This window comes from Pseudoxanthomonas sp. PXM01 (genome assembly GCF_014851815.1).
GTDB lineage: Bacteria > Pseudomonadota > Gammaproteobacteria > Xanthomonadales > Xanthomonadaceae > Pseudoxanthomonas_A.
Map to the genome: position 1 here is coordinate 173014 of NZ_JACVAJ010000001.1, position 55196 is coordinate 228209.

At 68.1% G+C, this 55196-nt stretch carries 56 protein-coding genes and 1 pseudogene (2 of these 57 only partly in view); 12 read left to right on the forward strand and 45 right to left on the reverse strand.

Features of this window, described 5'->3' with window-relative positions:
• From IB230_RS00740 to flhB, 5 genes and pseudogenes are all read right to left on the reverse strand, one after another.
• A protein-coding gene (locus tag IB230_RS00740) for an RNA polymerase sigma factor FliA (protein ID WP_192267786.1) crosses the window boundary here: on the reverse strand, positions 1 to 531 show its 5' portion. 222 nt of this gene lie to the left of the window's left edge; 531 of the gene's 753 nt are visible here — the first part of the coding sequence; its start codon is at positions 529 to 531; the stop codon falls past the left edge of the window.
• Positions 528 to 1340: pseudogene (locus tag IB230_RS00745) on the reverse strand (MinD/ParA family protein); the annotation flags it as partial. The gene IB230_RS00740 and the pseudogene IB230_RS00745, both read right to left, overlap by 4 nt.
• 55 nt (positions 1341 to 1395) lie before the next feature.
• Entirely contained in the window at positions 1396 to 3081 is a 1686-nt protein-coding gene (gene flhF, locus IB230_RS00750; RefSeq protein WP_192267788.1) for a flagellar biosynthesis protein FlhF, read from the reverse strand.
• Positions 3082 to 3129: 48 nt separating this feature from the next.
• Positions 3130 to 5211 carry a flagellar biosynthesis protein FlhA gene (flhA, locus tag IB230_RS00755; RefSeq protein WP_192267790.1) on the reverse strand — a complete coding sequence of 694 codons (2082 nt, stop codon included), beginning with the start codon at positions 5209 to 5211 and terminating at the stop codon, positions 3130 to 3132.
• Positions 5208 to 6338, reverse strand: coding sequence for a flagellar biosynthesis protein FlhB (flhB, locus tag IB230_RS00760; protein ID WP_192267792.1), 1131 nt, complete (start codon positions 6336 to 6338; stop codon positions 5208 to 5210). Before flhB ends, flhA begins: the two co-directional genes overlap by 4 nt.
• A 113-nt stretch (positions 6339 to 6451) precedes the next feature.
• On the opposite strand from flhB, the gene IB230_RS00765 reads away from it, so the two are divergent.
• From IB230_RS00765 to IB230_RS00780, 4 genes are all read left to right on the forward strand, one after another.
• Positions 6452 to 6838, forward strand: a complete 387-nt coding sequence (locus IB230_RS00765; RefSeq protein ID WP_192267794.1) for a hypothetical protein — start codon at positions 6452 to 6454, stop codon at positions 6836 to 6838.
• Between the two features lie 62 nt (positions 6839 to 6900).
• The gene (locus IB230_RS00770; RefSeq protein WP_192267797.1) at positions 6901 to 8190 is read left to right on the forward strand and encodes a TolC family protein; all 1290 of its coding nucleotides are present in this window, start codon (positions 6901 to 6903) and stop codon (positions 8188 to 8190) included.
• Entirely contained in the window at positions 8187 to 9464 is a 1278-nt protein-coding gene (locus IB230_RS00775) for an efflux RND transporter periplasmic adaptor subunit (protein ID WP_192267799.1), read from the forward strand. The genes IB230_RS00770 and IB230_RS00775 overlap by 4 nt, the downstream gene beginning before the upstream one ends.
• A 25-nt stretch (positions 9465 to 9489) precedes the next feature.
• On the forward strand, positions 9490 to 12651 hold the full coding sequence (locus tag IB230_RS00780) for a CusA/CzcA family heavy metal efflux RND transporter (protein ID WP_192271182.1): 3162 nt from the start codon (positions 9490 to 9492) through the stop codon (positions 12649 to 12651).
• Between the two features lie 37 nt (positions 12652 to 12688).
• On the opposite strand, the gene IB230_RS00785 is transcribed toward IB230_RS00780, so the two are convergent.
• The 30 genes from IB230_RS00785 to IB230_RS00930 all read right to left on the reverse strand — a co-directional run bounded on the left by IB230_RS00785 (position 12689) and on the right by IB230_RS00930 (position 40388).
• Positions 12689 to 13672: a GGDEF domain-containing protein gene (locus IB230_RS00785; protein WP_192267801.1), complete on the reverse strand. Its 984-nt coding sequence runs from the start codon at positions 13670 to 13672 to the stop codon at positions 12689 to 12691.
• A gap of 333 nt (positions 13673 to 14005) precedes the next feature.
• Entirely contained in the window at positions 14006 to 14596 is a 591-nt protein-coding gene (locus IB230_RS00790; RefSeq protein ID WP_192267803.1) for a TetR/AcrR family transcriptional regulator, read from the reverse strand.
• 212 nt (positions 14597 to 14808) lie between these two features.
• Positions 14809 to 15600 carry a flagellar biosynthetic protein FliR gene (gene fliR, locus IB230_RS00795; RefSeq protein ID WP_192267805.1) on the reverse strand — a complete coding sequence of 264 codons (792 nt, stop codon included), beginning with the start codon at positions 15598 to 15600 and terminating at the stop codon, positions 14809 to 14811.
• Positions 15601 to 15618: 18 nt separating this feature from the next.
• Positions 15619 to 15888, reverse strand: a complete 270-nt coding sequence (locus IB230_RS00800; RefSeq protein WP_162338471.1) for a flagellar biosynthetic protein FliQ — start codon at positions 15886 to 15888, stop codon at positions 15619 to 15621.
• 10 nt (positions 15889 to 15898) lie between these two features.
• On the reverse strand, positions 15899 to 16708 hold the full coding sequence (gene fliP / locus IB230_RS00805; protein ID WP_192267807.1) for a flagellar type III secretion system pore protein FliP: 810 nt from the start codon (positions 16706 to 16708) through the stop codon (positions 15899 to 15901).
• A 1-nt stretch (position 16709) separates the two neighbouring features.
• A complete protein-coding gene (gene fliO, locus IB230_RS00810) occupies positions 16710 to 17102 on the reverse strand; it encodes a flagellar biosynthetic protein FliO (RefSeq protein WP_192267809.1) in 393 nt (130 codons plus the stop codon).
• Between the two features lie 10 nt (positions 17103 to 17112).
• Positions 17113 to 17460 (reverse strand): flagellar motor switch protein FliN, encoded by a 348-nt coding sequence (fliN, locus tag IB230_RS00815; RefSeq protein ID WP_192267812.1) that lies wholly within the window; start codon positions 17458 to 17460, stop codon positions 17113 to 17115.
• Positions 17457 to 18500 carry a flagellar motor switch protein FliM gene (fliM, locus tag IB230_RS00820; RefSeq protein WP_192267814.1) on the reverse strand — a complete coding sequence of 348 codons (1044 nt, stop codon included), beginning with the start codon at positions 18498 to 18500 and terminating at the stop codon, positions 17457 to 17459. The genes fliN and fliM overlap by 4 nt, the downstream gene beginning before the upstream one ends.
• Before the next feature lie 15 nt (positions 18501 to 18515).
• Positions 18516 to 19043 (reverse strand): flagellar basal body-associated FliL family protein, encoded by a 528-nt coding sequence (locus IB230_RS00825; protein WP_192267815.1) that lies wholly within the window; start codon positions 19041 to 19043, stop codon positions 18516 to 18518.
• A 225-nt stretch (positions 19044 to 19268) separates the two neighbouring features.
• On the reverse strand, positions 19269 to 20429 hold the full coding sequence (locus tag IB230_RS00830; RefSeq protein WP_192267816.1) for a flagellar hook-length control protein FliK: 1161 nt from the start codon (positions 20427 to 20429) through the stop codon (positions 19269 to 19271).
• Positions 20429 to 20881 (reverse strand): flagellar export protein FliJ, encoded by a 453-nt coding sequence (gene fliJ / locus IB230_RS00835; RefSeq protein WP_192267817.1) that lies wholly within the window; start codon positions 20879 to 20881, stop codon positions 20429 to 20431. The genes IB230_RS00830 and fliJ overlap by 1 nt, the downstream gene beginning before the upstream one ends.
• Positions 20882 to 20899: 18 nt before the next feature.
• Complete coding sequence (gene fliI, locus IB230_RS00840) at positions 20900 to 22297, reverse strand: flagellar protein export ATPase FliI (protein ID WP_192267818.1); 1398 nt, start codon at positions 22295 to 22297, stop codon at positions 20900 to 20902.
• The gene (locus IB230_RS00845; protein ID WP_225589350.1) at positions 22294 to 22884 is read right to left on the reverse strand and encodes a FliH/SctL family protein; all 591 of its coding nucleotides are present in this window, start codon (positions 22882 to 22884) and stop codon (positions 22294 to 22296) included. The genes fliI and IB230_RS00845 overlap by 4 nt, the downstream gene beginning before the upstream one ends.
• A gap of 23 nt (positions 22885 to 22907) precedes the next feature.
• Complete coding sequence (gene fliG / locus IB230_RS00850; RefSeq protein WP_192271183.1) at positions 22908 to 23894, reverse strand: flagellar motor switch protein FliG; 987 nt, start codon at positions 23892 to 23894, stop codon at positions 22908 to 22910.
• A 16-nt stretch (positions 23895 to 23910) separates the two neighbouring features.
• Positions 23911 to 25584: a flagellar basal-body MS-ring/collar protein FliF gene (fliF, locus tag IB230_RS00855; RefSeq protein ID WP_192267820.1), complete on the reverse strand. Its 1674-nt coding sequence runs from the start codon at positions 25582 to 25584 to the stop codon at positions 23911 to 23913.
• Between the two features lie 42 nt (positions 25585 to 25626).
• Complete coding sequence (gene fliE / locus IB230_RS00860; protein WP_192267821.1) at positions 25627 to 25986, reverse strand: flagellar hook-basal body complex protein FliE; 360 nt, start codon at positions 25984 to 25986, stop codon at positions 25627 to 25629.
• 76 nt (positions 25987 to 26062) lie between these two features.
• Positions 26063 to 27529, reverse strand: a complete 1467-nt coding sequence (locus tag IB230_RS00865; RefSeq protein ID WP_192267822.1) for a sigma-54 dependent transcriptional regulator — start codon at positions 27527 to 27529, stop codon at positions 26063 to 26065.
• On the reverse strand, positions 27522 to 27902 hold the full coding sequence (locus IB230_RS00870) for a response regulator transcription factor (RefSeq protein ID WP_192267824.1): 381 nt from the start codon (positions 27900 to 27902) through the stop codon (positions 27522 to 27524). The genes IB230_RS00865 and IB230_RS00870 overlap by 8 nt, the downstream gene beginning before the upstream one ends.
• A gap of 15 nt (positions 27903 to 27917) precedes the next feature.
• Positions 27918 to 29342: an RNA polymerase factor sigma-54 gene (gene rpoN, locus IB230_RS00875; protein WP_192267826.1), complete on the reverse strand. Its 1425-nt coding sequence runs from the start codon at positions 29340 to 29342 to the stop codon at positions 27918 to 27920.
• Between the two features lie 237 nt (positions 29343 to 29579).
• Positions 29580 to 30212 (reverse strand): response regulator transcription factor, encoded by a 633-nt coding sequence (locus IB230_RS00880; protein WP_192267828.1) that lies wholly within the window; start codon positions 30210 to 30212, stop codon positions 29580 to 29582.
• Positions 30213 to 30427: 215 nt separating this feature from the next.
• Positions 30428 to 31018 (reverse strand): PilZ domain-containing protein, encoded by a 591-nt coding sequence (locus IB230_RS00885; protein WP_192267830.1) that lies wholly within the window; start codon positions 31016 to 31018, stop codon positions 30428 to 30430.
• A gap of 3 nt (positions 31019 to 31021) precedes the next feature.
• Positions 31022 to 31327 (reverse strand): hypothetical protein, encoded by a 306-nt coding sequence (locus IB230_RS00890; RefSeq protein WP_162338489.1) that lies wholly within the window; start codon positions 31325 to 31327, stop codon positions 31022 to 31024.
• Entirely contained in the window at positions 31324 to 31740 is a 417-nt protein-coding gene (fliS, locus tag IB230_RS00895; protein WP_192267833.1) for a flagellar export chaperone FliS, read from the reverse strand. Before fliS ends, IB230_RS00890 begins: the two co-directional genes overlap by 4 nt.
• Positions 31741 to 31791: 51 nt before the next feature.
• Positions 31792 to 33156 carry a flagellar filament capping protein FliD gene (fliD, locus tag IB230_RS00900; protein ID WP_192267835.1) on the reverse strand — a complete coding sequence of 455 codons (1365 nt, stop codon included), beginning with the start codon at positions 33154 to 33156 and terminating at the stop codon, positions 31792 to 31794.
• A gap of 347 nt (positions 33157 to 33503) precedes the next feature.
• Positions 33504 to 34661, reverse strand: coding sequence for a flagellin (locus IB230_RS00905; protein ID WP_192267837.1), 1158 nt, complete (start codon positions 34659 to 34661; stop codon positions 33504 to 33506).
• Positions 34662 to 34848: 187 nt separating this feature from the next.
• Positions 34849 to 36066, reverse strand: coding sequence for a flagellin (locus IB230_RS00910; RefSeq protein ID WP_192267839.1), 1218 nt, complete (start codon positions 36064 to 36066; stop codon positions 34849 to 34851).
• Between the two features lie 84 nt (positions 36067 to 36150).
• Positions 36151 to 37353 carry a flagellin gene (locus IB230_RS00915; protein WP_192267841.1) on the reverse strand — a complete coding sequence of 401 codons (1203 nt, stop codon included), beginning with the start codon at positions 37351 to 37353 and terminating at the stop codon, positions 36151 to 36153.
• 81 nt (positions 37354 to 37434) lie between these two features.
• On the reverse strand, positions 37435 to 38643 hold the full coding sequence (locus IB230_RS00920; RefSeq protein WP_192267843.1) for a flagellin: 1209 nt from the start codon (positions 38641 to 38643) through the stop codon (positions 37435 to 37437).
• 343 nt (positions 38644 to 38986) lie between these two features.
• Positions 38987 to 39550, reverse strand: coding sequence for a hypothetical protein (locus IB230_RS00925; protein WP_192267845.1), 564 nt, complete (start codon positions 39548 to 39550; stop codon positions 38987 to 38989).
• The gene (locus IB230_RS00930; protein WP_192267847.1) at positions 39534 to 40388 is read right to left on the reverse strand and encodes a hypothetical protein; all 855 of its coding nucleotides are present in this window, start codon (positions 40386 to 40388) and stop codon (positions 39534 to 39536) included. The genes IB230_RS00925 and IB230_RS00930 overlap by 17 nt, the downstream gene beginning before the upstream one ends.
• Positions 40389 to 40553: 165 nt before the next feature.
• On the opposite strand from IB230_RS00930, the gene IB230_RS00935 reads away from it, so the two are divergent.
• Positions 40554 to 40964: a hypothetical protein gene (locus IB230_RS00935; RefSeq protein WP_192267849.1), complete on the forward strand. Its 411-nt coding sequence runs from the start codon at positions 40554 to 40556 to the stop codon at positions 40962 to 40964.
• A gap of 70 nt (positions 40965 to 41034) precedes the next feature.
• Here the strand turns inward: IB230_RS00935 and IB230_RS00940 are convergent, their stop codons facing one another.
• Entirely contained in the window at positions 41035 to 41442 is a 408-nt protein-coding gene (locus IB230_RS00940; RefSeq protein WP_192267851.1) for a GFA family protein, read from the reverse strand.
• Between the two features lie 88 nt (positions 41443 to 41530).
• Between IB230_RS00940 and IB230_RS00945 the strand changes: the two genes are divergently transcribed.
• On the forward strand, positions 41531 to 42484 hold the full coding sequence (locus IB230_RS00945; protein WP_192267853.1) for a YafY family protein: 954 nt from the start codon (positions 41531 to 41533) through the stop codon (positions 42482 to 42484).
• 140 nt (positions 42485 to 42624) lie between these two features.
• On the opposite strand, the gene IB230_RS00950 is transcribed toward IB230_RS00945, so the two are convergent.
• Both IB230_RS00950 and IB230_RS00955 read right to left on the reverse strand, forming a co-directional pair.
• Entirely contained in the window at positions 42625 to 43251 is a 627-nt protein-coding gene (locus IB230_RS00950) for a TetR/AcrR family transcriptional regulator (RefSeq protein ID WP_192267855.1), read from the reverse strand.
• Positions 43251 to 43508: an acyl-CoA-binding protein gene (locus IB230_RS00955; RefSeq protein ID WP_192267857.1), complete on the reverse strand. Its 258-nt coding sequence runs from the start codon at positions 43506 to 43508 to the stop codon at positions 43251 to 43253. Before IB230_RS00955 ends, IB230_RS00950 begins: the two co-directional genes overlap by 1 nt.
• Positions 43509 to 43657: 149 nt before the next feature.
• Between IB230_RS00955 and IB230_RS00960 the strand changes: the two genes are divergently transcribed.
• Both IB230_RS00960 and IB230_RS00965 read left to right on the forward strand, forming a co-directional pair.
• Positions 43658 to 45646, forward strand: coding sequence for an SDR family oxidoreductase (locus IB230_RS00960; protein WP_192267859.1), 1989 nt, complete (start codon positions 43658 to 43660; stop codon positions 45644 to 45646).
• Between the two features lie 9 nt (positions 45647 to 45655).
• A complete protein-coding gene (locus tag IB230_RS00965) occupies positions 45656 to 46279 on the forward strand; it encodes a hypothetical protein (RefSeq protein WP_192267861.1) in 624 nt (207 codons plus the stop codon).
• Between the two features lie 19 nt (positions 46280 to 46298).
• On the opposite strand, the gene IB230_RS00970 is transcribed toward IB230_RS00965, so the two are convergent.
• The 4 genes from IB230_RS00970 to IB230_RS00985 all read right to left on the reverse strand — a co-directional run bounded on the left by IB230_RS00970 (position 46299) and on the right by IB230_RS00985 (position 49892).
• Positions 46299 to 46715 carry a group II truncated hemoglobin gene (locus IB230_RS00970; protein ID WP_192267863.1) on the reverse strand — a complete coding sequence of 139 codons (417 nt, stop codon included), beginning with the start codon at positions 46713 to 46715 and terminating at the stop codon, positions 46299 to 46301.
• 84 nt (positions 46716 to 46799) lie between these two features.
• A complete protein-coding gene (locus IB230_RS00975) occupies positions 46800 to 47747 on the reverse strand; it encodes a restriction endonuclease (RefSeq protein WP_192267864.1) in 948 nt (315 codons plus the stop codon).
• 243 nt (positions 47748 to 47990) lie between these two features.
• A complete protein-coding gene (locus IB230_RS00980; RefSeq protein ID WP_192267866.1) occupies positions 47991 to 48554 on the reverse strand; it encodes a phasin family protein in 564 nt (187 codons plus the stop codon).
• A gap of 93 nt (positions 48555 to 48647) precedes the next feature.
• Positions 48648 to 49892, reverse strand: coding sequence for a patatin-like phospholipase family protein (locus IB230_RS00985; RefSeq protein WP_192267868.1), 1245 nt, complete (start codon positions 49890 to 49892; stop codon positions 48648 to 48650).
• A gap of 87 nt (positions 49893 to 49979) precedes the next feature.
• Here IB230_RS00985 and IB230_RS00990 point away from each other — a divergent pair, with 87 nt between their 5' ends.
• Positions 49980 to 50696 (forward strand): hypothetical protein, encoded by a 717-nt coding sequence (locus IB230_RS00990; protein ID WP_192267870.1) that lies wholly within the window; start codon positions 49980 to 49982, stop codon positions 50694 to 50696.
• On the opposite strand, the gene IB230_RS00995 is transcribed toward IB230_RS00990, so the two are convergent.
• Positions 50693 to 50968 (reverse strand): polyhydroxyalkanoic acid system family protein, encoded by a 276-nt coding sequence (locus IB230_RS00995; RefSeq protein WP_062358489.1) that lies wholly within the window; start codon positions 50966 to 50968, stop codon positions 50693 to 50695. The two genes, IB230_RS00990 and IB230_RS00995, sit on opposite strands and share 4 nt — an antisense overlap.
• A gap of 99 nt (positions 50969 to 51067) precedes the next feature.
• Between IB230_RS00995 and IB230_RS01000 the strand changes: the two genes are divergently transcribed.
• A complete protein-coding gene (locus IB230_RS01000; RefSeq protein WP_192267872.1) occupies positions 51068 to 51871 on the forward strand; it encodes an FHA domain-containing protein in 804 nt (267 codons plus the stop codon).
• Here IB230_RS01000 and msrQ read toward each other — a convergent pair.
• Together msrQ and msrP are read right to left on the reverse strand one after the other, a co-directional pair.
• Complete coding sequence (gene msrQ / locus IB230_RS01005) at positions 51840 to 52469, reverse strand: protein-methionine-sulfoxide reductase heme-binding subunit MsrQ (RefSeq protein ID WP_192267874.1); 630 nt, start codon at positions 52467 to 52469, stop codon at positions 51840 to 51842. The genes IB230_RS01000 and msrQ overlap by 32 nt on opposite strands.
• Positions 52470 to 52478: 9 nt before the next feature.
• Positions 52479 to 53447 carry a protein-methionine-sulfoxide reductase catalytic subunit MsrP gene (gene msrP, locus IB230_RS01010; protein ID WP_192267876.1) on the reverse strand — a complete coding sequence of 323 codons (969 nt, stop codon included), beginning with the start codon at positions 53445 to 53447 and terminating at the stop codon, positions 52479 to 52481.
• Between the two features lie 169 nt (positions 53448 to 53616).
• Between msrP and serC the strand changes: the two genes are divergently transcribed.
• A complete protein-coding gene (serC, locus tag IB230_RS01015) occupies positions 53617 to 54705 on the forward strand; it encodes a phosphoserine transaminase (protein ID WP_192267878.1) in 1089 nt (362 codons plus the stop codon).
• Between the two features lie 114 nt (positions 54706 to 54819).
• Positions 54820 to 55196, forward strand: partial view of a prephenate dehydratase gene (gene pheA / locus IB230_RS01020; RefSeq protein ID WP_192267880.1) — the 5' portion only. It continues 775 nt past the right edge of the window; the window shows 377 of its 1152 coding nt (coding positions 1–377); its start codon is at positions 54820 to 54822; its stop codon lies off the right edge, out of view.

Below are 55196 nucleotides of genomic sequence, written 5' to 3' on the forward strand. Positions count from 1 at the left end.
CTCGCTGCGTTCCAGGTTCTGCTGCGGCGACGGGCCGCCGGTGCGCGTGGTGTTCGGTTCGCCGTGGTCGTCGATGTGCGACTCCAGGCTCAGCACCTGGCCGCGCGCGGCGTCTTCCATCAGCCGCAGGTATTCCGGCAGCGGCATCTCCATGGCACTGGCCACTTCGGTGGCGATGGCGGCGCGGCCGGTGCGCTGCTCGATCTCCCGCACGGTGGCGGCGGCCTGGCGGGCGCGGCGGTGCACCGAGCGCGGCACCCAGTCGCCACGACGGATCTCGTCGATCATCGAGCCGCGGATGCGGATGGAGGCGTAGGTTTCGAACGAAGCGCCCTGTTCGGCGTCGTAGCTGCGCGAGGCTTCCAGCAGGCCGATCATGCCGGCCTGGATCAGGTCGTCGATCTCCACGCTGGCCGGCAGGCGCGCCGCCAGGTGATGGGCGATGCGGCGCACCAGGTCGGCGTGCTGGGTGACGAAGTCGTTCGCGCTGCTGCGTTGCACGGCGCGGTACTGGGCGGCGGCGGTGTTCATGCGGCCACCCCGCGCTGGATCAGGCGTTCGACGAAGAACTCGACGTTGCCGCGTGCGCCGACCGGCGGCTGCCAGCGGGCGGTGGTACGCGCGATGTCGGTGATGGCGCGGGCCGACGGGCTGCCCGGGTAGGCCTTCACGACGGGCTGCTGGCGCTGCACGGCGCGGCGCAGCCAGTCGTCCTGCGGCACGGCGCCCAGGTAGTGCAGGGCGACGTCGCCGAGGAAGCGTTCGCAGACGCGGGCGAGCTTCTCATACAGCTTCCGGCCTTCGTTGGGGTCGCGGACCATGTTGGCGATGACGTGTACGCGGTCCAGGCCGCGCTCGCGCGCCAGCACCTTGATCAGCGCGTAGGCGTCGGTGATCGAGGCCGGCTCGTCGCAGACCACCACCACGGTGTCCTGTGCGGCCTGGCAGAACGTCAGCACGCTGTCGCTGATGCCGGCGGCGGTATCCACCACCATGAAGTCGAGCGCGCGCTGAAGTTCGGAGAACACGTTGACCAGGCCGACATGCTCGGCCGGCGTGAGTTCGGCCATGTGGCGGAAACCCGACGAAGCCGGCACCACCAGCACGCCCTCGGGGCCTTCCAGCAGCACGTCCTCGAGTCCGCAGCGGCCGGCGATCAGGTCGGCCAGGGTGAACTTCGGCGACAGGCCGAGCAGCACGTCGACGTTGGCCAGGCCCAGGTCGGCGTCCATCAGCAATGTGCGCTTGCCCATTTCGGCCAGCGACACGGCGAGGTTGACCGACACGTTGGTCTTGCCCACGCCGCCCTTGCCGCCGGTGACGGCGACGACACGCACGGGATGGAACGCGCCGGGCAACGGCGGGGTGCTGCGGGGGTTGGTCTGCAGCGGGTGATCAGGCGACATGGGTGGCCTCGGTCGAGCAGGGTTCGTCGGCTTCGCGGCGCAGCTGGTCCAGCCGCAGCACGAGGTGGGCGCTGTTGGCGCGGTGGAGGTCGTCGGGGACGCGCTGGCCGTCGGTCACCCAGGTCATCGGGAGCTGGTGGTCGACCACCACGCTCAGCGCGCTGCCCAGGCGGCCGGTCTCGTCCAGCTTGGTCAGCACCACGCCTTGCGGCTGCACGGTGCTAAAGCGGCGGACCACTTCGTCCAGGTCGGAGAAATGGGAGTTGGCCGGCAGGCACAGCAGCGTCTTCACCTGGCCCGAGGCGCGCAGCCAGTTGAGCTGGCCGACCAGGTTGCGGTCGCGCTGGCCCAGGCCGGCGGTGTCGATCAGCACCAGCTTGTAGTCGCGCAGACGCTCCAGCACCAGCGCCAGGGTCTGCGCGCTGTCGGCCTCGTGCACGGCGATGCCGAGCTGGCGGCCGTAGCCGTGCAGCTGTTCGCGGCCGCCGACGCGCACGGTGTCGGTGGTGACCAGCGCCACGTCGCGGGCGTTGTGGCGCTGCGCGAAGCAGGCCGCCAGCTTGGCGATGGTGGTGGTCTTGCCGGCGCCGGTCGGGCCGACCAGGGCGATGACGCCGCCGGTGTCGAGCAGGTCGGTGTCGAGCACCGGCAGCTTCTTCGACAGCAGGCCCAGCATCAGGCCGCGCCCGCGATGCAGTTCGGTGTCGGCGGGAATCTGCAGGGCGATGTCGCGGGTGATGCCGGCGTCAAAGCCGTAGTCTTCCATCAGCTCCATCGCCTGCATGCGCACCGGCGAGCCGCGCAGCCGCTCATCGGTGAGGCGGTGCATCTCGCGCTCGATCATCTCGCGCATGGCGGACAGTTCGCCGCGCATCTGCACCAGCTGCTCGTCGCTCTCTCGCGCTTCCGCGGCGTTGTCGGTGACGACCGTCAGCGTCGGCACGGTGATGGCGGCCGGCATCGGGGCCGGTGCGGCGGCGGTCACGCGGGTGGCGTGCAGTGCGGCGACCGGTGCCGGTTCGGGTTCCGGCAGCGACAGCGGCGGGGCAATCGAAGGCAGCAGGGCGTCCAGGTCGAGCGTCTCGTCGATCTCGGCGCGGTGCGAGGCCGGTCGGCGCGGGATCGCGGCCGGCTCGATCCTGGCGACCGGTTCGTTGGCGGGCGCGGCCGGCAGGCAGGCGGCCAGCTTGGCCGCGAAGGATTCGGGTTCGATCAGTTGCGGTGCGATGTCACGGATGACCGGCGCCGGGATCTCGTCGTGGATCGGCGCGGGCGTGACAACCACCGGTGCGCGCGGAGGTGCGATCGGCGCGGCAGGTGCGATCGGGGCGGGCGCCGGCTTTGCGGCCTCGGCGCGCGGGGCGGCGGGAGCGGCCGGCTGGCGACGGGCGAAGTAGCTGGCCGCTGCTTCGGCCGGCGACAGCGCCGGGGCGTTGGCGGCCGGTGCCTGCGGCGCCGGGTCGAGCAGCGGATGCAGCGGCGCGGCGGGCGCGGCCGGGCGCATCGCGTCCAGCGTGCGCTGCACCAGCGCTTCGTCATAGTTGCTGGCGGCGACGATCTCGACACCATCCTCGGTGACCCGGTTGGACAGGATCACCGCGTCCGGGCCGTGTTCCTGCCGGACCATCGCGAAGGCGGTGCGCATGTCGGGGGCGACGAAGCGTTTGATTTTCATGGCGTGCTATCCGGTTCCAGGTCGCGTCGGGTTCTGCTGCTCCGGGTATCAGCTGATCGTGCCGACCAGCTTCAACCGCTTGTCCTCGGGAACCTCGCTGTAGGCCAGCACCGACAGCGAGGGGACGCTGTGGCGGACCAGGCGGGCGAGGGCGGCGCGGACCGTTCCCGGTACCAGCACCACCGCAGGCTCGCTGCGGGCTTCCTGCTTGGTCACCACATCGGCGAGGCTCTGGTGCAGGCGTTCCGCCAGTCCCGGTTCCAGCGCCGCGCCGGTTCCCTGGGTACTGTCCTGCAAGACGCGTTCCAGATTCGGCGCCAAGGTATAGACGGGCAGTTCCGGCGCCATCCCGGAGATCTCCTGCACGATGAAACGGCCCAGCGAGGTACGTACGGCGGCCGTGAGCGCGGCCGGATCGGTGTTCTGCGGGGCGAACTCGACCAGTGCCTCGGCGATGCGGCGCAGCTGGCGGATCGGCACGCGCTCGATCAGCAGGTTCTGCAGCACGCGCACCACGGTGGCCAGCGGCAGCGCCTTCGGGGTGAGGTCCTCGACCAGCTTCGGCGCGCTGCGGCCCAACTGCGCCAGCAGCTGCTGGACTTCTTCGTGGCCGAGCAGTTCCGGCGCGTGTTCGCGTACCAGGTGGGAAAGATGGGTGGCCATGACGGTGGCCGGATCGACCACGGTATAGCCCAGCGATTCGGCGGTGGCCTTCTGGTGCGACTGGATCCACACCGCATCCAGGCCGAAGGCCGGATCCTTGCCCGGAATACCATCGATGGCACCGAACGCGCCGCCCGGGTCGAGCGCCAGCTCGCGGTCGGGATGGATCTCCGCCGACGCCACCGGCACGCCATGCACCAGCAGGCGATAACCGTTGGACGGCAGTTCCAGGTTGTCGCGGATATGCACCGGCGGCACCAGGAAGCCGAGGTCCTGGGTCAGCTTGCGGCGTACGGCCTTGATGCGCGACATCAGCTCGCCGCCCTGGTTCTTGTCGACCAGCGGGATCAGCCGGTAGCCCACTTCCAAGCCGAGCGGATCGACCGGGCGCAGCTCGTCCCAGGTCAGTTCGGCATTGCGGTCGGGCGCACCCGGGCCGGGCAGGGCGGGCACGTCGCCGGCTGCGGCCTCGGGTCCTTCCTGGGTCCGCTTCCACATCTTCCATGCCAGGTAGCCGATGCCGGCCGCCAGCGTCAAAAAGGCGACGTTGGGCATGCCGGGCACCAGGCCGACCAGGCCGAGCACGCCGGCGGCCACCGCCAGTGCCTTGTGCTGGCCGAAGGCCTGGCCCATCACGGCCTTGCCCATGTCCTCCGAGCGCGAGGCTCGGGTGACCAGCATCGCCACCGCCGACGAGACCAGCAGCGCGGGCAGCTGGGCGACCAGACCGTCGCCGATCGACAGCAGGGTGTAGGTCGAGGCCGCTTCGGCGGCCGGCATGCCGTGCTGGAGCATGCCCACGGCGAAACCGCCGATGAGGTTGATGAACAGGATCAGGATGCCGGCGATGGCGTCGCCGCGGATGAACTTGTTGGCACCGTCCATCGAGCCGTAGAAGTCGGCTTCCGCACGCACTTCCTCGCGGCGGGCCTTGGCTTCCTCGCGGGTCAGCACGCCGGCGTTGAGGTCGGCGTCGATGGCCATCTGCTTGCCGGGCATCGCGTCCAGGATGAAGCGCGCCGACACCTCGGCGATGCGGCCTGCGCCCTTGGTGATGACCACGAAGTTGATGATGGTCAGGATGGCGAACACCACGATGCCGACGGCGTAGTTGCCGCCCACCACGAACTCGCCGAACGCCGCGATGACCTTGCCGGCCGCGTCATGGCCGTTCTGGCCGTTGAGCAGGATTACGCGGGTGGAGGCCACGTTCAGCGCCAGGCGCAGCATCGTGGTCATCAGCAGGATGATCGGGAAGATGGTGAAGTCCAGCGGCCGCTTCACGTAGATCACCGCCAGCAGCACCACCAGCGAAATGGCGATGTTGAAGCTGAAAAGCGCGTCCAGCACCGGCGGCGCTAGCGGCACCACGATCATGGCCAGCAGCGCCAGCACGACCAGCGGCGCGCCCAGGCCGTTCTTCAGCATGTCCATCCAGCGCAGGCCGCCGGCCGGTTGCGCGCTCATGCCTTGCCTCCGTGCTCGTCGATGTCGACGGCGGGCAGGTCGGGCAGCGCGGCTTCGCCCACGCGCCAGGCGCGCAGTTGATAGACGTAGGAGAGGATCTGGGCGACGGCGGCGTACATTCTCACGGGGATTTCCCGGCCAAGCTGACCTTCGCGATACAAGGCGCGTGCCAAAGGCGGCGCCGACACGATGGCGATGCGGTGGGCGTCAGCGACTTCGCGGATGCGCATGGCCAGTTCGTCCACGCCCTTGGCGACCACCGTGGGAGCGCCCATCTGGCCGGCCTGGTACTTCAGGGCCACCGCGTAGTGGGTCGGGTTGACCACGATCACGTCGGCCTTGGGCACGTCTTCCATCATCCGGCGCTGCGACATCTGGTGCTGCATCTGGCGGATGCGGCCCTTCACTTCCGGGCTGCCCTCGCTTTCCTTCATCTCCTTGCGCAGCTCTTCGCGGGTCATCTTCAGCTTCCGCAGCCAGTTCCACTTCTGGTACGGGGCATCGATGGCGGCCAGCAGGATCAGCCCGCCGGTGGTGGCCAGCAGCAGCGTGCTGGTGAACTTCAGGCCGCTGCGCACCGCCTGCTCCAGCGGCATGGTCAGCAGTTCGCGCAGGGGGTTCAGGCCCATCTTCAGGCAGATCGCCGCCGCACCACCGATCAGGGCCACGCGGAGCAAGGACTTCAGCAGTTCGGCCACGCTCTCCGCGCCATACAGGCGCTTGAGGCCGCTGGCAGGGTTGAGCCGCTTGAAGTCGGGCATCAGCGACTTCTGCGAAAAGCGCAGGCCGCTCATCGCCACCGGTGCGGCCAGGCCCGCCAGCACGCAGATGGCCGCGACCGGCGCGATCGCGACCAGCAGCTTCAGCATCATCAGGCCGACGTAGCCGAACAGCTGGTCCGGCTGGCGCATCAGCATCGGGTCGGGGGTCAGGGCGATCTTCATCCAGCCCAGCGCGTTGCGCGCCAGTCCGGGGCCCATCGCGATGATCGCCAGCACGCCCGCACCGAACACCGCCGCCGTCGCCAGCTCGCGCGAACGCGGGATGTTGCCCTGCTCACGGGCTTCGCGAAGCCGTTTCTCGGTGGGTAATTCAGTGCGTTCGCCGCTTTCGTCCTGCTCAGACATGGCGTGTTTCCGACGGGGTCGGGAGCCTGTCGTGCAAGAGCTGTTCCAGTCGGGGACAGGAACCCGGCGTGGAATTGTCTAACGCGAGACCGGGCGGCTAGCATGTCGCTCCGATGCTCCGTTTCCTGCGCCACCGCCGTTTCTTCCTGCTGCGCCTGCCGGCGCTGGCGGTGTTGCTGCTGGCGGTGCTGGCGAACCCGGTCTTCGCCTCGCTCGGCGACCTGCATGAGCTGGGCAGTGGGAGCGAGCACCTGCATGCGGTCAGCGATCATGACGCGACCGGCAGCGGTCACGAGCACGCCGATGGCGACGCAGGCGAGGGCGACCTGCTGCATGCGCTGATGCATGCCAGTCACTGCTGCGGCCACCTGACCGCCATCGTCCCCTCGCCGCTGCTGCTGCAGGGCATGCTGTTGCCGTCCGTGGCCCTGGCGGCCGACGCGGTCCCGTTGCCGACCGCGCGTCCCGCATCCTTGCTGCGCCCTCCGATCCTCGCGTGATGGCCTTGCCGGGCTGACGTCCTGTCGCCCGCGTTCCCTCACCGACGTTCCGGAGACTTCCCATGTGGTTGCGACTGGCGGCATTGGCCGCCTTCGCGATCGCGCCGTGCGTGCACGCACAGGCGCCATCGCCTGCTGTTCCCCCTGACACCCTGACGCTGGACGACGCCATGGCGCGCGTCGCCCGCGCCCATCCCGACCTGCGCCTGTTCGGTGCCCGCACCGAAACCCTGCTGGCCGAGCGCGAGGTCGCGCTGCTGCGGCCCGCATTGCGCGCCGGGCTCGATATCGAGAACGTGCTCGGCACGGGCGACGCCAGCGGCTTCGGCCAGGCCGAAGCCACGCTGACGCTGGCCGGCGTACTCGAGCGCGGTGGCAAGCTCGATGCCCGCCGCACGCTGACCCAGGCCCGCATCGATGCCCTGGCGATGCAGCGGGAAACGCAGCGCCTCGACCTGCTGGCCGATGTCGCCCGCCGCTACCTGGCGGTCGCCGGCGCACGGGCGCAACGGGCCATCGCCGCGCAGGACATCGCGCAACGCCGACGTACCGTTGCCGGCGCCCGTCAGCGGCTGCAGGCAGGCGCCTCGCCCGAATCGGTCGTATTGACCGCACAGGCGGCGCTGGCGCGTGCCGAACTGGCGCTGGTGCGTGCCGACCAGCAGCAGGCCGCCGCACGCCAGCATCTGGCTGCACTGTGGGGTGAGCGCGCGCCGCGCTTCGAGGTGGTCGCCGGTGATCCGCTGGCGCTGCCTGCGATCGACGACATCGACGTCCTGGCATCCCTGCTGGACGGCACGCCGGAGCTGGCCCAGTTCGCCGACGAGCGCCGGATCCGCGAAGCGCGGGTGCGTCTTGCGCGCACGGCATCGACGCCCGATCTCGACTGGCAGGTCGGCGTGCGTCGGATGCAGGACAGTGGTGATACCGCGCTGGTCGGTGGCGTATCGCTGGCATTGGGGGGCGCGCGCCGCGCCGCGCCCGAGATCCGCGCGGCCGAAGCGGACCTGGCGGCATTGGAGATCGAGCGCGAATCGCGCGACACCGCGCTGTACTCCACGCTGACCGACGCGCACGGCCGCTACCGCGTGGCGCAGGTCGACGTGCAGCGCACACGCGACGACGTGCTGCCGCGCCTGCTGCGTGCCGAACAGGCCGCCGAGCGTGCCTACCGCGGCGGTGCCATCAGCTACCTGGAATGGGCACAGCTGCAGTCGGAAACCACGGCGACGCGTCGCCAGCAACTGGACGCCGCGCTCGATGCGCAGGCGGCCCTCATCGAGATCCAGCGGCTCACCGGGCAGGCGTTCGTCGCCGCGCCGGCCGCTCCAGAAGAAGGAACGACCCCATGACCTTGCGTCCCCTGATGAGCGCGCTGGCGCTTTCGCTGATGCTGGCCGCGTGCGGCGGCGGGAATGGCGATCACGCCGACGACCACGGCAGCGAGGCCGGCCATGGCCATGACGAAGCCGGCGGCCACGGCGAAGAAGAAGCGGCGCGAGGCGAACATGGTGGCCGGCTGCTGGAGCAGGACGGCTATCGTGTCGAACTCGCGATTGCCGAGTCCGGCACGCCGCCCACCTACCAGGCCTGGCTGTATCGCGACGGCGAACCGCTGCCGGCGACGGCGGGCAGCGTGGAGGTCCGCCTGGTCCGTCTGGGCGACGTGCGCGAGAACCACGTACTGCAGTCGCAAGCGGATGGCAGCCTGCTGGCGAAGAGCGTGGTCGGCGAACCGCATTCCTTCGACGTCGAAGTGCTGGCCAACGTCGAAGGCAAATCGCTGCGCTGGACCTATGACAGCTACGAAGGCCGTACGACCATCGGAGCGAAGATCGCCGGGGATTCCGGCATCCGTGTCGCACCGGTGCAGGCCGGCACGATCGCCGACGAGCACGAGGTGCAGGGTCTGCTGACGCCGGTCGAAGGTCGCGTCGCCAATGTCGCCGCGCGTTTCCCCGGTCCGATCCGCCGGCTTGCCGTCAACGTCGGCGATCGCGTGCGGGCAGGCCAGACGCTGGCGACGGTGGAAAGCAATCTCAGCCTGACCACCTACTCGGTTACCTCGCCGATCGGCGGCGTGGTGCTGGCGCGTAACGCCAGCGTCGGCAGCGTGGCCGGCGAGGGCATGACGCTGTTCGAGGTCGCCGATCTGTCCACACTATGGGTGGACCTGCACATCTTCGGCGCCGATGCGCAGCACATCGTGCCCGGCGTACCGGTCACCGTAACGCGACTGAGCGATGGCGCGACTGCGCAGACCAGGCTCGAAAGGGTACTGCCCGGCACAGCGACGGCCAGCCAGAGCACGGTGGCGCGCGCGACGCTGGAAAACAGCGATGGCTTGTGGCGTCCCGGTTCGGCGGTGAAGGCGCGCATCACCGTGGAGCAACAGCCGGCAGCGATGGTGGTGCCGCTTGCGGCGCTGCAGACCTTCCGCGACTGGGACGTGGTGTTCGTGCGAATCGGCGATACCTACGAGATCCGTCCGGTCGAGTTGGGCAAGCGCGACGCCCAGCAGGTCGAAGTGCTGTCCGGCCTGAAGGCCGGCGATCAGGTGGTGGTGGAGCAGAGCTACCTGGTGAAGGCCGACATCGAGAAATCGGGGGCCTCGCATGACCATTGAGCGAGGTACTCCCGAGCCACGCGGGATGCTGGAGCGCATCCTGCGCTTCACCATCGCGCAACGCTGGCTGATGCTGGCATTGACATTGGCGCTGGTGGCGGTCGGCGTGTGGAGCTTCGGCAAGCTGCCGATCGACGTCACCCCCGATATCACCAACGTGCAGGTGCAGGTCAACACCGAGGCGCCCGGTTACTCGCCGCTCGAGTCCGAACAGCGGGTGACGTTCACGTTGGAAACCGCGCTCGCCGGCCTGCCGGGACTGGACTACACGCGCTCGATCTCGCGCTACGGCCTGTCGCAGGTGACCGTGGTGTTCAAGGACGGCACCGACGTGTACTTCGCCCGCCAGCAGGTCGGCGAGCGCATCCAGCAGGTGAAGTCGCAGCTACCGGCCGGCCTGGAACCGGAGATGGGCCCCATCGCGACCGGCATGGGCGAGATCTTCATGTACACGGTGGAAGCCGATGCGAAGGCGCGCAAGGACGACGGTTCGCCCTATACCGCCACCGATCTGCGCACACTGCAGGACTGGGTGGTGCGGCCGCAGCTGCGCAACGTGCCCGGCGTGACCGAGGTGAACACCATCGGTGGGTTCGCGCGGCAGATCCACATCACCCCAGATCCGGCGCGGCTGGTGGCGCTGGGCTTCACCCTGCACGACGTGGTGCAGGCGGTCGCACGCAACAATCAGAACGTCGGCGCCGGCTACATCGAACGCAACGGCCAGCAGTTCCTGGTGCGCGCGCCCGGGCAGGTCGCGGATCTCGACGGCATCCGCGACATCGTGCTGGATCGCCGCGACGGCGTGCCGATCCGCGTGCGCGACGTGGCGCAGGTCGGCGAAGGGCCTGAGCTGCGCACCGGCGCGGCGACGCTGGACGGCAAGGAAGTCGTACTGGGCACCACCTTCATGCTGATCGGCGCCAACAGTCGTGAGGTTTCGCAGGCGGTGGCCGCGCGCCTGGTCGAGGCGAATCGCAGTCTGCCCAGTGGTGTCCGTACGGAGCCGATGTACGACCGCACGTCGCTGGTCGACCGCACCATCCGCACCGTGGCCAAGAACCTGGTCGAAGGCGCGATCCTGGTCGTCGTGGTGCTGTTCCTGCTGCTGGGCAACGTACGCGCAGCGCTGATCACGGCGGCGGTGATTCCGCTGTCGATGCTGTTCACGCTCACCGGCATGGTGCGTGGCGGCGTCTCGGGCAACCTGATGAGCCTGGGCGCGCTCGACTTCGGTCTGATCGTCGATGGCGCCGTCATCATCATCGAGAACTGCCTGCGCCGCTTCGGCGAATTGCAGCACAGGCTGGGACGCCTGTTGACGGACGAGGAGCGGCTGGACGCCACTGCGTCGGCGACGGCCGAGGTCATCCGGCCCAGCCTGTTCGGCCTCGGCATCATCACCGCCGTGTACCTGCCGATCTTCGCGCTCACCGGCGTGGAAGGAAAGATGTTCCATCCGATGGCGATCACCGTGGTGCTGGCGCTGAGCGGCGCGATGCTGCTGTCGTTGACCTTCGTGCCGGCGGCGATCGCGCTGTTCCTGCGCGGCCGCGTGCAGGAGAAGGAAACGCGGGTGATGGGCTGGGCGCGTCGCGCTTACGCGCCCGTGCTGGCCTGGGCATTGCGTGCGCGCCTCGTCGTGGCAGGAGGAGCATTCGCGCTGGTCGTGCTGTGCGGTCTGCTGGCCACGCGACTGGGCACCGAGTTCGTGCCCAGCCTGGACGAAGGCGACATCGCCCTGCACGCGATGCGTATCCCGGGCACCAGCCTGGACCAGGCGGTTCGCATGCAGTCCACGCTGGAGGAGCGCATCAAGCAGTTCCCCGAGGTGCACCGCGTGTTCGGCAAGCTGGGCACGGCGGAAGTGGCGACCGATCCGATGCCGCCATCCGTAGCGGATACCTTCGTCATGCTGAAGCCGCGCAACCAGTGGCCGGACCCGCGCAAGCCGAAGGCGACGCTGGTGGCCGAGATCGAGAAGGCGGTCGCCGAGATCCCCGGCAACAACTACGAGTTCACCCAGCCGATCCAGATGCGCATGAACGAGCTGATCTCCGGCGTGCGTGCCGACGTCGCGATCAAGCTCTACGGCGACGATCTCGGCACGCTGGTGGAGGTCGGTGAACGCATCGAAGCGGCCGCCAAGGCCGTGGACGGCGCGGCGGACGTGCGCATCGAACAGGCGACCGGCCTGCCGCTGCTCACCATCACGCCGGACCGCCAGGCCCTGATCCGCTACGGCCTGAATCCCGGCGACGTGCAGGACACGGTGGCGACCGCGGTCGGCGGTGAAGTCGCGGGGCAGCTGTTCGAGGGCGACCGCCGTTTCGACATCGTCGTGCGCCTGCCGGAAGCGATGCGGCAGGATCCCGCGGCGCTGCACGACCTGCCCATTCCGCTGGGCGGTGCCGGCAACGAGGACGAATCGATGCGCGGGGCGAGCTGGCGTTCGGGAACGCCCGGCACGGTGCCGCTGCGCGAGGTGGCGAAGATCGAGACCACGCTCGGGCCCAACCAGGTCAACCGCGAGAACGGCAAGCGTCGCGTGGTGGTGACGGCCAACGTGCGCGGCCGCGACCTGGGCGGCTTCGTCGACGACCTCCGCGAGCGCATCACTGCCGAGGTCACGCTGCCAGCCGGCTACTGGATCGACTACGGCGGCACGTTCGAGCAACTGATCTCGGCCAGCCAGCGCCTCGCGGTGGTAGTGCCGGCGACGCTGGTGGTGATCTTCGCGTTGCTGTTCTGGGCCTTCGGTTCGGCGAAGGACGCGACCATCGTGTTCACCGGCGTACCGCTGGCGCTGACCGGTGGCGTGGTCGCGCTGGCGTTGCGCGGCATTCCGTTGTCCATTTCCGCCGGCGTGGGTTTCATCGCGCTGTCGGGCGTCGCGGTACTCAACGGACTGGTGATGATCACCTTCATCCGCAAGCTGCGCGAGCAGGGCATGCCGCTGGATCAGGCGGTCGTCGACGGCGCGCTCGGTCGCCTGCGTCCGGTGCTGATGACGGCGCTGGTCGCCTCGCTGGGCTTCCTGCCGATGGCATTCAACGTCGGTGCCGGCTCGGAAGTGCAACGGCCGCTGGCGACCGTGGTGATCGGCGGCATCGTCTCGTCGACGCTGCTGACACTGGTGGTGCTGCCGGTGCTGTACCGGTGGTGGTGGGGTAGCCGCGAGAAGTGAATGATGGGGTGGGGAGTGAGCTCCGCTTCGCTCGTTCCTAGAACAGGTCGTCCGCGATCACGTAGCTGTCGCGGCCGGCCATCTTGGCGCGATACAACGCGGCATCGGCACGCGAGAACCAGTCGTGCCAGGTCTTCTCCTGTTCGCGCAGCAGGGCGGCGCCCAGCGAGATGGTGATGCGGCCGCCCGGTCCGCGCAGCGCGCCGCGTACCGCCTTGCGCAGCCGTTCGGTCGTGGCTTCGAGGGCTTCCGTGCTGTCCAGCTCGAGCAGGGCCACGAATTCTTCGCCGCCGAAGCGGAACACCTGGTCGTTGCGGCGCATCTCGAAACGCAGGATCGAGGCCAGGTCGGCGATGGCGGCATCGCCGGCCGCATGGCCGTACTGGTCGTTGACGTCCTTGAAATGGTCGAGGTCCAGCACGACCAGGCCGAAGCAGCACTCGCCGCGCTGGAAGCGATCGACCGCATCGCCCAGCGCACGTTCCATGCTGCGCCGGTTCGGCACACCGGTCAGTGCGTCGATCGCCGCCAGCCGCTCGAGTTGTGCGCGGTCGTCCTGCGTGCGCGAGGCGAAGATCAGCGAGAACCCGGTGATGAGCCCGGCACTGACGAACACGGACACCGCATGCACGCCGTCATGGAAGAACCCGGGGATCAGCTGCATGCCCACGATCAACGCCACGTTGCAGCCCACCGCCAGCCAACGGTGACCGATGAAGAAATTGGTCAGCAGCACCAGGTAGGTCCAGGTGAGCGCGGTGTGCCCCAGCATCAGGCAGGCGCCGAACGTCGCGCAGGAATTGAGCGCCGCCAGCACATTGCCGGCGCGCAGGCTGTCGCCCGTGCGCCAGGCGTGGATCACCGGCGCCGCGACCACCAGCACCACGGCGAAGTCGAACGCGGCCTGCGGCCAATGCCCCTGCCAGGCGCGGTACCCACCGAACGACGCGATCGTCACCGCCGTGATGGAGCCCAGCAGGACGATGATGTCCAGGCGGAAGTCGCGGCGTGTCGGCTTCATCGAGAGGGCCGGGTGCGGACGCTGAGGGTCGGAGGGTGGCGTGCTCAAAGGAATCGGGTAAGCGGACGGAACAGCGCCGCGAGGGCCCGCGCAGTGTAGGCCGTTGCGCGGAGTGGGGAGTGATGGAGATCACGCTTGCCGGACGGCGGGCGCGCGCGGCAATGCGTGCGCCGGGCGACGGTGTTGCATGTCAGCGGTGGACGCCGGCGATCCGCGCATTCCTTCGAATGCCGTCTTCGCGCGAAGGCATCGAAGACGGTGGTCGACAACGAAAACGGCCTCCCGAAGGAGGCCGTTCGTTTGCGGGTGCAAGCGCGCCGGGTGGGCGCCGCTTCAGGCCGACAACGCTTCCAGCGTCTTGAACACCTGCGGCACCGCCATCGCCGGCGTGCCGCCATTCACGGACACGGCACGCAGGCCATGCTGGTAGCTCTGCCAGATCATCTCGTCGGCATGCTGGATGTCCAGGCCGCGGAACTCGCCTGCGCCCATGCCACGGCTCAATTCCAGACGGACTGGTTCGCGCATCCGGCGCAGCGCGCCGTTCATCTCGGCCTCCACGGCGGGCGACCAGCGGGCCGACACGCTCCACAGTGCGGGGAAGGCGATGAAGTTGGCCGCGTCTTCGCGGGCCATCCAGAAATAGAAGTCGAGGATGCGCTGCGCGTGCGTCGATCCCTGCGGACGTTCCACCATCGGCGCCTTGCGCCCGGTGTAGTCACGGATGAGCAGCGTGGCGATGATGTCGGCCTTGGTCTCGAAGTGCAGGATGACGCCGCGCGCGCTGAGACCGGTTTCCTCGCCCAAGTCCATCAGCGTGGTCTGGTCGAATCCCTTGGTGAAGAAGAGCCGGCGTGCGGCGGCGAGCACGGCCTCCCGCGTTTCCTGGCTGGTGCGTCGCTTGTGGGTAGGGCTGTGGCTCACAGGCAATCTCCGTTTCGCGGGGGGAGCGCTGCCGCGTCGGGCCGGAGGGTCTCCAGTCCGTTCGCAGGCGTATGTTGCAGCTCCCTCGTCCCCATTCTGCACAAATTCATGCATTTAGTGGAACAGCCCGCGCAAACGCGATGTGAAACGAGGCGCCAGCATCCGCCAAACGTGCGTTCCGACACCTTTTCACATAAGTAACGCGCGTTTCGTCAGACAGTGATTTGCCGCGCCGCGTCAAACGAAAGGTCGAAGATGCGCTGCACCGGTGGTCCCAGTTCACCGGCCAGCAGCGCCAGCAGGAACAGGCCCAGCAGCAGGGCAGTGGGCAGGCCAAGTTGGATCGGATTGAGCGCGGGGGCGGCGCGGCCCAGCACGCCGAAGGCAAGGTTCACCGCCAGCATCGCCACCATCACCGGCAGGGCCAGCCCCACCGCGGCACGCAAAATGTGGGTGAACAGCATCGGCGCGACCTCCAGTACCTGTTGCACGTCGGGCAGCGCCGTGCCGATCGGCAACGAGCGGTAGCTGTCCACCAGCAGCGACACCAGCGCCAGATGACCGTTGACGGTGAAGAACAGCAGGCCGAAGGCGAGGTAGAACCACTGGCCGACGACGCCCGAATTCACGCCGCGCAACGGATCGGACATCTGCGCGAACGCCAGGCCGGTACCCTGCGAGATCAGTTCGCCCGCCATCGCACCGGCTTCGAAGGCGAGCCGCAGCATGAACCCCATGCAGGCGCCGACCGCGAGCTCGCGCGCCACGTTGAGCACGGTGCTGGCGTCGAAGGCGATGCGATCGGGCGTACCCGGCAGCAGCGGTGCCAGTGCCATCGCGAGCGCACCGGCGATGATGACCCGCACGCGCACCGAGACGGCGCGCGTGCCGATCAGCGGGGCCGCCATCAACAGCGCGCCGGTACGCAGCATCGTCCACAGGATGGCGTTGATCATGCCGAAGGCCTGCTGGCCGTCGATCACCATCTGGGTGGCGGCATCCATCGCGTCGTATCCGCTGCGTCAGCCGATCAGGTGAGGTAGCCGCTGGAACAGCGTGGTGGTGTATTCCACGAGCACGCCGAGCAGGTAGCTGCCGGTGGCGAACAGCGCGGCCGTCAGCGCGATGGCCTTGGCAACGAACGCGATGGTGGGTTCGTTGAGTTGTGTGGCGGCCTGGATCACGCCGATGACCACACCGACGACCAGCACGACCAGCAGCAGTGGACCCCCGACCCAGAGCGCGATCTCCAGGCCACCACGCAGCTCGGTGAGGGCGGTTTCGGGACTCATCTCGTGCTCCTCAGACGCCGTTGAAGCTGGCGGCCAGCGAACCGACGATCAGCACCCAGCCGTCCACCAGCACGAACAGCAGGATCTTGAACGGCGCGGACACCAGCATCGGCGACAGCATCATCATGCCCATCGACATCAGCACGCTGGCCACGACCAGGTCGATGATCACGAAAGGAATGAAGATCAGGAAGCCGATCTCGAACGCGGTCTTCAGTTCGCTGGTGATGAAGGACGCGACGACGATCGGGAACGGCACGGCATCCGGGCCGTTGTAGCTGCCGTGTCCGGCCAGGCCGGCGAACGTCATCAGGTCGGTCTCGCGGACCTGGGCCAGCATGAAGTCGCGCAGCGGGCCGGTGGTCAGCGTCCACGCGGTGGAGAAATCGATCTGGCCGTTGAGATAGGGTGCCATGCCTTCGGCCCATGCCTTTTCACCGACGGGCATCATCACCAGCATGGTGAGGAACAGCGCCAGGCCCACCAGCACCTGGTTGGACGGCGTCTGGCCGGTGCCGAGCGCCTGCCGCAGCAGGCCGAGCACGATGATGATGCGGGTGAACGCCGTCATCGCCAGCAGCGCGGACGGGATCAGCGTGATCGCCGTCATCAGCAGCAGCGTCTGCAGCGGCAGGCTGACGGTGTTGTCGCCGACCTGACCCACATTGACCTTCGGCATGGTCGGCAACGTCGGTGCGGTCGGCGCCGCAGGCGCCGCAGCGGCGGGCGCGGCTGCCGGCGCGGTCGCGGCCTGCGCAAAGGCCAGGGTCGGCGCGGCCAGCCACAGCAGGCAGATCAGGGAGAGGAGGAAGCGACGCATCTCAGGACTCTTTGCGCAGGCGCTTGGCCAGCAGTTCGGCGAAGTTGGGCATCGTCGGCGCGGGCGCGACGACCAGGGGTTCGGGCAGGGTATGCAGGGCGGTGATGCCGCCGGCGGTCACGCCGATCAGCAACTGCTCCTTGCCGACCTCGATCACCATCACGCGCTCCTTGGCACCGACCGACAGCATCGACACCACGCGCAGCTGTTCGCTGGGACGGATGCCGAGGCCGCCACCGGGCAGGCGCTTCAGCAGCCAGGCCAGACCGAGGATCAGGCCCAGCACCAGGATCAGGCCGACCAGCGCGCCGCCGATACCGGGCGTGGACGGTGCGTGCTGGCCGATCTTCTGTGCGGGTGCCGCGGCGGTGGCGAGCAGGGCGAAGGCGTGCATGGCGATCGGCTCAGCGCAGGCGGCGGATGCGTTCGCTGGGGCTGACCACGTCGGTCAGGCGCACGCCGAAACGGTCGTTGACCACCACGACTTCGCCGTGGGCGATCAGCGTGCCGTTGACGAACACGTCCAGCGGTTCGCCGGCGCCACGCTCCAGTTCCACCACCGAGCCCTGGTTGAGCTGCAGCAGGTTGCGGATGGGCATGCGCGTGCGGCCGACTTCCAGCGACAGCGTCACCGGCACGTCGAGGATGACGTCCAGGCTCATGTCCATGTCGTTGCCGACGTGGGCGCCGTTGCCGGCAAGCTCGGTGTCGCCGAAGGCGGTGGCGAGGGCTTCTTCGTTCTCGGGAATCATGGCGTGGCGTCCTGGAAGGCGACGGGTGCAAGGGTGGGGCGGGCGTTCGCGGTCTGCTGGTGGCGGCCGCCGGGCGGATGGTGGGCGATGATCTTCACGGCGTTCTGCCCGTTGGAAATGCCGAACTCGCCGGTGAAGACGGGCACCTGCTCGACGCACACCGGTACGGCCTTGGGCACGTCGATGGGCAGGATGTCGCCGACTTTCAGGCGGGTCAGTTCGCGCAGGTTGATGCGCTTCTCGGCCAGCACGCTGGAGACGGTGACTTCGGCGGTGCGCAGCTGTTCGTGCATCGTCAGGCGGAAGCTGTCGTCGTCGTGCACGCGATCGGACTGGATGCCGGCATCGAGCAGTTCGCGGATCGGTTCCAGCATGGAATAGGGCAGGGTGACGTGCAGGTCGCCGCCGCCGCCGTCCAGCTCCACGTGGAAGCGGCTGACCACGACGTACTCGCGCGGGCTGACGATGTTGGCGAAGTGCGGATTGACCTCGCTGGTGATGTACTCGAAGTCCACCGGCATGACCGGTGCCCACGCGTCGATCAGGTCGGCGAAGGTCTGCTTCAGCAGCAGCTGGATCACCCGCATCTCGGTGGCGGTGAACTCGCGGCCTTCGATCTTGGCCGGGTAGCGGCCATCGCCGCCGAAGAAGTTGTCCACCATGGTGAACACCAGCTTCGGTTCGAACACGATCAGGCCCACGCCGCGCAGCGGCTTGAACTTGACCAGGTTGAGGTTGGTGGGCACGTACAGCGAATGCAGATAGTCGCTGAACTTGACGGTCTCGATGCCGCGCACCGACAGTTCCGCCGAGCGGCGCAGCAGGTTGAACAGGCCGATGCGCCACGTGCGCACGAAGCGCTCGTTGATCATCTCCAGCGTCGGCAGCCGGCCGCGCACGATGCGGTCCTGGCTGGCGAAATCGTAGGTCCGCGCCACGGTGGGATCGTGCGGCGGCTCTTCGGTCTCGATCGCACCGGTGTCGACGCCGTTGAGCAGGGCGTCGATCTCGTCTTGCGACAGCAGGTCACTGGTCATCATGGCGGCGGGGTTCCGTCACTGCATCACGAAGCTGGTGAACAGGAGCGACTCGGCAGCGGGCTTGCCGGTCTCGGCGACGAGCAGCGCCTTCACTTCGCCGAGCGCGGCGTTCTGCAGACGCTCCTTGCCCTCGCGCGACATCAGGCTGGTGGCGTCCTGCTGGGCGAACAGCATCAGCAGGCGGGCGCGGATGGCCGGCGCATGCAACTGGATGGCGGTCAGCGCCTCGGGATCGCGCGTCATCAGCTGCACTTCCACCTGCAGATAGCGTGCGCCGCCGGCTTCACCGACGAGGTTGACGACGAAGGGCGGCTCCAGCGCGAAGTACTGGGCGGGCGCGGGCACCTGGCCGGGCTTCTTGGCCTCGGGTGCGTCGGCGGCTGCTTCCTTCGTGCCATGGTTGGCGAAGTACCAGGCGCCGCCGCCAGCGGCACCGGCCGCGATGACGGCCACCAGGCCAATGGTCAGCAGCGACTTGCCGCCCTTCGGCTTGTCGCCCTTGTCGGCCTTGGATTTGCTTGCGGTCTTGTCGGCGGCTGCCACGGCGGTGGATCTCCTGAGGGGTCAGCCCAGGTGATGCAAGCGGTGTGCCGCGCCGGGAGGAAGGGCCCGACGGAGTTTTGACGGCGCTTCAGCCGGCAGGATGTCCGGTGTGGGAGCGACGTAAGTCGCGATGGTGTGACCGATAGCCTGGGTCCCGATAGGGCCAGGACGTTTGCAGCTGGCATTCGCGACTTACGTCGCTCCCACACCTGCCGTCAGGAACCATCACGCGTACGCGTCCACCAGCCCGCGCGCCGTCATGCGGACGCTGCGCGGCGCTTCGGAGACCGGCTCGCTGGCGTCGCCGCTGCCATCACCGGTGGGCGAACCGCCCCCCTGCGACGGTGGGGCGTGCTGCTGGCCGACGTCGGCGTGGGCCAGCTGGAAGCCGTGCTGGCCCAGCATGTCGCGCAGACGGGGCAGGCTGCTTTCCAGCGCCTGCCGGACGTCGGCCTGGGCGCTGGCGAAGTCGGCGTGGATGCGGTCGCCTTCCAGGCGCAGGCGGATCTCCACCGTGCCCAGGTCGTTCGGGGTGACCTTGATGTGGGCGTGGCCGATCTTCTGGTCGGCCATCCAGCGCACGGCATCGCCGATGTCCTCGTCGAAGTGGCCGCCCTGCAGGTCGGCGCTCGGCGCTTCCATCGCGTTGACGGTCTCGGTGCGCGACAGGCCCAGCGCCTGGTTCGAGGCACCCACACCGGCCAGCAGGTTGCCGGTCGGTGCGGGCGCGTCGCCGTCCTCGTTGCGGAAGGCGTCGACGAGGTCGCGGCCCAGGTTGATCGCGTCCGGCACCGCCGCCGCCACCTGGCCGGTCGCCAGGTGGGTGGCGAACGACAGCAGGTTCTGCAGCGGCGCCTTGGCCTCGCTCGCGTTCGGCGCTGGCGTCGCCGCCGTGTCGGTTGAGGCGGCCTGCGCGCCGTCGCCGGTCGTGTCGATCACCACCGCCGCACGGCCGCCGGCCAGCAGGGCATCGGAGGCGAGGGGCGTGTTGGGCGCGGGCTGGGCGCCACCGAGCAGGGGATTGCCGAAGGGATCGGTCAGCGCCGCGGCCGCCGCATCCGCAGGCAGAGCGGACGCGATCGGGGGCAGTTCCATCAGGATGGGCGGCACGGCGGAGGTGGCGATGGCGTCCTCGGACTTGTCATCCTCGGTACGAGCCTCGTCCTGTTTGCCGGCGACGGCCCTGTCGGGCCGCTGCCGCACGGATTCCTTCGTTTCGCCGTTGCGCGGGTTCGTCGTGCGCGGCGCGTCGTCGCGCCGGGCGGGGCGGCGCACCAGGTCGTCGAATGCGGTCTTCTTCGCGGGTTCCTCGCTGGTGGCGTTGCTGCCTGCCGCCGTCGGCGGCGGCTTCACGGCGAAGGTGAGGGCGGAGGTCGGCGACGGCATCAGGCGTCCTCGTTCTCTCGCGTGGTCGCGGCCAGGCGTGCGCGGCGGGCGCCTACGTCGTCCATCTCGCGTTGGTCGCGGCGATCGACGATCAGCTTTTCCTGCACGCGGTAGCTGGCGGCCAGCTGTTCCAGCACCTGCTTGTCGCGGCTGGCCAGCAGCAGGCGGTCGCGTTCGATGTCGACGCTGGCGCGGCTGCGGTCCACGTTCTGCAATTGCTGCTTGAGCGCCTGGTCGATGCGGTCGAGGAACGCGCGGCGATTGGCCAGCTGTGCCGGACTGGTGGCGGCCATCTGGCTGTTGGCGTAGTCCTCGGCGTACTGGCGCAGCTCCTCCAGCCGGGATTCGTGCTGCGCCAGCGTGTTCTGGCGGTCGGCCAGGTCGCGGGCGACGGAATCTTCGTGCTCCTGTGCGCGGCGCAGCAGCGGGTCGATTCGGCGGGATTGCATCATGGCGCGGGGTTCCTTGCGTTACTGCGGGCCGGTCGGCAGCGGGATGCCGACGGGGGCGTTGCGTTGGATCAGGGATTCCAGGGCGGCACGGCTGCTCGGCAGGTCGGCGGCGCGCGCCACGTCCTGGCCGAGGAACTCGACGATCTCCGGCCAGCGCTCCAGCGCTTCGTCGACGGTCGGGTCGTTGCCGCGCTGGTAGGCGCCGATGGCGATCAGGTCGCGGTTGCTGGTGTACGCCGACAGCAGGCGCTTGAGCTTGCGGATGCGGTCGCGCCAGGTTTCGTCGGCGATCTCGGTGACCACGCGGCTGACCGACGACTCCACGTCGATCGCCGGGTACAGGCCGCTGTCGGCGACGCGGCGCGACAGCAGGATGTGGCCGTCGAGAATGGCGCGCGCGGCGTCGGCGATCGGGTCCTGCGGATCGTCGCCTTCGGTCAGTACGGTGTAGAACGCGGTGATGGAGCCTCGCCCCTTGGCGCCGTTGCCGGCACGTTCGACCAGCGCCGGCAGGCGCGCGAACACGGACGGTGGATAACCGCGCGTGGTGGGTGGTTCGCCGACCGACAGGCCGATCTCGCGCTGCGCCTGGGCGAAGCGGGTCAGCGAATCCATCAGCAGCAGCACGTTCAGGCCCTGGTCGCGGAACCACTCGGCGATGGCGGTGGCGCGATAGGCGCCCTGCAGGCGCGCCAGCGGCGGCCGGTCGGCGGGACTGGCGACTACCACGGCACGCGCGAGGCCGGCCGGGCCCAGCGTGGTCTCGACGAAATCGCGGACTTCGCGACCACGTTCGCCGATAAGACCGACCACGATGACGTCGGCGGCGGTGTACTTGGTCATCATGCCCAGCAGCGTGGACTTGCCGACGCCGGAGCCGGCGAACAGGCCGACGCGCTGGCCGCGGCCGATCGGCAGCAGCGCATTGATCGCGCGCACGCCGACATCGAGCGGCTGCGTGATGGGTTCGCGCGAGAGCGGATTGATCGCCATGCCGGCAAGGCTGACCGTGCCTTCGGCGCGGATCGGACCGCGACCGTCGAGCGGCACGCCATCGCTGTCGATCACGCGGCCCAGCAGGCCTTCGCCGACTTCCACGCCGCCGCGGCGGCGCGAGGGCACCACGCGCGCGTTCGGCAGCAGGCCGTGCAGTTCGGCGCTGGGCATCAGGTAGGTACGTTCGCCGGAGAAGCCGACGACTTCGGCGTCCACCCAGCCGCCGTCGACGACTTCGACCTTGCAGGTGGCGCCCATCGGCGCTTCGCAGCCGATCGCTTCCAGGGTCAGGCCGACGGCGCGGCGCAGGATGCCTTCGCGGATCAGGCCGCGTCCGCCGAGTTCGGGATTGATCTGCGACAGCCGCGCCGACAGGCGCAGGTCGCGTGCGGTCAGCCATTCCAGCGGCTGTGCGCTCATGCGCGTGCTCCGCGGTTGAGGACGGTTTCCAGCGCGCCGCGCAGACGCGCTTCCAGCGTGCCGTCGATGCGGACGCTTTCGGCATGTACACGCAGGTCGCCGCGGCTCAGCGACGTGTCCGCAGTCAGGCGGGTGTGGGCCGTCATCGCCAGTACTGGCGTCAGTGCGGCGATGTCGTCGGGGTGCAGGCGCAGTTCGACCTCGCGCTGCGAACCGCCGACCGCATCCAGCGCGCTGGTGGCGAGTTCCTGCAGCAGGACCGGGTCGGTCTGGTAGGCGCGGCCGACCAGCGCGCCGGCGATGCGCACGGCGAGTTCGGACAGCGCGGCGACCACTTCGTTTTCCAGCCGGTCGAGCGGGCGCGAGAAGTTGTCGAGGATGCCTTCCATCTGTGCGGCGAGCCGGCGCACCTCGGCCTGGCCGTGGGAGAAGCCCTCGGCATGGCCTTCGGCGTGGCCGCGCTCGAGCCCTTCGCGGAAGGCAGCTTCCTGGATGGACTGGATCTCCTCCAGCGTCGGCGGCACCAGCGGCGGCGCGTCCTGTTCGGCGACGGCATCGGACAGCACCATGTCGAGCGGTGCGGGCATCCAGCGCAGCGGCGAGGGCGTGCTCATACCATTTCCTCGGCGCTGGCGGTGAGGGCGATGACGCCCTGGTCAGCCAGCCGGCGCACGATGGCGAGGATTTCCTTCTGCGCGCCTTCCACGTCGGACAGGCGCACGGGGCCGCGTGCTTCCATGTCCTCGAGCAGGATCTGCGCGGCGCGCTGGGACATGTTGCGGGTGATCTTTTCCTTCACCTTGGCGTCGGCGCCGCGCAGCGCCAGGCCCAGGCGGTCGTTCGGCACTTCGCGCAGCAACGCCTGCAGTTCGCGGTCGCCGAGGTCGGCCAGGTTGTCGAACACGAACATCAGGTCCTGGATGCGTGCGCCGAGGTCGGCATCGACCTGGGTGATGCTGCCCAGGATCACCTGGTCCTGGCCGGAATCCATGAAGTTGAGGATGTTCGCCGCGACCTTCACGCCGCCGATGCTGGACGCCTTGAGGTTCTGGTTGCCGGCGAACTGGCGCTCCATGATCTCGTTGAGCTCGTTCAGCGCGTTCGGCGGAATGCCGTCCAGCGTGGCGATGCGCAGCAGCACGTCGGTGCGGGTGCGTTCGGCCAGCAGCTTGAGCGTGTCGGCGGCCTGGTCGCTGTCCAGGTGCGCCAGCACGATGGCGATGATCTGCGGATGTTCGTTGCGCACCAGGTCGGCGATCGCGCGCGGGTCCATCCACTTCAGCGTGTCCAGGCCGGTGGTGTTGCGGCCCAGCAGGATGCGGTCGATCAGGCTGCCGGCCTTGTCCTCGCCCAGTGCCTGCACCAGCACCTTGCGCACGTAGTCGTCGGCGCCCATGCCCAGCGAGGTCTGCTTGTCGAGCGCATCGCCGAAGTTGGACATCACCTGCATCACCTGCTCGCGGCTGATGCCGGAGATGGTGGCCATGGCGATGCCGAGCTTCTGCACCTCCTTGGCGTTCATGTGCTTGAGCACTTCGGCGGCGTCTTCCTCGCCCAGCGAGAGCAGCAGCACGGCAGCGCGCTGCACGCCGGTCAGGGCGGCTTCGGGTGCGTTATTCATCGCTGGCCACCCAGTCCTTGACCACTTGCGCGACCTGCTTGGAGTCGGTCTTCACCGCTTCGCGCGCCTGGCGCAGGCGGTCTTCGTAGGCGTCGGAGGGCAGGGCGCGCATCGGCGGCGCGTGCTCGTGCGACAGGGTGGCGACCACGCCGTCGTCGTCGCGGTCGTCGACGATGTCGACATCGATGCCGTCCTCTTCGTCGCGCTTGTGCCTGGCGGCGGGGCTGATGATCTGGCGCATGGCTGGGCGCAGCACGCCGAACAGCAGCACGATGACCACCAGCGCGCCCAGGCCGTAGCGCGCGATGTCGCGCAACATCGGGTTGTGCAGCCACGGGCTTTCCCAGAACGGCACGTCGACCGGGGCTTCGGCTTCGCGCACGAACGGGGCGTTCATGACCGACACCGAGTCGCCGCGGGCGGCGTCGAAGCCGACGGCTTCCTTCACCAGCGCTTCGATGCGGGTCAGCGTGGCGGCGTCCAGCGCGGTCATCACGGCCTTGCCGTTCTCGCCGGTGCGCGGCACGTGGTCGACCAGCACGGCGGCGGTGACGCGGCGCACGCGGCCGGCGGGCTGGCGGGTGTGCTGCAGGGTGCGGTCCATCTCGAAGTTGCGTGTCGCGCTGCTCGCGGTCTCCACCGGCGCGGCGGGATTGGGTGCGGCAGCGGCGGCATTCGGCCCCGGCGGGGTGTTGCTGGTCGCACCCGGCACGCCTTCGGGGCCGGTGCCGGCGTTGGTGGTGTTCTGGCTGATCTGCTCGCTGCGGATCTTGGCCGGATCATTGGCGAAGGTCTCACGGGCTTCCTCGGTGACCGAGAAGTCCATGTCGACGGCGACTTCGGCGTTGACGCGGCCGGGGCCGGTCAGCGGCTCCAGCAGTTCGCGGATGCGGTCGTTGAACGAGGTTTCCAGTTTGCGCACGCGCTCGAACTGCGCGGCGTTGAGCGCGGCCTCGCTGTTCGGATCGCTGATGGTCAGCATGCGGCCGCTCTGGTCGACCACGGTGACGCGCTCGGGCGCCAGGTCGGGGATCGACGACGACACCAGGTGCACGATGGCGTCGACCTGGTTGCGCTCCAGCATGGCGCCGGAGCGCAGGTCCAGCACCACCGACGCGCTGGCCACTTCGCGCTGGCGGGTGAAGGCGGACGGCTTGGGAATGGCGAGGTGGACGCGCGCGTCGCGCACCGGGCGCAGCGTGGTGATGGTGCGGACCAGTTCGGTCTCCAGCGCGTGCTGGTAGCGCGCGTTCTCGACGAACTGGCTGACGCCGAAGCCCGGGTCGCGCTCCATCATCTCGAAACCGAGGCGGCCGCTTTCGGCCAGGCCGGCGCCGGCCAGCTTCAGGCGGGCGTCGTGCAGGTTTTCCTCCGGCACGGAGATCGCGCCGGTGGCCTGGTTGAGCTGGAACGGGATCTGCGCCGCGCGCAGCATGTCGGCTGCTTCGGCGGTGGCCTTGGCGTCCAGCCCGGTGTAGAGCGGGGTGTAGGCCGGCTTCTGCGACCAGAAGAACACCATCATGCCGACCGCGACGGCACCGGCGATCAGCAGCAGCGTGCCCATCTGCTTGAACACGCGCGCGTCCTGGATCTTGGTCAGCGCCGCGCCCGCCTTGTCGGCGGTCAGCGATTCCTTCAGGGCTTCCTTGGACAGCGTGAGGGCCATGGCGACGGGTCGGTTCTAGTGGAGAGGTGGAGGGGCGCCGCGTTACAGCGGCATGTTCATGACGTCCTGGTACGCCTGCACCAGGCGGTTGCGTACTTCCACGGTGGCGCGGAACGCGACCTGCGACTGCTGGGCCGCCACCATCACCCGCGCCAGGTCCGCGCGCGGATCACCCAGTTCGAACGCCTGCGCCAGCGCGCCGGAGGTCTTCTGGGCGTTGTTCACGCCTTCCAGCGCGTTCTGCAGCGTGTCGCCGAAGCTCGGCGCCTTGACGCCCGGCTGCTCCAGTCCCACCCGGTTCGGGGTGAAGGCCCCCGGATTCGGCATCGGCTCGAGCGCGCGGGTACCGACCTGATGCTGGTAACTGCGGATCTGCGAGAGGATGGAGGTGACGTCGGACATGGGCGGGTGCTTCGGTCGTCAGGTGTCTTGCGTGATGTGTTGCAAGACCCGTGCCGGAAACCGCGCCCGCGGCCAGTCAGTTTTCCGTCGCCAGCGCGACTTCTTCGCGCTCGATGCCGTACTTGCGCAGCTTTTCCACCAGCGTGGTGCGGCGCAGGCCGAGCAGCTGGGCCGCGTGGGCGACCACGCCGCCGGCGCGGTCCAGCGCGTCGCGGATCAGGTTCAGTTCGATCTGGGCGATGTGTTCGCGCAGGTCGATGCCGGCTTCCGGCAGGCGGTCGGCCGGCGTCACCGCGGCGGCCACCACGGCCGTCGGCAGTGGTGCGGCGGCGGGCGCGGGCGCCGCGGCGACCGGTACCGGAGTCTCGACGGCCAGCACATCCACGCCTTCAGGCTGGTAGCGCTTGGGCAGGTCGGCCACGCGGACCAGACCACCCGGATGCAGCACGGCGAGGCGCTCGACCAGGTTGGTCAGTTCGCGCACGTTGCCCGGCCATGCGTAGGAACGCAGCGCCTGCAGGGTATCGCTGGCGAAACGCACTTCGCCGCGGCCGGTACGGGACAGCTGCGCCGCGATGGTCATCACCAGGTCGGGCAGGTCCTCGGCGCGCTCGCGCAGCGCCGGCATCTCGATCGGAAACACGTTGAGACGGTAGAACAGGTCCTCGCGGAAGTGGCCGTCGGCGATGCGCGTTTCCAGGTTGCGGTGGGTGGCGGCGATCACGCGGACATTGCAGCGGATGGTCTGGTTGCCGCCGACGCGCTCGAAGCTGCGCTCCTGCAGCACGCGCAGCAGCTTGACCTGCATCGGCAGGCTCATGTCGCCGATCTCGTCCAGCAGCAGGGTGCCGCCCTCGGCCATCTCGAAGCGGCCCTTGCGCGCGGTGAGCGCACCGGTGAACGCGCCTTTCTCGTGGCCGAACAGCTCGCTTTCCAGCAGGTCCGGCGGGATGGCGCCGCAGTTGATGGCCACGAACGGTCCGTCGCGACGCGGCGACTGGTCGTGGATGGCGCGCGAGACGACCTCCTTGCCGGTACCGGATTCGCCCAGCACCAGCACCGTGGTGTCGAAGCTGGCGACCTGCTCGATCATGCGGCGCAGGCGGACGACGGCCGGGCTGTTGCCGGTCGGGCCGCTGGTGCTGCCCTGCTGGGCCTGGTGTTCGGTATCCAGTCGCTTGAGGCTGGCGCGGCGCAGGCAGGCTTCCAGTTGCGCGTGGCGGATCGGGCTTTCCAGTGCCCACACACCGGCCTCGTGCAGGCCATGGGCGGCGGCGAAGCCGGCGGTGTCGCCTTCCAACAGCAGCACCGGCGGCGGCAGCTGGGCCTTGCCCAGCCAGGCGAAGAAGGTGTCGGCGGCCTTCTGGTCGTCGACCGAGCCGACCACCACCGCCAGCCAGTCGTGCTGGCGGGCGCGGCGGACATCCACGTCACCGGCGCTGGAAACCCAGCGGGGCGTCAGGTCCATGAACTCGAGCAGGCCGGCCAGGCGTTCGGCACGGGTAGCGTCGGCGTCGATGACGAGGATGCGGGATTCACTCATGGCGGCTGTCTTTGAATTTTTCGAGGATGGGCAAGACTTCCTGGATGTAGGAAAGCTTGCTGACGAAGTCGTCGGCGCCGGCGCGCATCGCGTGTTCGCGGTGCTCGGCATCGTCGAAATGGCTGGCGATCACGATGAAGGGCGGTGCGTCCTGCGTCTTGATCAGGCGGGTGGCCTGCAGGCCGCCCATCTCCGGCATGGCCAGGTCCATCAGCACCACGTCCGGACGCAGGGTCTCGGAGCGTTCGATGGCTTCCAGGCCATTGCTGGCGCGGCCCACGACGTCCAGCCACTCCACCTTGCGCAGGTGGCGCAGGGCGGCGTTGATGAAACCTTCGTGGTCGTCCACCAGCAGTACGGTGATCTTGCTCATTGCGGTCGTGCTCCGTTATCCAGCCTTGGCCAGGACGGATACGGTAGCGCGTCGGCGTTCCCGGGCGGGAGCGATATCGAGCTGTTCCCGGTACTTCGCCACAGTTCGACGGGCGATGTGGATGCCCTGGCGGGCCAGCAGGCCGGCGATGGCCTCGTCGGCCAGCGGCTTGCCGGCGGGCTCGGAGTCGATCAGGCGGCGCACCATCGCGCGCACGGCCGGGCCGGACACGTTGGCGCCTTCCAGGCGTACGGCGAAGAAGTGCTTCAGCTCGAAGGTGCCGCGCGGGGTCTGCATATACTTGCCGGTGGTGATGCGCGAGATGGTGGACTCGTGCATGCCGATGGCGTCGGCGACTTCCTTCAGCGTCAGCGGGGCCATCGCCTCGTCGCCCTGGGTCAGGAAGCCGGCCTGGCGTTCGACGATGGCGCGTGCGGTGCGCAGCAGGGTGTCGTAGCGGATCGACAGGCCGCGGGTCAGCCAGCGGGCTTCCTGCAGCATTTCACGCAGCTTGACGGCGCCTTCGGACGGCTCGGCCTGGTCCAGCGCCCGTTCCTGCATCGCGTTCACGCGGATGCGCGGCGTGGTGGCCGGGTTCAGCGCGACGCGCCAGGCGCAATCGGCGTGCCAGGCGACCACGTCCGGGACAATGTAGCCGGTCGGCGCGGGGGCCAGCGAGGCGCCCGGACGTGCGTCCAGCGACAGCACCAGGCGCACGCCTTCCATGACCTGGTCGAGATCGAGGTCCAGCAGGCGGGCGAGGGCGTCGTACTCGTGGGCGGCCAGCAGCGCCATGCCGTCGGTGACGATGCGGTGGGCGACATGGCGGGCCGGCACGCGGCCCTGCAGGCAGTCCAGCTGGACCTGCAGGCATTCGCGCACGTCGGCCGCGGTCAGGCCGGGGAATTCGCCGCGCAGCAGGCGGTCGCGCAGGGCGAGTGCCGCGTCGGTGGTCAGGTCGAAACGGGCCGAGGCCAGCAGCGCCAGCGCATCGGGTGCCTGCTCCAGGTAACCGGCGTCGTTGGTGTGCTCCAGCCAGAAGGCGACCACGTCGAGCGCGCGGTCGTCCAGTTCCAGCGCGAGGCGGTCGAGCACGCGCACGTGCGGATCGCTGGACTCGCCGGCCTCCACGCGCTGCATGCGGTCGTCGTCGCCGTCCTGCCAGTTGGCGCCGGGCACGTCCCACAGGTTGGATTCGGGCAGTTCGTCGAAGGCTGCGGTTTCGAGGGCGGCGGCTTCCTGCGCCGGCAGCACCTCGATGTCGCCGGCCTGGTCGGCGTCCTGCACCTCTTCCACTTCCAGCAGCGGATTCAGGTCCAGCGCGCGGCGCACTTCCATCTCCAGCTGCAGGCCATCCAGCTGCAGCAGCCGGATCGACTGCAGCAGTTGCGGCGTCAGGTGGAGCTGCTGCCCGAGTTGGGTGGAAAGTCCCGTCTTCATTCGCGTGGTCCCCGATTCGATGGCGTGCCGAGGCGGCTTCACATCGTGTTGACACTTTGCGGGGCGGGTGACGGAAAAAAAATCAGGGCGTTTCTGGTTGTGCTGCGGGCACGCCCCACGCGCCGTCAGGGTTTCCCCTACGACGTCGGTTCAATGGCGGGAATGGGCGCCTGGCGGGGCGCTGCGATCACGGAATTCCGTCACGGAAAGGGCGTCGCCCCCGGAGTACTGCAAGGCTCAGGCCAGTTCGTTCTGGTGGCGCGCGGCCAGCAGCAGCAGATCGTTGGCGCGACGGCAGCCCAGCGACTCCATCATGCGTGCGCGGTGCGTTTCCACCGTCTTGACGCTGATGCCGAGCTGGGCGGCGATTTCCTTGCTGCTCATGCCGCTGCCGAGCTGGCGCAGGATTTCGCGCTGCCGCGGCGACAGCGCCGCGATGCCGGTGGGACGCTGCGGATTGAGCATCGGCGCCAGCATCTTCGACGACACCTGCGGGCTGAGGAACACCTGGCCATTGGCGGCGGCGCGCAGGGCGAGTTCCAGTTCCATCGGCGCGGCTTCCTTCACCACGAAGCCGGCGCAACCACGGTCCAGCGCCACCCGTACCTGGGTGGGATCGTTGTGCATGGACATCATCACCACGCGCGTCTGCGGCAGCGAGTCGCGCAGCAGGGGCAACAGCTCCAGACCGCTGCGATCGGGCAGCGACAGGTCGAGCAGGATCAGGTCGGGGCGATGGATGGCCGCCATGTCCAGCGCCTGTTGCGCATTGCAGGCCTCGGCCACGACATCGACATCGGGCAGCGCCTGCAGCAGGCGTCCGATGCCGGCGCGGACCAGGGTGTGGTCGTCGACGATAAGTACACGCACGGGAGAAATCAGAGGCTGTCGCGTTGCAGGGTCAAGTCACGATAGCCGCGCCGGGTGCCCACGCCAATTCACAAACGCGACGGGGATGTGAAACATCGACGAGGGTCACACTTGTGACGTCGCGAGCGTCGGCAAAACCACGGATTCCGCAACGCTGTCGCCGGCGCACGCCGTGCGGCAGACGATGCCGTCGCGCGTGACTGCGCGAAACGTGTTTACGTCCGCGTCGCGTGCAGCTGCTGCCGGGCTTCGGCCACCTGGCGGCGATGCAGACGGAAGAGGTGACGGTCCATCGCTTCGGCCAGGCCGGCATTCAGGCCCTCGAACTGCAACCACAGGTGGTGCACGCCATGCGTGCCTTCGACGTGGTCCAGCACCTTCACCGGCAGTTCGATCTGGTCGCTCAGCCAGGTGGCGGGTTGCAGGGTGACGACGCCGACGGTCTCCGCCGCGTGCAGCGCCGGCGCTACCGCGTCCAGCCGCACGCCGCGGTGCGACCAGCGCAGCGCCGTGACGGGCAGGGTTTCCTCGTGCCGGCGGGCCAGACGGCCCAACAGCGACAGCACCAGGTCGAGCTTGGCTTCGATGCGCTGCTGGCTGGGCGTGGCTTCCTTGCGTTCCTCGGGATCGTCGCCGCGGACATCCTCGGCGACGGCGAGGCCCTTCAGCAGGGCCTCGGATGGCGCCTGCATCACGGGACGCGCGCCGGCATCGAAACGCGCCGGCAGCACGACATCGCAGGTGAGCGCGCCGTCGAACAGCGTGTGCTCGGCAGGATGCTCCACCAGGATGATCGACGTGCCCATGGCTCAGCCCTCGACGACGGACAGGTAGGCGCGCGCGGCGCGATCCGCGCGCTGGGTGGCGTGCATGCGGACGCGCGCCTGTTCGCGCGCATCCTGCATGGACTTCTGCAGCTCGAGTTGTGCGCGCAGCAGCACGGCTAGCGCGTCGTAGCCGGCGGTCCTGCCGCCATCGGCATGCAGGAATGCCCGTACATCATGGTCGTGCCGGTTGAGCAGGCGCTCCACGTCCTCCAGTTCGCCGGCATGCAGCGCGTGCCGCATCCCGTCCAGCTGGGCGAACAGGTCGTCGAGGGCCGGGGCAGCGCTCATCCTGCGGCGGCCATCGCGGGAATCCGGCGCTGCTCGTTGGGGATCGCGTTCCAGGCCGATTCGATCTCGCCCAGCAGTTCCAGCGACTCGCGCAGGGCGGCGGCGTCGTTGTGCAGGTTGGCCTCGATCAGTCGCGTCTGCACGTAGTCGTACAGCGCCGACAGGCTGCCGGCGATCTCGCCGCCGGCTTCGTGGTCGAGCGAGCCGTTGAGATGGCCGATGATGGCACTGACTTCGCCGATCGCCTTGCCCTTGCGCGCGAGGTCGCCGCGGATCACGCAGGCTTCCGCCAGGCGCAGGCGCTCGCAGGCGCCGGACAGCAGCAGGGCGACCAGGCGGTGCGGATCCGCTTCCATCACGGCGCTGCTGAGGCCGGTGTTGCGGTATTGCGCGGCATAGGACTGAAGTGACATTCCATTTTCTCCTGGGGACCGGGGTGCACGCTGCGCCACGGACCCACGGTGTTATCCGGACTGGTTGGCGAGTGCGGCCAGTTGCTGGGACAGGTAACTGCTGGTGGTGCTCATCTGGCCGACCAGCGCATCCATGGCGACGAACTGCGCCTTGTAACGGTTGCCGACGGCTTCCATGCGGGCATCGAGCGCCGTGCGCTGGGTGGCGACATCCTTGATCTGCGCGTTCAGGCCATTGGTGCGCAGGGTGAAGGCACCCTCGCTGCCGATGTAGCTGCCGACGGCCTTCTGCAGGGTGCCGGCGAACGCGGTCTCGCCGGTGAACGCGGTGCGGATCTTTTCCGGGTCTGCGGCCAGGGCGGCGGTGAACTTGCTGCTGTCGAACACCAGCGTGCCGTCCGAGGACGGATAGCCCTTGGTCTGCAGGCCCAGCGTCTTCGCATCGAGGCCCTTCGAGGCGAGGTCGCCCAGCAGGTTGCCCATCAGGTTGCGCAGCTGCCCGGAGGCGCTGCGCATCTGCGCATCGCCGGTCAGCGCCGACGGCTCGTTGGTGTCCGCGTTGTACTTGGTGGACGCATTGATGGCGGTGATGGCGGTGTTGTACGCCGTCACGAAGTCCTGGATCAGTTTGCTGGCGGCCGCGGTATCCGTGGATACGGTGACCGTGGTGGTGCCCTTGGTTTTCAGGTCCAGGGTCAGGCCGGGGACGGCCTCGGTGATCTTGTTGCCGTTGGCGGTGACGGTCAGGCCGTCGATCTTCACTTCGGCATCCGTCGCCGGCACGCGTTCCTGCAGGCTGCCGACGAGCGACTGCAGGTCGCTGCCGCCGGAGGTGAAGGCGAGGGTGAAGCCGTTGGCGGCGCCGGTCTTGTCCGACGACACCGACAGGTACTGGCCGTCGTTGGAGGTCAGTACGCTGGCCTGCACGCCCTTGCTGCGCACGGCATCGTTGATGGCGCCGCGCACGTCCTGCAGGCTGGCGCCCTCGGCGATATCGATCGCCAGCGATTCGCCACCGACGGTCAGCGTCAACTGTCCGGCGCCGAAGGTCTGGCTGGCGGCGACCGGTGTGTTGGTGATCCATTTGTTGGCGGTGGCCAGTTCGACCACCTCCACGTTGTAGGTGCCGTTGGGCGTGCCACTGGAGACGCTGGCGCCGGCGACCGTGTCGGTGGCCGACTTGACCGTGCGCACGTCGAAGGCGGTGGCGGATTTCAGCGCCTTGAGCGCGGTATCCAGCGTGCTGAAAGCGGAGCTGACGGTGCCGATGGCGGACAGCTTGAACTTGGCCTGGCTCTCGATGCGGTTCAGGCGATTGTCGGCGGGCTTGCGATCGGCCGCGACCAGCTGTTCGACCATGCCGGTGATGTTCATCCCGGAGCCGACGCCGCCGTAACCCAATGAATAATCTGCCATTGCCCTGTCTCCTGTCTGGCCCTTTCCGCAAAAAGGGAGGCCGGGCGGGCCGCCATCCGATGACGAATGGGACCCGCCCGTGCACTACCAATAACGGCCCGACTGAGCCGTTCTTTAGCCGCATCTCTCCGTCTCCCACCGCCGCCGTGGGTCCGGCGTGCTGGTGAGAAATGCGGTCGTGCAGGGCGATGCAGGGTTTGTGCCAGAAAGCGGGTCGACGCATGGGGCATCGGCACAAAAAAAGACCCCCTCCACGGTGGAAGGGGGCTGGGGTACTGCCAAACGGAGGGAGACGAATCCGTCCGTGACGACAGGGAACTATCGAGATCGGTACGGCTGGCTGCGCATCAGCGCAGCAGCGACATCACGTTCTGCGGCACCTGGTTGGCCTGGGCCAGCATGGCCGTGCCGGCCTGTTGCAGGATCTGGGTGCGGGTCAGTTCGGCGGTTTCCTTGGCGAAGTCGGTATCGCGGATGCGGCTGCGCGAGGCGGCCAGGTTCTCGGAGCTGGTCTGCAGGTTGGCGACGACCGAGGTGAAGCGGTTCTGCACCGCGCCCAGGTCGGCACGGGCCGAGTTGACCGACTTCAGCGCTTCGTCGACCACGTCCAGGGCCTGCTGCGCGCCCTTGACCGAGCTGATGTCCAGGCTGGAGATGACGGTGGCGCTGGCGGTCGCGGCGGCGGTCGTGGTCGCGGCCGTCAGGCCGGAGTTGGCCGGCGTGCCGCCGATGACCAGATCCTTGCCCGACTTCACCGACGACAGCGTGACCTGGTCGTTGTTGGTGCCACCGACCGTCGCGTAGACGCCGGTTTCACCCATCTTGGCGTTGATCGCGGTGGACAGGGCCTTGGCGATGTCGGTGCCGGTGGCACCGGCCTTGTACGACACGGTGTCGATCGCGACGGTGTTGATCGTCATGCCGGTGACGCTGCCGTCGGCGGCGGCGGTGGCGATGGCGGTGCCCTGCACGTCGGCGGCGAACTTGACGTTACCCAGCGAGGCGGCCTTGGCGTCGACGACCTTGTCGATAGCGATGGCCTGGCCGGCGTTGGCGCCGACCTGGAACAGCTGGCTGGAGAACGAACCGTCCAGCAGCTTGGTGCCGTTGAACTCGGACTGCTTGGCGACGCGGTCGATTTCAGCGGACAGCTGCTTGACTTCGGCGTTCAGCGCGGCGCGGTCGGACGAGGAGTTCGTCGCGTTGGCCGACTGCACCGACAGTTCACGGATGCGCTGCAGGTTGTTGCCGATTTCGGTCAGCGAACCTTCGGCGACCTGGGCCAGCGAGATGCCGTCGTTGGCATTGCGCACGGCGACGTCGAGGCCGCGGATCTGGGTGCTGAAGCGTTCGGAGATGGCCAGACCGGCGGCGTCGTCCTTCGCGCTGTTGATGCGCAGGCCGGACGAGAGGCGCTGGATGGTGGTGGCGAGCGAGGCGCCGCTGGTGCTCAGGTTGCGCTGAGCATTGAGCGACATCGTGTTGGTGTTGATGACCTGTGCCATGACGGGGTCCTGGAAAATGGGAGGGTGAAGACGGGGACGTGCGGTTGATGCGGGGAGGAATGCCCGGCGCCCGCCACCAAGCCGGTGGAGGGCGGAAGAAGGAGCAAGCCCTTCTTCCCGGCGTCAATCGGAGGGAGACGAATCCATCCGGGGCGCCTGCGCCAGGCAACGATTCCTGTGAAGCGGTTTAGCGGAGCAGAGACATCACGTTCTGCGGCACCTGGTTGGCCTGGGCCAGCATGGCCGTACCGGCCTGCTGCAGGATCTGGGTGCGGGTCAGTTCCGCGGTTTCCTTGGCGAAATCGGTGTCGCGGATGCGGCTGCGCGAGGCGGCCAGGTTTTCCGAGCTGGTCTGCAGGTTGGCGACCACCGAGGTGAAGCGGTTCTGGATGGCACCCAGATCGGCGCGCGCACCGTTGACCGAGTTCAGCGCCTTGTCGACGATCTGCAGCGCACGCTGCGCACCGGCGAAGGTGGAGATGTCCAGGTCGTCCGCGAACTTGGCGTCGCCGGCAGCGATGGCCGTGTTGGTCAGCGTGCCACCCGCCAGCGTGCTGGTGATCTGGTTGCCGACGGCACCTTCCTTCCAGGACGAGAACGTGACGGCGCCCGTCGTGGTGTTGACCTCCGCGGTCAGCCCCGTGTCGGCGGTCTTGGCGTTGACGGCGGCCGCGATGGCGCTGCCCTGCGCGACCTGGCTGGCGACGCCCGCCGCTGCGGCCGTAGCATGGGTGGCACCGGAAGCGGCGACATCGATCGCATCGAAGCTGACGGTGTTGCCACCGTTGGTCACCGTGAAGGCGGCGATCGTGACGGCATTGTGGCTGTACGGACCGGAGCCGGTCGTACCCGCCGCCGTGGCGGTGAAGCTGGCGGTGGCGAACAGCGAGCCACCCAGCGCATCGGCCTTGGCGTTGACGACCTTGTCGATGGCGATGGCCTGGCCGGCGTTGGCGCCGACCTGGAACAGCTGGCTGGAGAACGAACCATCCAGCAGCTTGGTGCCGTTGAAGTCGGACTGCTTGGCGACGCGGTCGATTTCGGCGGTCAGCTGCTTGACTTCGGCATTCAGCGCGGCGCGGTCGGACGAGGAGTTCGTCGCGTTGGCCGACTGCACCGACAGCTCACGGATGCGCTGCAGGTTGTTGCCGATTTCTGTCAGCGAACCTTCGGCGACCTGGGCCAGCGAGATGCCGTCGTTGGCGTTGCGGACGGCGACGTCCAGGCCACGGATCTGCGTGCTGAAGCGTTCGGAGATGGCCAGACCGGCGGCGTCGTCCTTGGCGCTGTTGATGCGCAGGCCCGACGACAGGCGCTGGATGGTGGTGGCCAGGGAGGCGCCGCTGGTGCTCAGGTTGCGCTGAGCATTGAGCGACATCGTATTGGTGTTGATCACTTGTGCCACGGGAGGTTCCTCAAGGCGTTGGGACGGGAAGGGCCGCTGGACCCGGGCGGATGGAGAGAGTCATCCGCCCGGGGATATCTCCGCTTAGCGGAGCAGCGACATCACGTTCTGCGGCACCTGGTTGGCCTGGGCCAGCATGGCCGTGCCGGCCTGCTGCAGGATCTGGGTGCGGGTCAGTTCGGCGGTTTCCTTGGCGAAGTCGGTATCGCGGATGCGGCTACGCGACGCGGCCAGGTTCTCGGAGCTGGTCTGCAGGTTGGCGACGACCGAGGTGAAGCGGTTCTGCACGGCACCCAGGTCGGCGCGGGCCGAGTTGACCGAGGTCAGCGCCTTGTCGACGATTTCCAGCGCCTGCTGCGCACCCTTGACCGAGCTGATGTCCAGGTTGCTGGCGAACTGCCGGGCGGGCGCCGAGGCGGCGACGGTCGCGGTGTAGGTCTGGCCGATGTCTGCGGCGTTGGTACCGGTCCAGGTGCCGACGGTGGCGGTGATCGCCTTGAACGAACCGTCCGCGTTGCTGCTGTCCTTGACCGAGGTCAGGGTCAGGCCGGTGGTGCCGTTGACTTCGGCATACACGCCGGTTTCGCCCATCTTGGCGTTGATCGCCGTCGCGACGGCGGTACGCGCCGCCGCGGCCGTTGCCGCACCGTCCGCACCCTGCGTGACCTGCACGGTGTCGATGGCGACGCCGTTGATCTGCAGGCCGGAGATGCTGACGTTGGCGTTCGTGGTCAGGTTGCCCAGCGTCAGTGCATTGCTGTCGAAGCGGGCACCGCCCAGGGCATTGGCCTTGGCGTCGACGACCTTGTCGATGGCGATGGCCTGGCCGGCATTGGCGCCGACCTGGAACAACTGGCTGGAGAACGAACCGTCCAGCAGCTTGGTGCCGTTGAACTCGGACTGCTTGGCGACGCGGTCGATTTCGGCCGTCAGCTGCTTCACTTCCGCGTTCAGTGCCGCGCGGTCGGACGAGGAGTTCGTCGCGTTGGCCGACTGCACCGACAGCTCACGGATGCGCTGCAGGTTATTGCCGATCTCGGTCAGCGAACCTTCGGCGACCTGGGCCAGCGAGATGCCGTCGTTGGCGTTGCGGACGGCGACGTCCAGACCGCGGATCTGCGTGCTGAAGCGTTCGGAGATGGCCAGACCGGCGGCGTCGTCCTTGGCGCTGTTGATGCGGAGACCCGACGACAGACGCTGGATGGTCGTGGCCAGCGAGGCGCCGCTGGTGCTCAGGTTACGCTGAGCATTCAACGACATCGTGTTGGTGTTGATTACCTGTGCCATGAGAGTTTTCCTTAGGCGTGTGTCGCACGGGGGGTGGAGTGGTCAACGCTTCCCGGCCGTGCAACCCGGGACGTCAAAGGCTTAGTTCCTCAGCAGGGACATCACGTTCTGGGGCACCTGGTTGGCCTGGGCCAGCATGGCCGTGCCGGCCTGCTGCAGGATCTGGGTGCGGGTCAGTTCCGCGGTTTCCTTGGCGAAGTCGGTGTCGCGGATGCGGCTGCGCGAGGCGGCCAGGTTTTCCGAGCTGGTCTGCAGGTTTGCGACCACCGAGGTGAAGCGGTTCTGGATGGCACCCAGGTCGGCGCGCGCACCGTTGACCGAGGTCAGGGCCTTGTCCACCACTTCCAGGGCGCGCTGCGCGCCGGCGAAGGTGGTGATGTCCAGGGCCTGGACGAACGTGCTGGCCGCCGCGAGGTCGCCACCGTTGGTGCTCGTCTCGGTCAGGCCGAGGTTGGCGGCCGTCGAGATGGTGGCGCCGGTCACGGCGGGGCCGGCGAAGGCGAGGTCGAACGCCTGGCCGCCCTTGATGCCGGTCAGGTTGATGACACCGGCCTTGACCTCGGCGTAGACGCCGGTCTCGCCCAGCTTGGCGTTCAGCGCGGCGGCCGCGCCCTGGGTGATCGACTGGCCGGCCTTCACTTCGAAGGCGCCGATGTCGACGGTCTTGGTGACGCCGCCGGTGGTCGTGGTGACCTGCAGCTGCGAGAAGGTGGTATCGGCCGTGGCCGCATCCGCGCCCAGCGCGGTTCCGGTGTAGAGGTTGGCGAAGGTCACGCCGCCCAGCGTCTGGGCGCGCGCGTCGACGACCTTGTCGATGGCGATGGCCTGGCCGGCGTTGGCGCCGACCTGGAACAGCTGGCTGGTGAACGAGCCGTCCAGCAGCTTGGTGCCGTTGAAGTCGGCCTGCTTGGCGACACGGTCGATTTCGGCGGTCAGCTGCTTCACTTCGGCGTTCAGCGCGGCGCGGTCGGACGCCGAGTTGCTGGCGTTGGAGGACTGCACGGCCAACTCGCGGATGCGCTGCAGGTTGTTGCCGATCTCGGTCAGCGAACCCTCGGCGACCTGGGCCAGCGAGATGCCGTCGTTGGCATTGCGCACGGCGACGTCGAGGCCGCGGATCTGGGTGCTGAAGCGTTCGGAAATGGCCAGACCGGCGGCGTCGTCCTTCGCACTGTTGATGCGCAGGCCCGACGACAGGCGCTGGATGGTGGTGGCCAGAGAGGCGCCGCTGGTGCTCAGGTTGCGCTGAGCGTTGAGCGACATCGTGTTCGTGTTGATTACCTGTGCCATGTTCGTCTCCTCTTATTTGGATTCACGGCGTTGAAGGGAAAAAGACGCTGCCGGTTTGTTTTGTTGGGCTAGTCGTCTTCGTGTTGCGAAATGAATAACGGCGCTGCCAAAAAAACCTTTAGGGGGTACGCGAAAAAATGTGTTAGGTCGCGGAAACCCGCGTGGAATCGACGTTTTTGCCGATTGCGAAAAGCGTGACGCAGGCCCTAAAGAAGGCCTGGTGGCTGCCGTTAAGGGCGCCCTTGCGGGTGCGGGAATGCACCGGCGCGCAGGGACGGCGCATGCGATGGCATGCGTACCCGCGGGGATGAGGAAGGCGTGCGCGGAGCGCGCACACGGGAGATCACGGCGTGGGCGTGCGCCACGCGTCGGCAGGATCGGCGAGAAGCGAAAGTGCCGGCATCCGGTATTCGCAACCGACGAGCGAGCGCCCTTGCAGTCCGGGATGCTCGCCGGGGTAGACGACAAGCGCATGCGCATCGTCCAGCGCCGCGGACAGCGGTGCGTCCCTGCTTTCTTCCAGCGCACGTTCCAGTTGCGCGCTCGCCTGTTCGATCGGGCTGTCCACCAGCAGCAGGACGCGGTTGTCGGTGATGACCACGGCATCGCTGCGATGGCCCCACGCTTCCACCGGCGCGTCGAGCCGGTAGAGATCCATCATCGGCGCGCTGTACTGGCGCTCGGTCTGGATGAACTCCAATGGTCGCTCCCGTCGCAGGCGTTGCAGCAGCGCGGGCAGGTCGGCGGCCGCCGTGCGGCAGGTGAGCGCATCCCGCAGCGTGTCCGTCGGGCCGGTCGCCGGTGCGGGTGGAGGCCCGGCGACCGATTGAGCGGACACCGGGAACGTCGCGCCGGCCAGCCAGAAGGCGGTCAGCACGAGGGGCAGGGCCTTACTCGATCTGCGCATTCGCGTGGGCGGCGTCCAGCGCTTCCATGGCGTCGCGCGGCTTCAGCTTGCCGGCCTTCTCGAAGGAAGACGCGGCCGCGTCTTCCTTCTTGTCGCCATGCAGGAGCAGCAGCACGTTGGCGTACTCGACGTGCGCGATGGGCGAATCGGGCGTCAGCTTGAGCGCGGTCTTGATGTGCGATTCGGCCTCGGCGGCCTTGGCGCCATAGGTCAGGCCGCCGATCATCGCACCGATCTTGTCGATGATCTCGGCGTGGTACAGCGCCAGCGCGGTGTGCGCCTCGGCGTGCTTGGGTTCGCGTTCCAGCGTCGCGTCGAGGGCCGCCCGCACCTTGCCGGCGATGCCCTGCTTGAGTGCCTTGGCGATGCTCAGGCCCTGGCTGTAGCGGCCCAGCGCGAACGCGTGGCGGTAATGGCTGTTGGCTTCATCGGGCAGGGCCTTGATCGCGGCTTCCGCCACCTTGGCCGCCTGCTCGAAGCGCTTCAGCTGCTCGGCTTCGTCATCCACCAGGTAGGTCGCATGGATGCCGATGGCCTTCACCGCGACGGAGGCGCCGAGCGGGCCGAGCGCTTCACCGGCCTCGTAGGCGGCCTGGAAGTCGCCGCGGTGGAACGCACGCCAGGCGTCCTGCAGGCGTTGCGCGAGGTCGGCGGGTTCGATGCCCTTGGCGGCCTTGCCGGCGGCAGCGATCAGCGCCTTGGCGCGTTTCTCGTCGGGGTAGGGCTCCTGATCGCCGGCATGCAGGGCGGGCCAGGCCTTCTTCAACGCCTCGCCGGCATAGCCATAGGCCTTCGCGTCGTGCGGAAACGGGGCCCACTTCGAAGATTTCGCTGCCATCGATCGTCCCTCCCAAAGTGCGGCGAGCATCGCCGCGAACGCGGTCCGCAGGCAACCCCTACGCAATCCGTCGCGCCAGCGGCCAATAGTGTGATTGCTCGACGCAGGCCGGACAGCATCCCGTCATGGAAGCCGGCCATCGGGGTCGGCATGTGGACAGCCCCCATGGCCGCCAAGAAGACCACCCGCAAGACCCCCGAACCCACCCTCCGCCACGTCTGGCTCGCCGGCCTCGGCCTGATCGCCGTCGCCCGTCGCGAGGCCGTGGCTGCCGCGACGGACGCCTCCGATCGCCTGCAGGCGGCACGCAAGCAGGCCGAGACGTTCGCTGGCCAGGCACAGCGCGACGTCCTGGGCCGGCTCGCCGAGGTGCGTGAACAGGGTGAAGCCAGCGTCGAGCGTTTCAGCGCCGATGTCGAAGCCCGTCTCGAGCCCGTGTTGACCAAGCTCGGCCTGAAGAAGCCGGCCCGCAAGGCGGCGCCCCGTGCGCGCAAGAAGCCGGCGGCCAGGAAGACGCGCTCCACGCCGGTTCGCAAGCCGGCGGCGAAGCGGACCGTCCGCCGCAGCCGCGCCTGACGCGTAAGGCGTCGCTCCGCCAAGCAGAACGCCCCGGCATGCCGGGGCGTTCCTGTTAAGGCGTTCCCGATCAGAGATGGCGGGTGACGGCGGGTTCGGAGAACCAGTCGTTGTCGCGCCCGTTGGAGTAGCGGATCGGAATCTCGGCCAGCGCGGCGGGTTCCACGTCGTCCAGGCAGGCCAGATTCACCGAGTAATAGCGGCCGCCCAGCACCTCCAGCTCGCCGCGGCCGAACGATTTCACGCCGCAATGCCGGCAGAACAGGTGTTCCACCATCCCGGTGCCGAACGGATAACGGGTCAGCGCGTCCTCGCCCTGCCGCAGGCGGAAGGCGTCCGGCTTGACGATGGCGCCCCAGTACCGGGTCTTGGTGCAGATCGAGCAGTTGCAGCGCCCGCTGCCGTGGGTGAGATCGAGGTCCACGTCGTAGCGGACGGCGCCGCAATGGCAGCTTCCACGGTAGGTCTGGACGGTCATCTGGCCTTGCTCCCTGCTGGATGGTGGACGCCAGTGTCGCGGATATCGAGGACAGAATCAGTCCTCAATAGGGGCGCATACTGCCCCTATGCTCAGCACCTCCAACCGTCTTCTCCGCCTGCTGTCGTTGATGCAGTCCCGTCGCCACTGGACCGGCGCGGAGCTGAGCCAGCGGCTGGAGGTCGACCGCCGCACGCTCCGCCGCGACGTCGAGCGCCTGCGCGAACTCGGCTATCCGATCGACGCCTCGCCGGGACTGGGCGGGGGCTACCGGCTTGGCTCCGGTTCGGCGATGCCGCCCGTACTGCTGGAGGACGACGAAGCGGTCGCGGTGGCCGTGGCCCTTCGCACGGCGGCGGCCAGCGTGGGACGGATGGAAGACACCGCGCTGCGCCTGCTGTCCAAGCTCGACCAGTGGCTGCCCGCGCGGCTGCGCAAGCGCGCCAGCGCGCTGTATTCGGTCACGCTGTCGCTGGCAGGCGGCGTACCGACGTCCGACGTGGACCTGTTGCTGCGGATCGCTGGCGCGTGCCGTGACGGCTTCCGCCTGCGCATGCACTACCGGGACCGCAGCCAGCGCGCCACCGAACGCCTGATCGAACCGTTGCGGCTGGTGCACACCGGCAGTCGCTGGTACCTGGTGGCCTGGGACCTGAAGCGTGAAGACTGGCGGACGTTCCGTGTGGATCGCGTGCAGTCGCTGCACGATACCGGTATGCAGTTCCCCCCACGCGAGTTTCCGGGTGATGTCGCGGACTACGTGGCCAAGTCGATCACCCAGCCGTTCACCCGCTACCAGATCCGCCTGCGGCTGCCACGCTCCATCGAAGAGCAGGCCACGCGCGTGCCGCCTTGGTGCGGCATCCTCGAAGCTGGCGATGCGCAGCACTGCATGCTCGAACTGGGCGCCGAGTCGATCGACTCGCTGCTGGCGCTCATGGCCCTGATCGGGCCGGACTTCGACATCGTCGACGATCGCGGGCTGTTGCCCGAGCTGCGCGCGGCGTCGGCGCGTTTGAGCGACGCGTTGGCGGTAGCCTGATCGGAAACCGTCCGGGGTGATGTAGAGCGGAGCTTGCTCCGCTGCTTTGGCTTCTGTTGCGTGCCGGACGGCACGCGGCGTCGAGCAAGCTCGACGCTACGAAGAATTCCCGTGGACACAGCGCCACGCGGTACGGCCCCTCATTCCGTATAGGCCTGGGTCAGCGTATTCAGGTGGACGCGCTCGGCGTCGCGCAGGAAAGGCGCCACCAGCATCATCACCTGCACGATGCCCTGACGGATGGCGGCCTGCTCGTCCTTCTCGCCACGCGTGGCGGCGTAGTTCAGCCAAAAGGTGGAGATCACCAGTACGTTGGTGGCGGTGGCGGCGAGTTCCGCCGCCGACGCGCGCATCACGCCGGCATGACCCATGCCGCGCATCACCGCGTGCGCACTGTCGTCGGCGCGTTTGAGGATGCGGGCGAAGCGCAGCCGCAGGCGGCGGTTGCGGCTGAGGATCTCGACCAGGTCGCGGTAGAGGAAGCGGTAGTCCCAGATGCATTCGAACACCAGGTGCAGCTGCAGCCAGATGTCCTCCAGCCCCGGCAGCCGGTCGGTCGGCGGCGTCAGGGCGGCATCCATGCGCTCTTCGTACCGTGCGAAGAGCTGCTCGATGATGTCGTCCTTGTTGCGGAAGTGGTAGTACAGGTTGCCGGGGCTGATCTCCAGCTCGTCGGCGATGTGGTTGGTGGTGACGTGCGGCTCGCCCTGCGTGTTGAACATCGCCAGGGCGGCGTCGAGGATGCGCTGGCGGGTGTCGCGTGCCACTACGCGATGAGCTTCTTCACCAGGTCCACGTACTTCTTCTGCGCGTCTTCCTGCGCCGTGCCCTTCAGCTTCGCCCATGCTTCGTACTTGGCGGTGCCGACGAAGTCGAAGAAACCGGGCTTGTCGCCCTTCACGTCGCCCTCCGATCCCTGCTTGTACAGCCCGTACAGCCGCAGCAGCGTGTCGTTGTCCGGGCGCTCGGTCAGCGTCTGGATGTCCTTGGATGCCTGCTCGAACGAAGTCTTCAGATCTGCCATGGATGATCCCTCCCAGTGATCGCAGCCATCTGACCACGGGCGGTGGGGGCGGTCAATCCGTGACGGGATTGTCGAACGTGGGCGGCTCTGGCAAGTTAACCCGCAGGGCGGTCGGAGGGGCTGGCCCACACACCGAGGATTGGGTCGTCATGAGCTATTTCGTCACGGGCGCCACGGGATTCATTGGCCGCTACCTGGTCGGCAACCTCCTCAAGCGCAGCGGGACCGTGCACGTGCTGGTCCGCAAGGACTCGCAGAAGAAGTTCGACGCCATCGCCAAGAAGGCCGGCTGGGACATGAAGCGCGTGTCCGTGGTGCATGGCGACATGACCAAACCCAAGTGCGGACTGACGCCCGCGCAGCTGCGCACGCTGACGGGCAAGGTGAAGCATTTCTTCCATCTGGCTGCCATCTACGACCTGACCGCCACCCGCGAGGCGCAGCAGGCCGCCAACATCGACGGGACCCAGCACGCGCTCGACCTGGCCGCCGCGCTGAAGGCGGGCTGCTTCCACCACACCAGTTCCATCGCCGCCGCCGGCCTGTATCCGGGCATCTTCCGCGAGGACATGTTCGACGAAGCAGAAGGCCTGGACGATCCCTACCTGCGCACCAAGCATGAGTCCGAGGGACTGGTCCGCAAGGAAACCCGCATCAAGTGGCGCATCTACCGCCCGGGCATGGTGGTTGGCCATTCGAAGACCGGCGAGATCGACAAGATCGACGGGCCGTACTACTTCTTCACCCTGATCAAGAAGCTGCGCGAACTGCTGCCGCAGTGGGTACCGGTGCTCGGCATCGAGGGCGGCCGCATCAACATCGTGCCGGTGGACTTCGTCGCCGATGCGATGGACCACATCGCGCACAAGCCCAAGCTGGACGGCCACACCTTCCACCTGACCGATCCCGAGCCGATGCGCGTGGGCGAGGTGCTGAACACTTTCTGCCGCGCCGGCCACGCGCCGGAAATGACGATGCGTATCGACGCGCGCATGTTCGCCTTCGTGCCCGGCAGCATCCGCATGGCGGTGGGCAACCTGCCGCCGGTGCGGCGTTTCATCGGCATGCTGCTGCGCGACTTCCAGATCCCGAAGGAAGTACTGAAGTTCATCACGTACCCGACGCGCTTCGACAGCCGCGAGACCGAGCGTGCGCTGAAAGGCAGCGGCATCGCGGTGCCGCGCCTGGACGACTATGCGTGGCGCCTGTGGGACTACTGGGAGCGCCACCTCGATCCGGACCTGTTCATCGATCGCTCGCTGAAGGGCAAGGTACGCAACAAGGTCGTGGTGATCACCGGCGGGTCGTCCGGCATCGGCCTGTCCACCGCGCAGCGCGTGGCCGAAGCGGGCGCGACCACGATCATCGTGGCGCGTGGCGAGGAAGAACTGTTCAAGGCCCGCGACGACATGAAGAAAGCGGGTGGCAAGGTCTTCGCCTACACCGCCGACCTGGCCGACATGGCGGACTGCGACCGGTTGGTGAAGACGGTGCTGGACGAGCACGGTCACGTCGACATCCTGATCAACAACGCCGGCCGCTCGATCCGTCGATCCATCGAAGCGAGCTACGACCGCTTCCACGATTTCGAGCGCACGATGCAGCTGAACTACTTCGGCAGCATTCGGTTGATCATGGGCTTCCTGCCGAAGATGACCGAGCGCCGCAAGGGCCACATCATCAATATCAGTTCGATCGGTGTGCTGGCCAACTCGCCACGCTTCTCGGCGTACGTGGCATCGAAAGCGGCACTGGATGCGTTCAGCCGTTGCGCACAGGGCGAACTGTCGGGCAAGGGCATCAGCTTCACCACCATCAACATGCCGCTGGTGAAGACCCCGATGATCGCGCCGACCAAGATGTACGACAGCGTGCCCACGTTGTCTCCCGAGGAAGCCGCCGACCTGCTGGTCAAGGCCATCATCGAGAAGCCGAGCCGCATCGCGACGCGCCTGGGTATCTTCGCGGCGCTGGTCAATGCGGTGGCACCGAAGGCCTACGAGGTGGTGATGAACACCGCGTTCGAACTGTTCCCGGATTCGGCCGCCGCCAAGGGCGACCGCAAGGCGCTCAAGGAAGCGGCGCCCAGCCAGGAGCAGATCGCGTTCGCCTCGCTGATGCGGGGCGTGCACTGGTAGGGGCCTGGGGTGAATGCTCCGCGGCCAGGCGCGGTTCTACGCATTGCGGGCAGCCTGGCCATCCTGCTTGTCCTGATCGCATCGGTGCCGTGGCTGCGGGAGTTGAGCGTCTCCGCAAAGGTCGATCGGGACATGCAGGCCGAACGGCGGTTCAATGAAGCGGCGTGGCCCATCGAGGCGGCGCTCGTAGCAACCCTGATACCACGGACGGACTTCCAGTGTTCGCAGGGCGAACTGAAAGTACTGATCGTATCCAGTGGATGTGCGTCCCGGACCGCCCTCCTGATTCAAGGGACGCACGAGGGAAGCGTCTACTACGATGGCCTCGGTGACGCGGGGTACTTCATCGATGGAACATTCCGCCGCAGACACCAGGCCTCCTTGGATGCGGCGACCGTCGAACACCTGAAAGCTGCCGCCAGCCGGCTGGTTGGCCTGGCAAGCGAATCGGAATTCAATTGCGGAATGCCTTGCTTCGAAGGCGGCACAATGGTCTGTGTCGATGGCAAGCGACGTGCTGCCTACTCGGCGGGCTTCGAAAGAAAAGTCGAAGTCGGGAGCGAGGTCTTCTATCAGTTGCTGTCGGCCGAACCGGGTCGTGATCCTGCTGCGCCGATGGGCATTTGCATCTGAGACGCCGGGTACGCGGTACTCAGCTACCTTCTGCCCATCGCAACGGCACCGCCTGCAGGTTGCGCATATGCAGCGCCAGCGGTTCGATGCGCGACCACATGACCTCGCGCAGTTCCGCGTCTTGGACGGTCTCAGTCATCGCGCCATGGAAGCAGGCCAGCCAGCCGCTGGCTTCCTCCATGCCGATCCGGAACGGCAGGTGACGGGCGCGGAGCATCGGCGAACCGTGCTTCTGCGTGAACAGCGGCGGTCCGCCCAGCCAGCCGCTAAGGAATTCGAACAGCTTCTGCTCGCTACCGTCGAGCGATGCGGGGTGCTGTGCGCGCACGGCAGCCGCTTCGGGCAGCGCGTCCATCAGCGCGTACATGCGCTGCGTCATCCGGCGCAGGCCGGCTTCGCCGCCGATGCGGTCGTAGAGAGTCGGAGCGTCTGTCATCAAGGGTACTTGCGGAAGGATCGCTGGATCATCCGACGGTACGCGCCACGCGCACAGCGACCGAACGTCGCGTCGCGCGTGCGCTCACATCGTCTTGCACTGGCGCCAGCGCACCGGCTCGCTGCTGCCCGGCGGCGGGTTGAGCTGCACGCGGCTGGCGCGCAGGGCCGGGTAACGCTCCAGTTCCAGGCAGATCCACGGCCAGACTTCCTTCTCGCTGGCCACGCGGTCGATGCTCAGAGTCAGTCTCGTCTGCCAGACGCCACGGGTGATGCCCGGGGTCTTCGACAGCGCCTTCAGCACGCTGGCCATCTGGGCTTCCAGCTCCGCTTCGGTCGGCTCCTGAAAGCTTTCCGGGGCCACCGGAGCCGGTGCGGCGGGCACCTCGGGGGCCACCACGGCCGCAGGTGCCGGTGGCGCGGCTGCTTTATCGCTTGCCGGATGCGTGCCGGACCAGGCAACCATGGCCAGCGCTCCGAGGGTGACGGCACCCAGCCACGAGATGCTGGTATGACGCTTGGCGCGGCTGGAGGCGTAGTGGGTGATCTGGTCGAGCAGTGCGGGCTCGACCAGGTGGCGGACTTCGGGCCACAGGCGGGGGCCGTCGAGCAGCTCGATGCTGGTGCCCTGTGCGGCGTCGCGGCCTTCCTTTTCGACCTTGCCCTCGGTGGCCAGGATGCCGCCCTGGGCGGCGCCGAGCCGGATGCTGGCCGCGAGTTCCTGCACCGGGGCAGCGGCAATGCGATAGGCCGAGCCATGCTTGCAGGACAGCAGCCAGCGTTCCTCACCGCGGGCGAGCAGGAAGGTCGATTGCGGTTCGCGCGATTCCTGTTGCTCGGGGACCGCTTCCACCAGGCCCCGTTCGGCCATCGCCGCGAGGACGAGTTTGGAGAACTCGCGCCAGCGCAGCCCGGACAGCGCGTGCAGACCGTAGGACATTTCGTCGTGGGGGCGGCGGACCAGCCAGAAGTAGAGGGTGGCGGTGACGCCGCTCACGAGAGTGACGGCCAAGCCGATAAGCCAGATGGACATGTTGCGCGGGCAGCGTTGTTGTTATTTGACCCGCGATTCTACCGGGCCGGCCCTGCGCATGTCTGTGAGGGGCCTGCACCACGCCTGCAGCGGGGCGTGGAAGCGCCCGCCAGTCCGAAGCCGTAAGGGGAGGGGAGCAAACGAACTTCGATGGACTGGCGGGCGGAATGATTGTTACGTCATTCGATGTTGCCGCGCAACAAAAAAATGTTCAGGAATGCGCACGAAACATCATGTGCCGCCTTATGGTGCAGCCTTCTTGCGCGATGCACGCTTGGCGGGCGTTTTCTTCGCGGCCGGTGCCGATTTTTTGACGCTGGCGGTCTTGCGCGGACGCGCGGCACGGGCCGGCTTCGTCGCCGGCACGCCGCCCAGCTTGCGCAACTCGGCATTCAGCGCATCGACGCGGTCGATCAGCGTGGACAGATCTTCGCGGCTGGGGACTTCCAGTCGGCGCAGCGCGCGGTGCACGCGTTCCTCGAACACCTTCTCCAGGCGATCCCATGTATCGGAGGCGCGTTCGCGTGCCTGGCCAACCGTGGTCTCGACGGCATCGCGCATCGCCTGCGCCTTGCCGCCGGCCGCCTTGCGGGTGACGTGCTCCAGCGAGAGGCCTTCCTTCACCAGCGTTTCGAACAGCTTGGTGCCCTCGGCCTGGGCGCGCCCGAAAGCGCCGACACCGGCCAGCCAGACCTGCTGGGCGGACTCGCCGAGGCGCTTGGACATCTGCTCGGCCTGCGCCTGCAGGTCTTCGTTCTTGGAAGCGGAAGCGGTCTTCTTGCGTGCGGATTTCTTCAGCGTGGCCATGGCGTTCCGTCGTGGGTGGGTATCGGGAGTGCGTGCAGGTTCGACGCCGCGTCTAGAGTTTTCACACCAGCGGGTGACGCGGCCGTGAGTGGATCAGGAGCGCCGTGCCGCCCGGTGCCGCGAAACCAGCTGGTCCACGTCGTCGAGTGCGCGGCGCAGGCGGGCGGTGGTTTCAGTCATGCGCGGGGTGACGTCCAGGCCGTCCAGGATCGAGCGATGGCGATCGTTGACGATGTCCTCGTTGTAGCGGATGCCATGCGCCGCCAGCATCGGCTTGAGCACGGCGGCGCGCTTGCGCAGGTCGGCCAGCGTGTTGCGGTAGGCGAGCTGGCAGACGCGATGACGGGACGAAAAGCTGAAGAGATTGGTGAAGAACAGTTCGCTGTCGTCCGCGTTCGGCTCGAACACCAGCTGGTCGATGTCCGGGTAACGGTGCGGGTACTTCTCCATGCCGATCTGCATGCGCGACTGCAGCAGCGTCCGCAGTGTCTGCGACAGCACCGCGGGCAGGCCGCCACTGGCCAGGCCGACCTGCTCGGCCTGGTCCGCCTGCGGGACGGCCTGGTTGGCGTCGAACGGCACCAGCGGGTTGATGCCGATCATCAGGTCGATGTCGCGGTCCAGCACGGTACTGGCATGCATCGTGCGGCGCAGCGCGCCGTCGAGGAAATGGCGACCGCCGATCTCCACCGGCGGGTACAGGCCGGGCAGGGCGGAGCTGGCCTGTACGGCGCGCGAGATCGGGACGTCGTCCCAGCCTTTCTCGCCGAAGCGCACCGCCTCGCCGCTGTCCAGGTCGACCGCGACCACGAACAGGTCGGCGTCGAGGCTGCGGAAATCGTTGCTGCGGCCACGCCGGCTGAAGATGTCGCGCAGGAAGCGCTCCACTTCCTCGTTGTCGAAGATGCCGGTCGGCACCAGCCCGCCGAAGCGCAGGAACAGGTCGGACCAGCGCGTGGCGCGGCGCGGGTTGCGCATCAGCCGCGACAGCCAGTCGGCGTACAGGCCGGGCAGGCTGGCCGCCCGTCGCAGGTACTCGCCGACGTTGGGGCGCAGGAAGGTCTCGGGGCGGAACTCGGCGTCGTCGCTGGTGCCGGTGATGAAGATGCGGCACATCTCGGCCGTGCCCATCCGGTTGGCCAGTCCGGCGGCCAGGAAGGCGCCGGAGCTGACGCCCACATAGCAATCCATCCGGGTCAGGTCCAGGCCGTCCAGCGCTTCGTCCAAGGCGCGCAACGCGCCGAGCTCGTACATGCCGCCGATGGGGCCGCCGCCGGCGATGGCCAGCCCGATCTTGCCGTTGTGGCCCCGTTGCCGCGCGCTGTGGATCGAAAGCATGTACTACCCGTGATGACCTTGCCGCCGGAGTGTAGCCGACCGGCCTGCGGGTTGCGGCGGCCGCGGCCTGCCCGGATCATCCCCGCCATGGCTCGAGCAAATCCGCTGATCGAACGCGTCGGCAGGCGCCTGGCCTGGCATCAGGCCGCTCACGACCCGGCGCGCGAACCCCGCAACCGGCTGCGCTGGCTTCCGGAGGTACGGCGCTGGCAGGCCGCGCGGCTGGAGGACAGCTTCGCGCACTTCCTCAACGACCCGACGCGGCGGGCAGCGGCCATGTTCTTCCTGACCGACGTCTACGGGGACCACGATTTCAGCGGTCGCGATGCCAACGTCGCCAAGGTGATGCCGATGATGCAGCGCCTGCTGCCTGGCGCCGTGCTGGAGACCGTGGCCCACGGCATCGAGCTGGGCGTGCTCACGCATGCGCTGGACATGCGCATGGCCGAGGCGCTGCACCGGATCGCGCCGAACCGCCGCAAGCTCGATGCCGACCTCTATGGCCAGGCTTATCGTGAGGTGGGCCTGTCGCGCCTGCGCCGGCACCAGATCGACCTGATCGCGGAGGTGGGCGTGGGCCTGGCGCGCGCCGTGAAGACCCCGGGCGTAGCCACGCTGCTCAAGCTGTCGCGCGGCCCGGCCAAGGCGACCGGGCTGGGCGAGCTGCAGGGCTTCCTGGAGCGCGGTTTCGCCGCCTTCGCGGCGCTGGGCGACGGCAAGGCCTTTGTGCGCGACATCGAACGCGCGGAGCGGGCCGTGTCGCGCCGGTTGTTCTCGGGCGACCCGGATCCGTTCCGCGATTAGTCGAACTTCTCGCTGAGCACCCGGCGGATCTCGGCTTCGATCGGGCCCTTCATCGCCGACAGCAGGAAGCCCAGACTCGCGGTGACACGCAGCTTGTCGGCCAGCAACGCGATCTTGCCGTCCACGCCCGAGCGGCTGAAGTTCAGGGTGTCGCCGTCCCAGCCGTACTCCATGTCGAAGCGCTCGGCCAGTTTCTTCGCGACGCCTTCGATGGCTTTGCGCGCCTGCGCAGGCGTTTTGGAATGCGGGTGCTGGATATCGATGCTGGCCATGCGCGGACTCCTGTGACGTGAACCTATTCTGCGCGGCGCCGCAGGGAGATGCCAAGCCGGGGCTGCCGGCCGCGCGCCAACCTGCTAGGCTCCCGTCGCGTGCAGAACCTCCGACTTCATTTCAGCAACCGCCCCGCGCCGGACCGTCCGCTGACTACCGGCGTGCACCGCATCGTGCGCGAGGCGGCCGGCACGATCGGGGTCGGCGACGCACTGCAGGGCGCGTTGCTCGCGCAGATCTGCGTGGATCGGCGCGGCCTGTGGCTGCAGGTCGCCAACGGCATGCGCGGCGTGCATATCAATGGCCGTCCGGTCAGGCGCATGGCGGTGCTGCGTCCCGGGGACGCGGTTTTCGTGGAAGGGGTGGAGTTGCTGCTGCAGTCGGGTTACGCATCGGCGTCGGACCTGCGTGACAGCGATGCCGGCCAGGGCGATATGCGTGTGGTGCTGCGCGGCCTGGGCGGCAAGTACCACGGCAGGAGCGTGTCGCTGGAAGAACCGCGCGTGGTCGGGCGCGCCCGTGACGCACACATCCGCATCGACGATCCTGCCTTCGCGGAGCGGCATGCCCGGTTGGAGCTGCGCGGTGAGCGTGTGCTGCTGCGCGACCTGGGCTCGTCCGAAGGCACGCGGGTCAACGGCGTGGCAGTGCGCGATGCGCTGCTCGTGGCGGGCGACCAGATCGTCTTCGACGCCCAGCACCGCTTCGTGCTGGAGGTTCCGTGGGCGCCGAGCGCGAAGCTTGAGGACCCCGCCGCCGTCGAAGATGCCGCCCGTGCGTCCGCCGAGCATGCGGTACCCGCAAAGCCCGCTTCTTCGGCGCTGCGCTGGCCCTGGCTGCTGCTCGCGGCCCTGCTGATGGCGGGCGCGCTCAGCGCACTGCTGCTGTTCGGCGCCGGCTGACCGATTTCCAGGCCCGCCAGCCGAGCAGGGCCGCCAGGATGACCGCGTACAGCAGCGGCTCGCGGATATCGGACTTCACCAGCCACCAGAAGTGCAGCACGGCCAGCACGCCGATGGCGTAGACCAGCTTGTGCAACTGGCCCCAGCGGCGGCCGAGACGGCGCATCCAGCCCTGCGTCGAAGTGATCGCCAACGGCACCAGCAACAGCCAGGCCGTGAAACCCACGGTGATGTAGGGACGTTTGACGATCTCTTCGAAGATCTGCGTCCAGTAGCCGCGCAGGTCCAGGCCCAGGTACACGCCCAGGTGCAGCGTCGCGTAGAAGAACGCGTACAGGCCCAGCATGCGGCGGAAGCGCAACAGGACCGATTGGCCCGTCAGTTGCCGCAGGGGCGTGACGGCCAGCGCGACCATCAGCAGGCGCAGCGCCCAGAGACCGGTCCGGTGCTCGATCTCGGCCACCGGATCCGCACCCAGCGCATCGCTGTCGTTGCGCCACACATCGAGGAACTGCCACGCCAGGATCGCCGCGGGCGTCAGGGCGAGCGCATGTACGGCCGCCTTGGCGGCAATCAGGCCGTGGGATGCCTTACGCACCGGCGGGACTCAGTACCACTTCTTCAGGTCCAGGCCGGCGTACATCGAGGCCACCTGGTCGCCGTAACCGTTGAACATCCGCGTCGGGATGCGGTCGACGAACAGCCTGCTCTTCGTGCCGGCGATGCGGCGTTCGGTCTTCTGGCTCCAGCGCGGATGGTCGACGTTCGGATTGACGTTGGAGAAGAACCCGTACTCCGAGGGTTGCAGGTCGTGCCACGCGGTCTCGGGCATCTTCTCGACGAACTTGATCTCGACGATCGACTTGATGCTCTTGAAGCCGTACTTCCACGGCACCACCAGCCGCAGCGGCGCGCCGTTCTGCTGGGGCAGCGGCTTTCCGTACAGGCCGGTGGCGAGCAGGGTCAGCGGATGCATCGCCTCGTCGATGCGCAGGCCTTCGCGGTACGGCCAGTTGATCGAGCCGTAGCGCACGCCCGGCATTTGCACGGGGTCGGCGAGGGTGGTGAAGGCGACGTACTTGGCCTTGGAGGTGGGCTGGAATTTCTTCAGCACCTCGCCCAGCGGCACGCCCAGCCACGGGATCACCATCGACCAGCCCTCCACGCAGCGCAGGCGGTAGATGCGCTCTTCGGGCGTCAGGCCCTTCACGAGGTCTTCCAGTGCGATCCTGCCGGGCCTGGCGCACTCGCCGCCGACCACCACAGACCACGGTGAGGTCTTCAGGGTCTTGCGCGCATTGGAAGGGTCGGCCTTGCCGGTGCCGAACTCGTAGAAGTTGTTGTAGCTGCTGACGTCCTCGAAACGGGTCAGCGTTTCGGTCGTGCGGAATCCCGAACGCGCCTGCTCGGGCGTCACGGTGATCTTCGGCGCCGGCGGCGGTTCTGCCTCGGCGCAGCCGGCCAGCGCCAGGGCAGGGGCCGCGGCCAGGGCTTGCAGCAGGCGACGGCGCTCCAGATAGATGCGCTCGTCGGTGATCTGGGTGGCGGGAATCCGCAGGGCATCGCGCAGGGACATGGGGGTATTCCTCTGGGGGCGGCACTTCGACCCGGTGGTGCTGGATTGGTTCACCGGTGGCGCTGTGCAGGGTAGTACGCAGCCGATGAAAAAAAGGATGCGACCCGGCTGGTTGCCCCTGCAACTGATGCACTGCGGCATACTAGGGATTCATTCTTCCGGGTGCCCCATGACGCGCGCGTTCAACTTCAGTGCCGGTCCCGCCACGCTGCCCGAATCGGTACTGCGGCAGGCCCAGGCCGAGATGCTCGACTGGAACGGCATCGGCGCGTCCATCGTGGAAATCAGCCACCGCAGCCAGGACTTCATCGCCGTGGCCGCGCAGGCCGAAGCCGACCTGCGCGCCCTGGTCGGCATCCCGGACGACTACGCCGTGCTGTTCCTGTCCGGCGGTGCGACCACCCATCAGGCGCTGCTGGCGCTGAACTTCGCCGCGCCCGGTCAGGTGGTCGATTACGTCGTCACCGGCCACTGGGGCAAGACCGCGATCAAGCAGGCCAGCCCCTACTGCACGGTCCACATCGCCGCCGACGGCGAGGCGGGTGGCTTCCACGACATCCCGGCACGCGATACCTGGCGGCTCACCCCCGATGCCGCCTACGTTCACATCACCGCCAACGAAACCATCCACGGCGTGGAGTTCCGCGGCGACACGCCGGACGTCGGTGGCGTGCCGCTGTTCGCCGACTTCAGCTCGTCGATTGCCTCCGAGCCACTGGACGTGTCGAAGTACGGCGTGATCTATGCGGGTGCGCAGAAGAACCTCGGTCCCGTCGGTGTGGCGGTGGTCATCATCCGCAAGGACCTGTTCGAGCGCAGCGGCCAGCCGCGCGCCGACATCTTCGACTACCGCTCGCACGCCGCACGCGATTCGATGCTCAACACCCCGCCGACCTGGAACTGGTATCTGGCCGGACTGGTGTTCAAGTGGATGTTGGCCGAGGGCGGCGTGGCCGAGTTCGCCCGCCGCAATGCGGTGAAGTCGTCGCTGGTCTACGGCGCCATCGATGCGTCGGGCGGCTTCTACCGCAACGAGGTGGCGCCGGCCGTGCGTTCGCGGATGAATATCCCCTTCTTCCTGCCGGACGACACGCTCAACGCGCGCTTCGTGGCCGAGTCCAAGGCGGCCGGCCTGTTGGCGCTGAAGGGCCACAAGGCCGTCGGCGGCATCCGTGCCTCGCTCTACAACGCGCTGCCGGTGGAGGGCGCGCAGGCGCTGGTCGATTTCATGCGCGATTTCCAGCAACGCAACGGATGAGTCAGTCGCACCATTTCGATGTGGGAGCGACGTAAGTCGCGATGAAGCGTTCCCGATAAACCTTCGCGACTTACGTCGCTCCCACAGGGATGCGACCGGACTACGGAAAACCCCATGGCCTCCAAACCCACCAAGCCCAAGAAAACCGCTGCTCCCGTGAAGGCCAAGAAAGCCGACGCCACCCCCGCACCGGCGCTGTCCGACGTGCGCGCCAAGATCGATGGCATCGACCGCCAGATCCAGTCGCTGATCGCCGAGCGCGCCGTCTTCGCCCACCAGGTCGGCAAGGCCAAGGGCAAGCTCGCCGCCGCAGTCGACTATTACCGCCCCGAGCGCGAAGCGCAGGTGCTGCGCATGGTGGTGGACCGCAACGAAGGCCCGCTCAGCGACGAAGTGCTGGTGCATGTCTTCCGCGAAATCATGTCGGCCTGCCTGGCCCAGCAGGAGCCGCTGAAGATCGGCTACCTGGGTCCGGAAGGCACCTTCAGCCA

What these genes read in the sequence shown, in the direction of transcription:
- flhF (WP_192267788.1), bottom strand. Translation starts at nt 3,081, where the DNA reads ATGAAAATCAAACGCTTCGTCGCCCCCGACATGCGCACCGCCTTCGCG.
- flhA (WP_192267790.1), bottom strand. Translation starts at nt 5,211, where the DNA reads ATGAGCGCGCAACCGGCCGGCGGCCTGCGCTGGATGGACATGCTGAAG.
- flhB (WP_192267792.1), bottom strand. Translation starts at nt 6,338, where the DNA reads ATGTCTGAGCAGGACGAAAGCGGCGAACGCACTGAATTACCCACCGAG.
- IB230_RS00765 (WP_192267794.1), top strand. Translation starts at nt 6,452, where the DNA reads ATGCTCCGTTTCCTGCGCCACCGCCGTTTCTTCCTGCTGCGCCTGCCG.
- IB230_RS00770 (WP_192267797.1), top strand. Translation starts at nt 6,901, where the DNA reads ATGTGGTTGCGACTGGCGGCATTGGCCGCCTTCGCGATCGCGCCGTGC.
- IB230_RS00775 (WP_192267799.1), top strand. Translation starts at nt 8,187, where the DNA reads ATGACCTTGCGTCCCCTGATGAGCGCGCTGGCGCTTTCGCTGATGCTG.
- IB230_RS00780 (WP_192271182.1), top strand. Translation starts at nt 9,490, where the DNA reads ATGCTGGAGCGCATCCTGCGCTTCACCATCGCGCAACGCTGGCTGATG.
- IB230_RS00785 (WP_192267801.1), bottom strand. Translation starts at nt 13,672, where the DNA reads ATGAAGCCGACACGCCGCGACTTCCGCCTGGACATCATCGTCCTGCTG.
- fliR (WP_192267805.1), bottom strand. Translation starts at nt 15,600, where the DNA reads ATGGATGCCGCCACCCAGATGGTGATCGACGGCCAGCAGGCCTTCGGC.
- IB230_RS00800 (WP_162338471.1), bottom strand. Translation starts at nt 15,888, where the DNA reads ATGAGTCCCGAAACCGCCCTCACCGAGCTGCGTGGTGGCCTGGAGATC.
- fliP (WP_192267807.1), bottom strand. Translation starts at nt 16,708, where the DNA reads ATGCGTCGCTTCCTCCTCTCCCTGATCTGCCTGCTGTGGCTGGCCGCG.
- fliO (WP_192267809.1), bottom strand. Translation starts at nt 17,102, where the DNA reads ATGCACGCCTTCGCCCTGCTCGCCACCGCCGCGGCACCCGCACAGAAG.
- fliN (WP_192267812.1), bottom strand. Translation starts at nt 17,460, where the DNA reads ATGATTCCCGAGAACGAAGAAGCCCTCGCCACCGCCTTCGGCGACACC.
- fliM (WP_192267814.1), bottom strand. Translation starts at nt 18,500, where the DNA reads ATGATGACCAGTGACCTGCTGTCGCAAGACGAGATCGACGCCCTGCTC.
- IB230_RS00830 (WP_192267816.1), bottom strand. Translation starts at nt 20,429, where the DNA reads ATGCCGTCGCCGACCTCCGCCCTCACCTTCGCCGTGAAGCCGCCGCCG.
- fliJ (WP_192267817.1), bottom strand. Translation starts at nt 20,881, where the DNA reads ATGATGCAATCCCGCCGAATCGACCCGCTGCTGCGCCGCGCACAGGAG.
- fliI (WP_192267818.1), bottom strand. Translation starts at nt 22,297, where the DNA reads ATGAGCGCACAGCCGCTGGAATGGCTGACCGCACGCGACCTGCGCCTG.
- IB230_RS00845 (WP_225589350.1), bottom strand. Translation starts at nt 22,884, where the DNA reads ATGCCCGCACCGCTCGACATGGTGCTGTCCGATGCCGTCGCCGAACAG.
- fliF (WP_192267820.1), bottom strand. Translation starts at nt 25,584, where the DNA reads ATGGCCCTCACGCTGTCCAAGGAAGCCCTGAAGGAATCGCTGACCGCC.
- fliE (WP_192267821.1), bottom strand. Translation starts at nt 25,986, where the DNA reads ATGTCCGACGTCACCTCCATCCTCTCGCAGATCCGCAGTTACCAGCAT.
- IB230_RS00865 (WP_192267822.1), bottom strand. Translation starts at nt 27,529, where the DNA reads ATGAGTGAATCCCGCATCCTCGTCATCGACGCCGACGCTACCCGTGCC.
- IB230_RS00870 (WP_192267824.1), bottom strand. Translation starts at nt 27,902, where the DNA reads ATGAGCAAGATCACCGTACTGCTGGTGGACGACCACGAAGGTTTCATC.
- rpoN (WP_192267826.1), bottom strand. Translation starts at nt 29,342, where the DNA reads ATGAAGACGGGACTTTCCACCCAACTCGGGCAGCAGCTCCACCTGACG.
- IB230_RS00885 (WP_192267830.1), bottom strand. Translation starts at nt 31,018, where the DNA reads ATGGGCACGTCGATCATCCTGGTGGAGCATCCTGCCGAGCACACGCTG.
- IB230_RS00890 (WP_162338489.1), bottom strand. Translation starts at nt 31,327, where the DNA reads ATGAGCGCTGCCCCGGCCCTCGACGACCTGTTCGCCCAGCTGGACGGG.
- fliS (WP_192267833.1), bottom strand. Translation starts at nt 31,740, where the DNA reads ATGTCACTTCAGTCCTATGCCGCGCAATACCGCAACACCGGCCTCAGC.
- fliD (WP_192267835.1), bottom strand. Translation starts at nt 33,156, where the DNA reads ATGGCAGATTATTCATTGGGTTACGGCGGCGTCGGCTCCGGGATGAAC.
- IB230_RS00905 (WP_192267837.1), bottom strand. Translation starts at nt 34,661, where the DNA reads ATGGCACAGGTCATCAACACCAACACGATGTCGCTCAATGCTCAGCGC.
- IB230_RS00915 (WP_192267841.1), bottom strand. Translation starts at nt 37,353, where the DNA reads ATGGCACAGGTAATCAACACCAACACGATGTCGTTGAATGCTCAGCGT.
- IB230_RS00920 (WP_192267843.1), bottom strand. Translation starts at nt 38,643, where the DNA reads ATGGCACAGGTAATCAACACGAACACGATGTCGCTCAACGCTCAGCGC.
- IB230_RS00925 (WP_192267845.1), bottom strand. Translation starts at nt 39,550, where the DNA reads ATGCGCAGATCGAGTAAGGCCCTGCCCCTCGTGCTGACCGCCTTCTGG.
- IB230_RS00930 (WP_192267847.1), bottom strand. Translation starts at nt 40,388, where the DNA reads ATGGCAGCGAAATCTTCGAAGTGGGCCCCGTTTCCGCACGACGCGAAG.
- IB230_RS00935 (WP_192267849.1), top strand. Translation starts at nt 40,554, where the DNA reads ATGGCCGCCAAGAAGACCACCCGCAAGACCCCCGAACCCACCCTCCGC.
- IB230_RS00940 (WP_192267851.1), bottom strand. Translation starts at nt 41,442, where the DNA reads ATGACCGTCCAGACCTACCGTGGAAGCTGCCATTGCGGCGCCGTCCGC.
- IB230_RS00945 (WP_192267853.1), top strand. Translation starts at nt 41,531, where the DNA reads ATGCTCAGCACCTCCAACCGTCTTCTCCGCCTGCTGTCGTTGATGCAG.
- IB230_RS00955 (WP_192267857.1), bottom strand. Translation starts at nt 43,508, where the DNA reads ATGGCAGATCTGAAGACTTCGTTCGAGCAGGCATCCAAGGACATCCAG.
- IB230_RS00960 (WP_192267859.1), top strand. Translation starts at nt 43,658, where the DNA reads ATGAGCTATTTCGTCACGGGCGCCACGGGATTCATTGGCCGCTACCTG.
- IB230_RS00970 (WP_192267863.1), bottom strand. Translation starts at nt 46,715, where the DNA reads ATGACAGACGCTCCGACTCTCTACGACCGCATCGGCGGCGAAGCCGGC.
- IB230_RS00975 (WP_192267864.1), bottom strand. Translation starts at nt 47,747, where the DNA reads ATGTCCATCTGGCTTATCGGCTTGGCCGTCACTCTCGTGAGCGGCGTC.
- IB230_RS00980 (WP_192267866.1), bottom strand. Translation starts at nt 48,554, where the DNA reads ATGGCCACGCTGAAGAAATCCGCACGCAAGAAGACCGCTTCCGCTTCC.
- IB230_RS00985 (WP_192267868.1), bottom strand. Translation starts at nt 49,892, where the DNA reads ATGCTTTCGATCCACAGCGCGCGGCAACGGGGCCACAACGGCAAGATC.
- IB230_RS00990 (WP_192267870.1), top strand. Translation starts at nt 49,980, where the DNA reads ATGGCTCGAGCAAATCCGCTGATCGAACGCGTCGGCAGGCGCCTGGCC.
- IB230_RS00995 (WP_062358489.1), bottom strand. Translation starts at nt 50,968, where the DNA reads ATGGCCAGCATCGATATCCAGCACCCGCATTCCAAAACGCCTGCGCAG.
- msrP (WP_192267876.1), bottom strand. Translation starts at nt 53,447, where the DNA reads ATGTCCCTGCGCGATGCCCTGCGGATTCCCGCCACCCAGATCACCGAC.
- serC (WP_192267878.1), top strand. Translation starts at nt 53,617, where the DNA reads ATGACGCGCGCGTTCAACTTCAGTGCCGGTCCCGCCACGCTGCCCGAA.